This window comes from Marinomonas sp. BSi20584 (genome assembly GCF_002792415.1).
In the GTDB taxonomy this organism is placed as follows: domain Bacteria; phylum Pseudomonadota; class Gammaproteobacteria; order Pseudomonadales; family Marinomonadaceae; genus Marinomonas; species Marinomonas polaris.
In genome coordinates this window covers 115,343-173,013 of sequence record NZ_KZ454876.1, presented here as the reverse complement: position 1 = coordinate 173,013, position 57,671 = coordinate 115,343, and the positions used below count along the sequence as shown (strand labels likewise).

The following is a 57,671-nucleotide window of genomic DNA, read 5'->3' as shown; positions in this document are numbered from 1 at the left end:
TATTTTGCCTTTAACAATGGTAATTTTCTTAACAAGCTGACCTACTTAACCTATCAAACACCTAATGACAAAAATGATGAGCCATTTGAATGGCTACCTCGTATAGACAGCTCTTATCGTATAGCAACATCATTTTTAGATTATAAAATTGACGTTCAATATACAGATTTTTATGATCCAGCCGAAGACAATTTCGACGGTCAGCGGACAGTATTTAATCAAAACATAAAATTTGACCTAGGTAACGATTGGGGGAATTTCACCCCAGGATTTCTAACTCAATATAGAGATTATGACCTTCACAGCTATACAACAGACTCAGATAGCAGCACATCTGTAGGACATCTCACTAGCTATGTTGACTCATCACTACTATTTGAGCGAAATTTCTTGAATAATCAGACGGTATGGCGACAAACGATTGAACCCCGTTTAAATTATTTGTATTCACCATTCGAGTCTCAAAACCAGATTCCTGATTTTGATGCTAGCGAACCAACGATGACTTACTCTCAGGCCTTTAGTCATACACGCTTTAACGGTAATGATCGTATTGGTGACACGGAACAGGTAACCCTTGGTTTAGAAAGTCGTCTATATGATGAAAATAATAATGAAAAATGGGCCTTCAAAGCTGGCCAGATCTTCTATTTAGAGGACCGTTATGTTGGTATTGACGGAAGAACCGATAAGAATACAGCCATTGATGACTCAAAACGCAGTGATCTACTGACGTCCGCCAACTATAACGGTAACCGATATAGTCTAACGGGTAATTTGAATTACAACCTAGACGATAGCGAGGTAAACTTAGCTCAGCTTGTCGCTTCTTTAGAGCCTGTTGACGATATAAAAATAAACCTAAGCTATTTGTACTCGATCAATAACACAGATCCAGATGACGATGCTAAACAAGCTAGCATAGGAACTATTTTTCCGATCAATCAAAATTGGTCCATGTTCACACAATATACCTATGATTTCTTAAGAGAGGATGGCACTAAAGAAATTGCAGGGTTAGGCTATGAAAACTGCTGTATCAAGGTTTCGATGAGCTATCAACATTGGCTCAATGATGACAATGAGTTTGATAGAGGCGTCTTTTTACAATTTATTTTACGTAGTTTAAGCAGTGCTGGCCGCGCTAACAACAAAGCCAACAATATTGCTGACAGCTATTGGAACCAAGGAAAAGTTGGATATTAATCATGAAGTTATTTTCTTTTTTCTCTTTAATTCTATTTGCATTAGTACCTCTGCAAACACTGCACGCTGCACCTACAAAAATTGATGGAATTTCAGCGATCGTTGATTCTAGTCCTATTTTAGAAAGTGACATTGTAAGCCGCTTTCAAATCGTTAAGGACCGTGTTCCAGGCGGAGTCATGACTGACAACATTCATCGTCAAATTCAAAACCAAATGATAGATGAAGCATTACAAGTCAATTATGCCCGCAAAGTCGGCATGCGAGCGTCTAGTTCAGAAGTAGACAATGCTATTCTTGGCGTGGCGAAAAACATGAATCTAGACTTGCAGGGTTTAAAAAATGTTCTCGCTAGCAAGGGCATTAATTATGAGCGTTATCGCGAGCAAATCGAGCAAGAAATTCTCATTAATAACATAAAGCGAGAAATCGTTAAAAAACGCATTGCCATTTCAGACCAAGAAATTGATGATTACCTCAGTTCAGACACCAGTATCACCAAAGAAAAAGATCAAGTACACCTGCGACATATAATAATTAGAGCAAGTAGCCCAGAAGAAGCTGCTGCAAAAATTAAAACCATTGCAGGAAAAATACACTCAGAGAATGACTTCGTGCAACAAGCGATCGAAAACTCAGACGGTCAATTTGCCATTGAAGGCGGGGACTTGGGCTGGCGTCCATTAAATCAACTACCGCCACTATTTGTACGGGCATTAGAAAGCGAAAAAGGCCCGCTTATAGGTCCATTGCAAAGCAATGCCGGCTTCCATTTATTGTGGATGATTGAGAAACGCTCTCCAGATGTAACGCTACAACAGCAAACTAAAACTCGACATATCCTAGTTCGGGCCAATGAAATTCGAAATATGGAGCAAACTAAAGTTCTTGCGGATGAGCTTTATAAAAAACTAGAAAATGGTGCGGACTTCGCACAATTAGCTAAAGAGTACAGTGAAGACCAAGGCTCAACTTTACAAGGCGGCGATTTAGGCTGGGTCACACTAGGAGCCATGGTTCCTGAGTTTGAAGATGTGATGAAGAAAACTAACATTGGCGACATTAGTAAGCCGTTCCGTACACAATTTGGTTGGCACATTCTTCAAGTTGAAGGCCGTCGCGAAGCAGACATCAGCGATAAAGTGAAACGCAGCAATGCCGAACGCGCTTTAACCGCACAAAAGCAAGACATTGTTCTTGGCAACTGGCTCGACGAATTACGTGCTGACGCCTTCATTGATATTAAAAACTAAGAGAAAATAATGGCACATAATCAGGTAGAATCACTTCCCATTATTGCCATTACCTCTGGCGAACCCGCAGGTATCGGTCCAGATATTATCTTAAGCGCATTAAGCGAGCAGACATTTCCTGCTCGCTTAATTATCCTAGCTGATCCTGAGCTACTTCAAGACAGAGCGCAGACTCTAGGCCTAACAGTAAATATTCAAACACTAAATAGTGCACAAGATGTCACTGCACATCAGCAAGGTTCTATTAGTGTTTTGCCGATCCAACTAACGAAAAAGGCCGCTGCCGGCACTCTAGATATTGCGAATTCCCCTTACGTGTTAGAAACACTAAAACAAGCAGGTGAAGGCTGCATTCAAAAAGAGTTTGATGCCATCGTTACGCCACCAGTCCATAAAGGTATTTTATGTGAAACCGGCGTTCACTTTTCTGGACATACTGAGTTTTTTCAAGCTCAATGCCAGTCACCACATGTTGTTATGATGCTCGCGACAGAAGCGATGAAAGTCGCATTAGTAACCACTCACCTACCACTTAAAGATGTGCCTGCTGCAATCACTGAAAAAAATATCAGCCTTGTCGCTAAAGCACTTAATAAAGATCTACAAGAAAAATTTGGTATTGCGCAACCCAAAATCTTAGTCTGTGGATTAAATCCACATGCAGGAGAAGATGGCCATTTGGGCAAAGAAGAAATTGACGTTATTATCCCGACCCTCAATAAACTTCGCCAAGAAGGCTTAAATCTAATTGGCCCACTGCCAGCGGATACCCTGTTTACACCAAAATACCTAAATGATGCCGACTGCGCCTTGGCTATGTATCACGATCAAGGTTTACCTGTGTTAAAATATTCAGGTTTTGGTAATGCCGTAAATATTACATTAGGCTTGCCTATTATTCGGACATCCGTCGACCACGGCACAGCCATTGATTTGGCTGGCACAGGCAAAGCAAATAACGGCAGCCTTAAAGTGGCCATTCAACATGCTATTAACATGGCAAATAACGCGAAAAAGTTTTCTAAATGAGCAAACCACAACCCCATAAAGCCAGAAAAAGATTCGGCCAAAATTTCCTTCATGACCACGGCGTTATTCGACGCATTGTAGCGTGCATTGGTCCTAAAAAAGGACAACGTATAGTTGAAATTGGACCAGGTAAAGGCGCATTAACGGAAGGTATTATCAGTGTCACTGAGCGCATGGATGTTGTTGAGCTTGACCGTGACCTTATTCCTATATTAAAAGTGAATCTGTTCCGCTTCCCTGAGCTAACCGTTCATGAAGCTGATGCAATGAAATTTGATTTCACGTCATTAAGTACTCCAGAACAAGCCATTCGAGTTGTAGGTAACCTACCTTATAACATTTCGACACCGCTTATTTTTCACCTATTAAGCCAAGCCGATGCAATTGAAGACATGCACTTCATGCTGCAAAAAGAAGTCGTTGATCGTTTGGCTGCGCGTCCAGGTGACAGCCTATATGGACGATTAAGTGTTATGGCGCAGTATTACTGCTCTGTCGAATCACTGTTTATTGTTGGGCCTGAATCATTCGATCCAGCACCGAAAGTTGATTCCGCTATTGTTAGAATGACACCTCACAAAACGCTGCCTCATCCTGTCAATAACATCAAAATGTTAGAAGACATGGTAAGAATCGGCTTCCAGCAACGTCGAAAAACCCTACGTAATAACTACAAAGGCGTGTTAGACAATGATGATTTCACTGCTCTAAACATTGACCCAACACTACGCCCAGAAAGATTAGACGTAGAAGACTTTGTTCGAATTACCAACTACGTCCTCAAAAAGGAAGGGTAAATGCAAAAATATGACGTCGTGGTTTCCGTTCGTACAGAATACCTAGCAGGACAATCAACACCAACAGAGTCGCGCTACGTGTTTGCTTACCATATTTCTATTACCAACTGCGGAACCGAATCGGCCAAACTTCAAACCCGCCATTGGATAATTACTGATGGTAACGAACAAGTTCAAGAAGTAAAAGGCAGCGGCGTCATTGGTGAATACCCGTATTTGGGCCCAGGCGAATCATTCCATTACACCAGCGGAACAGTAATGGAAACGGTTGTTGGTAGTATGCAAGGCAGCTACCAGTTTCTGGCAGATGATGGAACTGAATTCAAAGCCCCTATCCGACCATTCACCTTGTCAGTTCCAAATCAGGTTCACTGAGGCTAATTATGGCAACCTATGTTATTGGTGATTTACAAGGCTGTCTCACGCCTCTCGTACAGCTTTTAGAGCAAATAAATTATCACCCAGAACAAGATAAGCTCTGGTTTGCAGGCGATTTAATCAACCGCGGTGAAGAATCCCTAGAAACACTACGTTTTATCAAATCCTTAGGCAGCAACGCGACCGTCGTTCTAGGCAATCATGACCTGCATTTACTCGCCGTCTCTCATGGTTATGGCAAGTTAAAGCGTGGCGACACACTAACAGAAATACTAACGGCAGGTGACCGTGACGACCTAATGGATTGGTTACGCCACCAACCTCTATTTCACTATAATGAGCAACTCAATACCGTCATGACTCATGCAGGTATTCCACCTTGCTGGGACTTAAAGCAAGCACAAGCACTTGCTCAAGAAGTAGAAGGCAAACTGAAATCTGACAGTGTTGATGAATTTTTTGCCACCATGTATGGTAATAAGCCAGATCAATGGAGCGAGAAATTAACAGGCCTAGATCGACTTCGAGTTATTACTAACTATTTAACTCGAATGCGGTTTTGTGATGAGAACAGTAAGCTCGATCTAGAGTCAAAAGAAGGTATAAACACAGCAACCAAAGGTTACGCACCTTGGTTCAATTACCCAGCAAAAGTACCTGAAAATTGCCATATTGTTTTTGGACACTGGGCCGCTTTAGAAGGCAAAACCCAAAAAGAACGCATTCATGCGCTAGACACAGGTTGTGTCTGGGGCGGAAGCCTAACAGCTTTACGCCTCGAGGATAAACAACGCTTCAGTACACCTTGCACAATTAATCGGAAGAACTCATGACTTACACTTGTATCGATATATCAGACGCTCTCCCAATCATTGAAAATAATGCGGCTATTGTAGATATTCGCGATTTGGTTAGTTTTCAAAACAGCCACATGACAAACGCGATTAGCCTTACCAATGACAATGTACAAAATTTTATTGATAGCACAGAGAAAAGCCAGCCTGTCATTGTTTGCTGCTACCACGGCAACAGCAGCAAAGGTGCTGCTGAATACCTTGCATCACAAGGATTTAAAGAGGTTTACTCTTTGAATGGCGGCTTTAGTCAATGGAGCGCAATGTTCCCAGAACAATGCGAGACAGGTAACTAGGTAAATATGACAATCCCTTATCAAGTTTATCTAGTAGGCGGCGCCGTTAGAGATGCTTTACTTGAACTCCCAGTTATCGACCATGACTGGGTCGTCACAGGCGCTACACCTGAACAACTTGAACAAAAAGGGTTTCAACAAGTCGGTAAACAATTCCCTGTTTTCCTTCACCCCAAAAGCAAAGAAGAACACGCCCTTGCCCGCAAAGAAAAAAAGCAAGGTGAAGGCTACACTGGGTTTATCTGTGACTTTTCACCAGACATCACTTTAGAAGAAGACTTAGAACGCCGCGATCTAACCATAAACGCCATTGCACAAGATGAAAACGGTACTTTGATCGATCCATATAATGGTCAACAAGATTTGCTCGACCGAGTATTTCGTCATGTCTCTGATGCCTTTATAGAAGATCCGCTACGCGTATTGCGAGTTGCTCGTTTTGCCGCTCGATTTCATCATTTTGGCTTTACTATCGCACCTGAAACCATGTCTTTGATGCAAGAGATTAGCGCATCAGGAGAACTATCCACACTGAGCGCAGAACGCATTTGGAAAGAGCTAGAAAAAGCCCTTAACACGTGCCATGCCAATGCTTTCTTTTCAGTATTAAAAGACGCTAACGCGCTAGACAAACTATTTCCAGAATTTATTTTGGAAGACAACCAAACGCTTACTGATATATTGAACCAAGTTGGGCTAACACCTGCTCAGCGCTGGGCCATTCTCAGCAAAAACACTCCGCTTGCAGAACTCACTCAACTTCATCAGCGCATTCGTAGCCCAAATCAGTTCAAGATTCTCGCCGAGCAAACTCGCTCATTCCTAGAGAACCAACACATTCCAATGGACTCCACTACGTGGGAAAACTGGTTGATTTCCGTCAATGCCATAAAAAAACCTCAACCATTTATCTTACTGATTGAGATTCTAAGTCGCTTAACCAATAGCAAAGTTGAGGACTGGCAGAAGCTACGGGATACTATTGCAGTGATCAATGCCGCATCTTTAATCAAACAAGGCTTTAGTGGTGCAGAATTGGGTCAAGCGCTTAAAAAAGTACGTGCTGAGGCTCTCGACAAAACACTTTCACCACTGATTAGCTAACTTGTAATAGCTATCAAACTATAACAAGCAAAACGCTGTCACTTATGTCTTAATAAATAACAACACTTTCTCAATAAGTCACAGCAGATTTTCTGTGAATTTTCACGCCAACGGCTTGAGCGGACGGAACAGCGCCAGGCTTACGCAAAGTTAACGTGACAGCGTTCAGCTTAAATTTTCCGATCAACTCTCCCACCAAATGCTCCGCTAACGTTTCGATTAATTCAAACTGACGCTCGGTACAAAATGCCAAAATATAATTCGAGATAGCTTCGTAATCTAGCGTCTTAGCTAGATCGTCCGTCTCGGCTGGAACACGATTATCATGCTCCATTTCCAAATCAAACACTAAATCTTGCTGAATCTTTTTTTCCCACTCATATACACCAATCACAGCTTGAGTTTTTAGACCTTCAATAAATACTAAGTCTTTCATATTAAGATTCCTTCAAAGGTGGCAATTCAGACAAGGGCCAACGAGCACGTATCGACAAGCTTAATTCAGAAGATTGACCATTAACCAAACGCTGAGCACCAGCATAAGCAATCATGGCACCATTATCAGTACAAAATTCTGGTCGAGCATAAAACACGTTAGCTCTGATTTTTTTCAACTGACTTTCAAGCTGTTCACGTAAACGCTGATTAGCACTCACGCCGCCAGCGATAATAAGTTGTTTTAAGCCTTCAGCCTCCAAGGCACGACGACACTTAATAACTAAGGTATCCACTACTGCGGTTTCAAACGCCAATGCCGCGTCAGCTTTAAACTGCTCATCACAACGATCATGGTCTAGTGCATCATGGACTGCCGTCAAAAACGCTGTTTTCAGGCCACTAAAACTAAAATCTAACCCCGGGCGATCTGTCATAGGACGAGGGAATTTCAATCCAGACTTAGAATTACCTTGTTTTGCTAACGCAGCAATTTGCGGTCCACCAGGATAAGGTAAGCCAATCATCTTTGCAGCTTTATCAAATGCTTCACCGGCGGCGTCATCAAGGGATTGACCTAGAAGACGATATTCGCCAATGCCATCTACACGAACCAACTGCGTGTGACCACCAGAAACCAGCAAAGCAATAAAAGGCATTTCTGGTTGAGATTCTTCTAGCATTGGTGCTAAAAGATGACCTTCCATATGATGTACGCCTAATGCAGGAATTCCCAAAGCATAAGCCAGAGAACGCCCAATTGTTGCACCAGCCATTAAGGCACCAATCAAGCCTGGGCCGCTTGTATAAGCAATCGCATCCAATTCCGACTTTTTCATGCCCGCCTCTCGTAACACTTCATCAATAAGCGGCAAGGTTTTACGAACATGATCACGAGAAGCCAACTCTGGAACTACACCGCCGTATTCGGCATGCTGCGCAATTTGAGAATAAATTTTGTGAGCCAAAAGACCATTTTCAGTATCGTAAATCGCGATACCCGTCTCATCACAAGAGGTTTCTAATCCCAATACTTTCATCAGAATAATCTCATCAATAATTTGAGCGCATTGTACCCTATCTATCTCGACCGTTGCAGAGGAAAGAACCACTTACTTAAAAGACAAGCCAAATGAAATTAGACATGGCAAGGCAAAAGCATTATAATGCGCGCGTTTTAAATGTTTAAATTAAAAGGCAGGTGATTTTTCTAGTTTGGCACATAGCTTCTGAAGTAAGCGCTTCTTATATAAGTTAAATGGCGATCCAAACACCCTCTTAAAGAATGAATACAGTTACAGACGCGACATATAGTCTGTTCAGGGTTGGGCTTTTTTAGCCTAGAAAAATCGATCCATACTGGATCACACTCTGTTCAACAAAAGCGCGCTTTGAAAGCCCATTAAATACGGGTATGATTCACGCCGTTTTTGTGAATGCTTAAACTTTAGAAAAATATTATTAAAGGTAATTACATGCCAGCAGTAAAAGTAAAAGATAACGAACCATTTGACATCGCTCTACGTCGCTTCAAACGCTCTTGTGAAAAAGCAGGCGTTTTGGCTGAAGTTCGTCGTCGTGAATGCTACGAAAAACCAACTACTCTTCGCAAACGTGCTGCAGCAGCCGCTGTTAAACGTCACGCTAAGAAAGTTTCTCGTGAGCAGAAGAAATTCCAACGTTTGTACTAGGCCAATCTGCCGTTTGGCAATTTGCTAAAAAATAAATGTTTGCCTAGACGTTTCTAACATTTAGGCTTATAAAAAACGGCTAGTTAACCAACTAGCCGTTTTTTTTGCTTCCAAAGAGCCCCCAGTACGACGTTACGGGTAACTGTCTCAATGAATTAAAGCTCCATGAATTAAAAGAGGATTCCATGTCAGAATTAAAAAAGTTCATCTCCGAAACCCTAAAAACCGCGATGCGCGCTAAAGAAAAACAGCGTGTTACCGTCATTCGCACCATCCTATCCGAATGCAAAAAAATCGAAGTAGACGAACGAATTGAACTAGATGACGCTCGCGTATTGGCCGTTCTAGATAAAATGAACAAACAACGCAAAGATTCCAACCAACAATTCATCGATGGCGGCCGTGAAGATCTAGCAGCAATCGAACAAGAAGAGATGGTAATTATTAGCGAGTTTTTGCCAACACCATTGACTGACGATGAAGTCGGTGAGATTGTCAAAGCAGCAATTGCAGAAACTGGTGCAACTTCCATGCAGCAAATGGGCGCCGTTATGGCCATTGTAAAACCACAGGTACAAGGCCGTGCTGATATGGCACAAATCAGTAAACAAGTTAAAGCACAACTAGGCTAATATAATGGCGGGGCGCATTCCTGATCAATTTATTGACGAGCTATTGGCTCGAACCGACCTAACCGATGTGGTTGCGTCTCGCATTAGCCTAAAAAAAACCGGGCAAAATTACAGTGCTCTTTGTCCTTTTCATAATGAAAAAAGCCCCTCTTTTAGCTTAAATCCAAACAAGCAATTTTATTACTGCTTCGGTTGCGGTGCTGGTGGCAATGCCATTTCATTTGTTATGGAACATGACCATGTAGACTTTGTCGATGCGATTGAAACACTCGCCAAAGACGCAGGCATGGAAGTTCCCAGAGAACAAGGTGCACCAGATAGATACGAGCAAAATGCAGAGCTACTAAAACGTTTATCTGAAAGCTCGCAATTTTATCAGCAACAATTAACCCAACATCCTGACAAGAAAAAAGCCACAGACTATTTATCCAAAGATCGTGGATTATCCGGTCAAATCGCCAAAGTATTTGGTCTGGGCTACGCACCGTCAGGGTGGGACAATCTTCTCAAAAAAATCGGCACCCGGGCAGAAAGCCAAGAACAGCTACTACTTGGCGGCATGTTAATTGAGAAAAAAGATCAGCCTGGCCACTATTACGACCGCTTTCGCGATCGCATTATTTTTCCTATACGTGATTCACGAGGTCGAGTTATTGCCTTTGGCGGACGTGCATTTGGGGACGAAAAACCCAAATATCTAAACTCTCCAGAAACACCAGTCTTTCAAAAAAGCCAAGAACTCTATGGCTTATTTGAAGCAAAGCAAAACACCCCAATACTCGATCAAATCATTGTGGTCGAAGGCTACATGGACGTCATAGTGCTAGCGCAACATGGCATTACCAATGCAGTCGCTACACTGGGCACTTCAGTAAACAGCCAACATATACGCAAATTATTTAAACTGGTCAGCAAAGTTGTACTCTGCTTTGATGGCGACAAAGCTGGCCGCGCAGCCGCAATACGCGGCTTAGAAGCCTCCCTTCCCGTCATGCAAGACGAAAAACAGGTGCGTTTTTTATTCTTACCAGAAGGAGAAGACCCAGACTCTCTTGTCAGAAAAGAAGGCAAAGAAGCCTTTAACCATCGTTTAGAAGACGCGTCATCTTTGTCGCATGTCTTGTTTGATCACGCCCGAAATCAGGTAACTCTTGGTGATGAAGAAGGTGAGGCCCAATTTGCTCGCAACGCCATGGAGATGATTAAGCAAATACCCAAAGAGCTAACCTTTCGCTCGGTTTTGATTCGCCAACTAAGCGATCAGTCAGGCATCGATAGCGAGACATTAGGCAATACTGTTTTTAAAACTCGCCGCCAACATACGCCGACAGAAGGTCATGAGCCAACACCTCAAAGCCATACACAGCAAATCCAACATTATGATGGCGACACACCAGACCTAAGCCACTACGATTACGAGTCATCCCATGGCGATTATGATGATTTCCATCATAGTGATTACAGCACTCCGTTGACTCAACCCAAAACACAAGGCTCGTTCAAAAAGCCTTTTAGCAAAAAACCTTTTTCTAAGGGTAAGTTTTACAACGACGAACCAGCTTTACCACCGGCAGCACCAAGCCTCAGCCGAATAAAGCAAGCATCACTGTGTCTTTTACTTCACCCGCACATAGCGAAAGAAATCGATTTACCCGATCCATTAGTGAATCAAGCGAATGACGAACTACAAATCTTCTGCAAAATATGGAGATATTTCGCAAAACACCCCCACAAAAACACCGGACACTTACTGGGCGAATTAACAGATAAAACCACATTTTCCTCTATTTACGCACTATTAAACCACCAAGACGCCACAACCAAGCAAAAAATCACTAATGCACAGCAAGAAGTGCTCGATATGGTTTTAGCACTAGAAAAAAATCTTGGATTAAATAGCAGCATCGCACGGTTGAAAAGTAAGGGGAATGAATCCATAAAGGATAGTAGCAGCAAGCAAGAACTACGGAATTTAATGGATTTAATTAGACAGAAAAAAAATTAAACCCAGTTTAATTTTCATTCAAAAAAGATAGTATTCGGTGGATAAAAGTGATTGATTTTGTTATAATCCGCGGCTTGCTAAACTCCCAAATGAATTTCTAACGATAGGTTGTCGAATGCCAGACACTCAACAGTCACGTCTCAAAGAGCTGATCTCCAAGGGTAAAGAACAAGGTTACCTAACTTTTGCTGAAGTTAACGACCACCTCCCTGATGACCTTTCAGACCCGGAGCAAGTAGAAGAAATCATTGCCATGATCAACGACATGGGCATTACGGTTTCTGAAGTTGCTCCAGATAAAGATAGCCTTCTTATGGAAGAAGGCGATGCTACAGATGAAGCTGCAGCTGAAGAAGCTGCTGCTGCCTTAGCTGCGGTAGAAGGTGATATCACCAGAACAACCGATCCTGTGCGTATGTATATGCGCGAAATGGGTACGGTTGAGCTATTGACTCGTGCAGGCGAAATCGCCATTGCAAAGCGTATCGAAGAAGGTACCCGCGAAGTCATGGCGGCCATTTCATACTTCCCTGGCGCAGTAGATGTACTACTTGACGCTTACGCGAAAGTGCAGGAAGAAGAAGGTCGTTTAAGCGATATATTTAGCGGTTTCATCGATGGTGATGGCGAAGAACCTGTTTTTGAAGATGTAGTTACCGAAGAACCAGTCATCGAAGAAGACACTGTAGACAGTGACGATGATGATGATGATTCAGACACAGCTGAAGAAGAAACAGATAACGGCCCTGATCCTGAAGAAACAGCGTTACGTTTCAATGATATTTCACGCATCTATAACGAACTAAAAGTCTTGCTAGAAAACAGCAACAGACAAGATCCAGCAGTTCAAAGCAAGCAAGAAGAGTTGAGCATTAGTTTCGCACCTATCAAGCTTGTTCCTAAACTGTTTGATGATTTAGTTGATCGCGTCCGTTCACGTATGGAAAAAGTACGTGATCAAGAGCGTCTTATCATGCAAGTGTGCGTACGTAAATCAGGCATGCCAAGAACTGAGTTTCTAAAGCGCTTCCCAAGCAATGAAACCAACCCTGATTGGCTTAAAGAGCAGATTGCTTCTGGTGCTGATTACGCAGCAACGCTTGAAGAAAACGAAGCGGAATTTATGCGTAGCCAACGCAAACTTCGTGCGGTTTCAAAAGAGACTGGCCTGACCATTGCTGAACTAAAAGAAATCAACCGCCGCATTTCTATCGGGGAAACTCGAGCTCGCCGCGCGAAGAAAGAAATGGTTGAAGCTAACTTGCGTCTGGTTATCTCTATTGCGAAAAAATACACTAACCGTGGCTTACAATTCCTGGATCTTATCCAAGAAGGTAACATTGGCCTAATGAAAGCGGTTGATAAGTTTGAATATCGTCGTGGTTATAAGTTCTCTACTTACGCCACGTGGTGGATTCGTCAGGCGATCACTCGCTCGATTGCCGATCAGGCTCGCACCATCCGTATTCCAGTGCACATGATTGAAACGATTAACAAACTAAATCGTATCTCTCGTCAGATGCTCCAAGAAATGGGACGCGAAGCAACGCCAGAAGAATTGGCCGCTCGCATGGACATGCCTGAAGACAAGATTCGCAAAGTACTGAAGATAGCAAAAGAACCTATCTCTATGGAAACGCCAATCGGTGATGATGAAGATTCCCATCTAGGTGACTTCATTGAAGACGATGGCGCTGAATCTCCTATTGATATAGCGACTATCGAAGGTTTACGTGAGTCAACAACTATGGTGCTTGCAGGCCTAACAGCTCGTGAAGCCAAAGTTCTACGCATGCGCTTTGGTATCGATATGAATACGGATCACACTCTTGAAGAGGTCGGTAAACAATTCGACGTCACTCGTGAGCGTATTCGTCAAATCGAAGCTAAAGCACTACGCAAACTACGTCATCCTAGTCGCTCAGAACATCTAAGAAGCTTCTTAGACGATTGAGACTAGTCGACACAAAAAAAGACCGCTGCCATAAACAGCGGTTTTTTTATAACTAAAAAATGTTAAAAAATCCTATTAGAACAAGCATAAGCAACAAAACTGTCATACACTCTGATTAGAGTATGGATAAAGACAGTGAGGTTTAGCTTGCTACAAAACCATAACCAAAACAGCTCAATTTTCTACCCACCCTTGGCGGATTTAACATTCAGCCAGCCACTTCCTACGACATTACGCTCCACCCCCGCAAAAATATCAGCTCTCCACAAAGACACTAAGTACCATTTGTTTTGTTCGTTTATGCGCTCTTCAAAAGAAAACTTCATGTTCATTGCAGGAGTAATACTCTATGGAAAAAATCTACGTTCTTGATACCAATGTGCTATTGCACGATCCCTTGGCGATTTATGCGTTTGCCGAACATAAGGTCGTTATTCCTATGACCGTCCTTGAAGAATTGGATGTCATTAAAGACAGAAGAGATAAAGACGTTAGCCGTGAAGCGCGTGTGGCCATTAATACTATTGATAAAATAGTCGGTGATGCATCACCTCGCGAATTACAAGCAGGCGTGCCAATCCGAGTTGTCAGTAACGATGTGGACAAAGACCAAAACAAACGCAGCGAAGGCTCCTTAGCTATTTATCCAGATCAACAAATCACCCTCACTGATAATATTCCCTTTTTAAATGGCAACCACGACCATGCCAACGACAACCGCATCATTAATGTAGGCCTAAGCTTACAAGCAACCCACCCACGATCTGCAGTGTGTCTGGTAACCAAAGATATCAACATGCGCATCAAGGCAAAAGGCTCAGGGCTAGAGCGCGTAGAAGACTACAGAAAAGACAAGGTTCTTGATGATCTAGACTTAATGAGCAAAGGCTATATACAATTCAGCGGGAGCTTTTGGTCCACTATAGAAAGCGTAAAAACAGAAGCTCATGGCCGCCACACAGTTCACGTTATTAGCAAGAACCACTTACCCAACATCTATTTCAATATGTTTGTGATTGATGATGAAGACTTCATTGGATTTGTTGTCAATCTCGATCAAGAACACGTTTATTTGCTCGATATAAACAAACAGCATCTGATGAACCAAAACTTCTGGGGCATATTGCCACGCAATCTAGAGCAAGCTATGGCGTTTTACCTATTACGCCATGACAACTCAGACTTAATGGTAATGACTGGCCCAGCAGGCTCAGGCAAGACACTATTAGCCTTAGCTTATGGATTACAAGTTACTATGGAGGAAAAGCGCTTTAATAAAATTATCGTAGCAAGATCAACACCACCAATGGCAGAAGACATTGGCTTTCTACCAGGTACGGAAGAAGAAAAAATGGCACCTTGGTTAGCTGCATTTGATGATAACCTAGAGATCTTGCACGGCGCCGACGAACACTCTTTTAGCAGCATCGAATACGTTAAACAAAAAGCCAATATTCAGTTCAAGTCTTTGAACTTCATGCGCGGCCGATCATTTAACAATGCTCTAATTATTATTGATGAGGCTCAAGGATTAACTCAGTTTCAACTCAAATCCATCGTGACGCGAGTAGGCAGTAATTCAAAAATTATCGTACTTGGTAACTTGGCACAAATCGATAACAAGTACATAACTCCACTAACATCAGGTTTAACCTACCTAGTCGAAAAAACTAAGTCCTTTAAATACGCCAGTATCATGCACGTCAATGGCATAGAACGAAGCCGACTCGCTGAATTTGCCGAAGAAAACCTATAACAATAGCCAATACTGAAAAACAAAAAAAGAGGAAGAGCACACGCTCTTCCTCTTTTTTAACTTTATAAATCTGTTATTTACTTCTTATTAGCGAGCGACAGATTTCGCCAATTCAGTAATTTCATCCCATTTACCAGCACGCACCAAATCCGTTGGAACAATCCAAGAACCGCCAACACAAAGCACGTTAGGCAATGCTAAATACTCACGGAAGTTATCAGCACCAATACCGCCAGTTGGACAGAATTTAATTTGTGGCAACGGACCACCAAATGCCTTCAGCGCTTTCACACCGCCATTCACTTCTGCTGGGAAGAATTTAAAACGGTCATAACCGTATTCCATCCCCAACAAAATATCAGAAATAGTCGCGACCGCAGGCAGATAAGGTACATCGTACTCTTTACCGACAGCTAATAAATCCGCCGTCATTCCTGGACTGATAATAAATTGTGAACCAGCTTCAATCGCTTGAATATATTGTGCACGCGAACACACAGTCCCCGCGCCAACAATAGCATCAGGCACTTCCTTGCGAAGCGCAGTAATCGCTTCCAAGGCAGCCGGAGTACGCAAAGTAACCTCTAAAACAGGTACTCCACCAGCAACAAGTGCTTTACCAAGTGCAACCGCTTGAGCGACATCATCAACAACAATAACAGGAACAACAGGCGTTGCTGTCATCACTTGTTCGGCAGTATAAGAGATGGTCATTATTACTTTCCTTTTTGAAGACTTCTTTGTTTAAGGGCTAGTAGTCGTGCCAGTTACGGCCGTCTTTAATTGGCAACGCCATAGACGCTGCAGGACCCCATGAACCAGAAGCGTATTCTTTTGGACGCTCACTAGTTTGATTCCAAGCGGACATGATTCCATCCACCCATTTCCAAGCCGCTTCTACTTCATCGTAGCGCATAAACAAAGTTGCATCGTTGCGCATCACATCAAGCAATAATCGCTCATAAGCTTCCGGGCTACGCTTATCGTTAAACGCTTCAGTCAGACTCAAGTTCAAATCAACGGGCTGAAGAATCATGCCTTCGCTCACACCTGGAACCTTATTCATTACAGTTAAGGAGATTTTCTCTTCTGGCTGAAGACGAATAATCAACTGGTTACGCTGAAGCTGGCGATTGCTTTCATCACTAAAAATACTATGTGGTACGGATTTATACTGAATAACAATTTCAGAATAACGCTGCCCCAAACGCTTACCTGTTCTTAGATAGAACGGTACGCCAGCCCAACGCCAGTTATCAATATCAGCTCGCAAAGCAACAAATGTTTCGGTTCTTGAGTTCGGGTTACTACCCTCCTCATCAAAGTAACCTTGAACATCCTTACCCTTAATCATGCCTTTCGCATATTGACCACGAACGGTTTTAGTATAAGCATTTGCCCCAGCAATTGGGCGTAGCGCTTTTAATACTTTGATCTTTTCATCGCGAACAGAATCAGCATCCATTCGACCAGGAGGCTCCATCGCCACCAAACATAACAGCTGGATCAAATGGTTTTGCACCATGTCACGCATCGCACCGGCCTTATCGTAATACCCCCAACGACCTTCAACTCCAACCGTTTCTGACACAGTAATCTGTACGTTATCAATGTGCGCACTGTCCCATAAAGGTTCGAAAAGTGTGTTACCAAAACGAATCGCCAACAGATTTTGTACTGTTTCTTTACCAAGATAGTGATCAATACGAAAAGCTTGCTGCTCGTTAAAGTTCTTCATCACCTCATCGTTAATAGCACGAGAAGAAACCAGATCTCGACCAAGCGGTTTTTCTAAAACAACACGCATACGAGGCGCATTTAAACCATGAGCGGCTAATGACGAACAGATAGATCCAAATAGGTCTGGAGAAGTTGCAAGATAAAATACAACATCACGATCATCGCCACCAACCTGGTGATCATTTAGTCGCGAGAAGTCTGACTCTTCCTGGGCGTCAACAGAAACATAGCTCAGACGCTCCTTAAAGCGTGGCCATGTTTTTTCATCGCCAATACTTGAAGGCACAAACTCATCAAGCGCTGCTCGAATTTTAGTTTGGTACTCTTCTGTACTTACCTCACGTCTCGAAGCACCGATAATGCGAGTCGTTGGAGCAAGCAAACCATCCATATCCAAATGGAACAAAGCTGGAAGCAACTTACGCATAGCAAGGTCGCCACCACCACCAAAAATTACAACATCACAGGCTTTTAAACTGGCCTTCATTCTTTATTCTCCAACTAATCTAGGCTTTCGACACAAGATGGGACGCGTAACATGCACAGCCCATCAGCCCTGGGTATTCAGACATCACAACAAAAGTCGGAATAGGGGAAACAAATTCTTTCATACGACCTTTGTCTTGCATCGCATCACGGAAACCACTTCTAAGAATATCTTTTAAATAACGAGGCACAATACCACCGGCAATATAAACACCGCCGCGAGACTCAACGGACAATACTAGATCGCCGATAACTCTACCTAAAAATACAAAGAACTGTTCCAACGTAGCGATTGCGATAGGATCATTACCAAGCTTTAACGCTTCGCCAATTTCAGGCGCGGTTAAACGCTTTTCAACACCTTCACGCAGAGCCAGTGCTTCGTATATATTTTCGAGGCCCATGCCAGATAAAACACGCTCTGCTGAAACTCGCTTATGGCGCGTACGAAGAAATTTTAAAATATCATCTTCAACATCATTACAGGCAGATAAATCAACATGCCCACCCTCTCCTGGCAAAACAATATTAGGCCCATTATCTTGAGGAACAACGCAGGATATTCCCAAACCAGTGCCAGCTCCAACTACCCAACAAGCACCTTTTGGATCGACCGTAGAGCTTTCTCCAATGACAACCATATCTTCAGGTTTAAGGATTTCCAAGCAATGTCCAACGGCATCAAAATCATTTAATAAGGCAACGGCTTTATTATCACCAAAATAGGACTGAACTTCATCACGAGTAAACTTCCACGGATTATTAGAAAACTGTATTACTGGCTGATTAACAGGACCTGCAATCGCCAAAACAATAGCGTCTATTTTATCCATACCAATACTGCAGTTTTCGATATAATCCGCAGCAGCATCAAAAAAATTATCGTAATTTTCACAAGGAAGCACTCTAACTTCTAGAGGCTCGTATTGATGGATAGGAACCAAAGCAAAACGCGCATTAGTTCCACCAAGATCGGCGATTAAAGCATGGGACATAAACGAACCCTATTTAATTTTTTTGAAATTTTACAACAAAATTGAGGTGAAAAATACCGCGATCTTGAAAAAATAAGCACCATAATGTAATAAAATTACAAAACTATCTTAGTCTATTTAAAAATTTAAAGACCTTTGTTGGCACCAATCGTTTACGGTTATTTTTATAGTCATAGAGGCGCTCATCTGCCACTTTCAACAGATGCTTATAGTTACTAGGCGAATCAGACATGACACTGGCACCACCGTAACTAATAGTAATAGGTACAAGATTAGATTTATACCTTAATGGATTAGATTGTAGATATTCTTGGATAGATTCCGCCACCAAAATGGCTTGCTCATAACTTTTTCCAGGCATAACAAACACAAATTCATCACCTGCAAATCGAAATGCTAAACCTTGCTTGTGAACGTATTTTAGCAAACGCTTAGCGATATACTCCAATACCTCATCACCACAATTATGGCCTAACGTATCATTAATGGACTTAAAGGCATCACAATCAATGAATACAACAGTTAAATCACGCTCCTGCATTTTAGAGCGAGCAAACTCACGATCTAGCATCAACTCTAGCTGTCGACGGTTTAATAAGCCCGTTAATGGATCTCGTGTCGCCAAATACTCTAGCTTTTCTCTTGCCGTCACATTACTCAAACAAATAGAGATTTTAATCGCTAGCTGATCAAGTAAAAAAGTATCTTTTGTCGTCGCATCATATCTAGAGCTGTCTGAATCGGCCTGACAAAACAATCCAACCAACTCACCATCAATAGTCAAAGGAGAAATAGCGACAGAAGAAATAATATCGCGATAAACAGAGGGAATGATTTCCCAGCATCGGCTTAAATTAGTATTTACTAAAACGGTTTTATTACTGGACTTGATGATATCGATCATAGAACGACGTCTTGTAAAAAGCACCCTATCTCGTAGATCAGGCATTTTCTCCAGGCTTTCTATTAGATGAGACAAAGGTGCTTCATTAATTAGATTAACCCAAACATAAGGCACACTAAACTGCTTCTGCACTTCCTTGGTTAATGTTGAAACAAACTGATCACAACGCCCAATCGAAAGTATACAACGCTCTATCTCAAAGAATTTGCGTGCAATCTCTTCATTACGTCTAACATTGTCGATCAGTTCGTTAATATCATGCATGCACTATGCCCTACCGCACTGATGTTAAGCGGCTCACTTTTCTAAATAAAAGCAGAAGACCCTAAAAATATAATTGATCTATAATGCATTATAGTACGATGCTTAAACACTTTGGGCTATACATTGAACAAAAATTGATAGCCTTATATACAAAAAATCACAATTTAAAAATACTCACCTAACGATAAAAGTCAAAATAGCAACATTCCATCGCACCTATCACTGATGAAAAAGCATTTTTAATTAATTCCCTGTTTTCTTTAAGAAAAATCGCTCTGTGCCGATAGCTTTATCGTAGATGATTTAATAGGCACATAAATGAATTTAAGAGAAATTGTTGAAACACAGGTAACCCAAAGCAGCAAAGCGGGCAAACCGGTTTCTGGCAATGCTCATTTTGCCTTATTAATGAGTCTATTCAATCAACCCGGGCCGTCTGTTATCGATACCCAGGATGAATTAAACTTTCATCAGCTTCACGCAATTACACGGCCCATTCAATTTTCGCACAGCATTGGAGAAAACCCCATTGCAAACATCGCCCTACTAAAAGCATTAAGCTTCGAGCCTTTAGCAGAAGGCCCAGCGTATCAATATGATGCCGTTGAGAGTTTAGAGCAACAAATTAACACTCGTATCTAACTATTTTATGCTAAGACTTGCCACCAATAGATATTGAACACTTAGCAAACAAAGCACTCCACTGCTTAGCATGATATTGAGACACAAGCTGGTAACGCTGCCATTCACTAGTCGCTTCATTCAGAGAAAAATGATACGAAAAAGTTTGCATATCACGACTTAAAGGTTCACTTACCTCAAATAAACGATTCAAAAGTGGCAGTATCTGATAAGCTCCGCGAGTTATTCGCCCCATATAAGGCTGAACAACTTTTACATAATGCGTCTCAAACTGCTGTTTAAGATAAACCATTGGAGCGCCGCAAATATTACCATCTAATGCTTTCACTTTATTCGCAACAAGCTCTAAATAACTAGTGACACGTGCCAACGAATACAACAGTCGACCAGCGTACTCACTGTCCATTAGTATTTTCAAATCTCCCTCAAAAACATTAGCATCAACAAGTGGCAAATTCTCAAGACTCTCACCAATGGCAAGCAATCGATTTAAAGAATTCAATAGATCCTGTTGCTCTGCAGTAGAATAGTTGAGAGGTAAAAAACCATTAGATAAACTAAAAAACGCCTCGCTTTCTGCGCCATTAAAAAGAGCATTACCGAATGCCATAGGTAATTCAAGGCGCTTCTGTTGGGCTATTTGATACAATTCTTTAGACAAAGACTCATTCTTTATATCACACGACTCTATAGCGCGAATGATGTCTAGCTCGTATAAAAATCGCTGGCTATCAGGCATAACCTTACCAAGAATGCTATTTTTTCTGCCCGCCACAATACCAACATCACACCGCTGCAAAGACAAGAAATCTAATAAACCAATATCGAAGTGAGTCAAACTTTGTTGACGATTACGTGATGACGGCAAGCTAGCTGGCATTACAATTGCTGGAGATGAAACAGACAAAAACTGAGAACGATTTAAATCCACAACATATTGAGATAAAACGTCTTCTGCTTTAAAACGCGTATCACAACCACTTACTCCAGCGAGTATAATGCCGCCTAACAGAATCATTGAAAGAAAAGGTTTTATTAACATGAACAAGCTACTCATCCAAAAACGAGAAGAAATATCAGAAACACGCGTTGCAAAGATGGTGTTTCCAGCAACAACAAACCATTACGATACCTTATTCGGTGGTATCGCCCTACAGTGGATGGACGAAGTTGCCTATATTGCTGCCACCCGTTTTGCCAGAAAAACCATGGTAACCATTTCAACAGAACAAGTGGACTTTAAACAACCGATACCTTCAGGCATTTTAGTTGAATTAATCGCTCGCGTGGTTCATGTTGGCAGAACCTCGCTAAAAGTAGAAGTATCAATTTTTTTAGAGCAATTGGATAGCGATAAACGCACAAAGGCAGTAACCGGACATTTCAATTTTGTGGCCGTAGACAGCAACAAAAAGCCCACTCCGATTTTTGATGAAGAAGCAAATCTTTAGAAAGGAAGCATGATGAGTAGCAGCACATAAAGTTGTGTACTACTCATCGCTGTATTTTACTGAGCGTGACGCTTGGCAATTTCTGCCGCCAACTCATCAAAACTTTTTTCAGATTCTAATTTTTGGTACAAAGCTTGTTCATTTTTCATAGAAGTACGCAAAATATCTTGTGCTACTTTTCCAGCTTGCTCAGGATCTAAACCAACCAAAACAACCAAACCACCACTAGGCGTAGGCATCTGACGTACAACTTTAGATCCAATTAATTGCTGCTCAGTAACTTGCTTAGTCACTACACTATTCACACGATCAACTGTTTCTGCATCACCAGCACCTGTTGTTTCAACATACTGCTTGACCATGTTTTGCAGATCAAGGCTAAGTACTTGCGCCAACTCAACACGTGCCGCTGTTGCAGCCATCTGTTTCATATAGTTAGGGCCAGCGGCAGATTTTTCGCTATAACCAACTGCAGACAAAGCCACACCCTCAACAGGAGCACCACACACCCAAGCAGGAGCAGCCTGATTAGAACCATCAGCAAACACACAATCAGGAATTGCCTCAACGGGCGTATTCAAAGCATCTTTACTGCATGCGGCCAATACAAGGCTAGCTGCCAATAAACCCACGACTTTAAAGGTCATCATCTTTTTCCTTTATCCAAGAGGCTAAATAACTAAAGATATACAGTGTCAAAATATCACTAAATACAATGTTGCTATTCTAGACTATTCAAGATACTAAAAACAAAAAAAGGCGCTATAAATAGCGCCCTTTTACATCAATTTACACTAAAAATTACTCAGTGTAAGCTGCTTTTTCTTCTTCAGTTACGTCTTTCATAGAAAGCTTGATACGACCACGAGCATCAACATCTAGTACTTTAACGATAACTTCTTGACCTTCAGAAAGGAAGTCAGTTACCGCACGAATACGCTCTTCAGCGATTTGAGATATGTGAACCAAACCATCTTTACCAGGTAAGATGTTTACGAAAGCACCAAACTCAGCTAGACGAACTACTTTACCTTTGTAAAGTTTATCTACTTCTGCTTCAGCAGTGATTTCATGAATCTTCAGCAATGCTGCATCAGAAGATGCTTTATCAGCAGCGTAAATACGAACAGTACCGTCGTCATCTAGATCGATAGAAGCGCCAGTTTGCTCAGTGATAGAACGAATTGTTGCACCACCTTTACCGATAACGTCACGAATTTTCTCTGGATCAATTTTGATCGTCGCCATAGAAGGCGCGTTAGGAGAAACTTCTGGACGGGCGTAACCAATTACTTTCGCCATCTCTCGAAGGATATGAGTACGAGCTTCAAGCGCTTGGCTCAAGGCGATATCCATAATCTCTTCGTTGATACCTTCGATTTTGATGTCCATTTGAAGCGCAGTAATACCTTCTGCAGTACCCGCTACTTTAAAGTCCATATCACCAAGGTGATCTTCGTCACCTAAGATATCAGTCAATACAGCAAAACCATCGTCTTCTTTGATAAGACCCATTGCGATACCTGCAACAGGTGCCTTAAGAGGAACACCAGCGTCCATCATAGACAAAGACGCGCCACATACAGATGCCATAGAGCTTGAACCGTTGGATTCAGTGATCTCAGATACGATACGGATTGTGTACGGGAATTCATCTTCAGAAGGTAATACAGCCTGAACACCACGACGAGCTAGACGACCATGACCAATTTCACGACGACCAACACCACCCATACGACCACACTCACCTACAGAGTATGGAGGGAAGTTATAATGAAGCATGAAGCTGTCTTTACTTTCGCCAGTCAAACCATCAGTCATTTGTGAATCGCGGCTCGTACCAAGCGTACAAGTTGCAATCGCCTGAGTTTCACCACGAGTGAACAAAGCAGAACCATGAGTTTTACTTAGTAGACCAACTTCAACGTTGATTGGACGAACTGTTTTATTATCACGACCATCAATACGAGGCTTACCATCGATAACACGGCGACGAACAATGCGTTTTTCAAGTTTAGAGAAAGCACCAGTAACGTCAGCTTCTGAGAACTCACCTTCTGCAGTAACAAGTGCAGCAACAGCTGCATCACGAACAACACCTAGTTGAGCGTAACGAGCCATTTTTTCGCTGATTCCGTACGCTTCTTCGATTTGAGCTGCGTAACCAGATTGAAGTGCATCAGTCAAAGAAACGTTTGCCGCATCCGCAACCCAATCCCAACGAGGCTTAGCACACTCAGCTGCGAATTCTGTAATGGCAGAAATCGCCGCTTGCATTTCTTTATGAGCGTAAAGTACAGCACCTAGCATTTCGTCTTCTGTAAGCTCTTGCGCTTCAGACTCAACCATCAATACTGCGTCTTTCGTACCTGCTACGACCATGTCTAGCAAAGAACCATCTAGATCAGAATAGCTTGGGTTAAGAACATAACCAGACTCGTCGTTAAAACCAACACGAGCTGCACCGATAGGACCATTGAATGGAATACCAGAAATAGTCAATGCAGCAGACGTTGCCAACATAGCCGCAATATCAGCGTCTAAGTTAGTGTTAGTAGACATAACAGTACAAACAACCTGAACTTCGTTCATAAACCCTTTAGGGAACAATGGACGGATTGGACGGTCGATCAAACGAGAAGTCAGTGTTTCTTTTTCAGAAGGACGGCCTTCACGTTTTAGGAAGCCACCTGGAATTTTACCAACCGCGTAAGCACGCTCTTGATAATGAACAGACAATGGGAAAAAGTCTTGGCCAGCCTTAGCTGATTTAGCGCCTACAACAGTAGCAAGTACTTGTGCATCACCAATTGTACAAAGAACAGCACCTGTTGCTTGGCGAGCAATGCGGCCTGTTTCTAGCGTTACGGTATCATTACCGAACTGAAAAGTTTTTGTAGTAATACTCACACGTATTCCTTTTATTAAAAAAATTTCTTCTCCCAAAGACCTCTTTTTAAGCCAGTACTCATATGAACTCTTTCAGCTTCTTCATTCAGGAGAAGAAAAGTGCATATGAAGTACAGGCTGTCCCTTGGGAGACCAATAAAAAAGGGCCATAATAACTTATGGCCCTTTCTCAGTCTTAGCGACGCAGACCTAGTTTTTTAATCAAACTAGTGTAACGAGCTGCATCTTTACGCTTAAGGTAATCCAACAACTTACGACGCTGGTTTACCATGCGGATTAGACCGCGACGAGAATGATGGTCGTGGATATGAGCTTTAAAGTGACCTTGAAGACCTTCGATGTTCTTAGTCAACAATGCTACTTGAACTTCAGGAGAACCAGTGTCGCCTTCCGCTACTTGAAACTCTTTTACCAACGCTGCTTTTGATTCTGCAGACAATGCCATAATCTTAATCTCCAAATTAATATGCTATTAAAAGTAAAGGATAGCCGAGCATATTTTCAGTCATCCTAAGCTAGCAAGTTTAACACTCTTTTTAGCAGAACTCACTGCTATTTATAAAGAGAACTCGCTGGTATTTACCAGTCGATAAGGACGAATAGACGTCTCTTTAATTTGCCCAAGGCCTAAGAAGCGCTGTGATCCATGATCGTACATTCTCACTACAGTTTCATGTTCTAATGAAACAGGACTAGGTATGGTTCGACCAAACAGCATATCCAGTGTATCCGCCTCAGGTAAATTCACTCTAGTGAAATGCTCTACAGCGGTATCCATCGAAATTAGATGAGAATCTAATGCCTCATATCCTTGCTCCGCTATCGCTTCAAACTGCTCTAACGTCATCATATTTTCAGGCAAATAACCCGCCGTCGAAATACGATGCAAAGAATGAAGATGCGCACCACAACCTAACGCTTCACCAATATCCTCGCCAATGGTTCGAATATAAGTACCTTTGGAACACTGAATATCAAGCGTCAGTGTATCTTCGGTTCTTGAAACAAGAGTTAGATTTGAAATAGTAACACGACGACGTTTCCTTTCTATAACGATGCCTTGACGGGCATACTCATACAAAGGCCTACCTTCGTGCTTTAAAGCAGAATACATGGGAGGTATTTGCTCAATTTCACCACGAAATCCGTCTAGAATTTCTTCAAGAGATTCATCAGTAAGAGTAGGAATCAACTCCTCAGTTAATACCTCACCTTCACGATCACCGGTTGTGGTTCTTTTTCCCAACTGTATGCAGGTTAGATAACGCTTATTTGCATCCAATAAATATTGAGAAAATTTCGTCGCTTCTCCGAGACACAATGGCAACATTCCTGTTGCCAAAGGGTCAAGCGCCCCAGTATGTCCAGCTTTTGCTGCCTGATAAAGACGGCGGACACGCTGCAGCGCTTGGTTCGAACTTAAACCTATCGGCTTGTTCAGTAGAACGATACCGTCCACTGAACGCCATTTTGCTTTAACCATACGAACTTATTACTCGCCTTCGTTACCGTTTTTTGTCTCATCATCACGAATTGCTTCGTCAATAAGAGCAGACATGCGTGAACCATTAACAACACTCTGGTCGTAGTGGAAACGCAAATGCGGCATAACACGAAGTTTTACTTCTTGTGCTAAACGACGACGCAAGAACCCTTTCGCACTATCAAGTGCAGCTTGGTTCTCAGCCAATACTTCTGGCTGGTCATCTTTACCAAGTACGGTGTAATAAATATCCGCATAGCCTAAATCTTTTGCTACACGCACTTCGTTGACAGTAACTAATCCTAAACGAGGATCTTTTACTTCAAACTGGATCAAGGACGCCAGCTCCTTTTGGAGCTGGTCACCAATCCGACTAGTACGACTAAATTCGCCTGCCATGATCTTGTCCTATTAAAGCGTACGCGCTACTTCGACGGTTTCAAAAACCTCGATCTTATCGCCTACTTTGACATCGTTGTAGTTCTTCACGCCGATACCACATTCCATACCGCGGCTAACTTCGTTAACAGCATCTTTGAAACGACGAAGAGACTCAAGTTCACCTTCGTAAATAACAACGTCATCACGCAATACACGAATCTGCTTGTTACGGTAAACCGTACCTTCGATAACCATACAGCCGGCAACCAAGCCAAACTTAGGCGAACGGAACACATCACGCACTTCAGCAGTACCTTTGATGTCTTCACGAAGATCTGGAGACAACATACCAGACAAAGCAGACTTAACATCATCAATGATGTTGTAGATAACGCTGTAGTAACGAAGATCAATGCTTTCACGTTCGATAAACTGCTTAGCAGAGTTATCAGCACGCACGTTGAAACCAAAAATAACGGCATCAGAAGCTAAAGCCAAAGTAGCATCCGTTTCGGTGATACCACCAACGCCACTAGAGACGACATTCACTTTTACTTCGTCTGTGTTCATATCAGTCAATGATTTGATCAAAGCTTCTAGAGAACCACGAACGTCAGCTTTTAGAACCACATTCAAAGTACGAACTTCGTCTTTACCCATTTCAGAGAACAAATTCTCCAATTTAGCAGAGTGTTGACGAGCAAAGCGTACTTCGCGGTATTTACCCTGACGGAAGTTAGCTACTTCACGCGCTTTACGCTCATCAGCAACAACGATGAACTCTTCACCAGCTTCTGGCGTTCCGTCAAGACCAAGAATCTCAACTGGAATAGATGGACCAGCAGAATCAATCGTCTTACCAGTTTCATCCAACAAAGCACGAACACGACCCATTTGAAGACCAGCCAACACGATGTCGCCTTTCTTCAAAGTACCGTTCTGAACGAGCAAAGTTGCAACTGAACCACGACCGCGATCAAGGCGAGCTTCAACAACAACACCTTTAGCCGGTGCGCTAGGAACAGCCGTCAACTCTAATACTTCAGCCTGAAGAAGAACCGCTTCTAAAAGCGCTTCTATACCTTCACCAGATTTTGCAGATACGCCAACAAACTGGATGTCACCACCCCATTCTTCTGGCACAACTTCTTGCGCTACCAATTCATTTTTAACACGATCGATATCAGCGCCTTCTTTGTCGATCTTAGTCATGGCAACAACAATTGGCACACCGGCAGCACGCGCGTGTTGGATCGCCTCGATTGTTTGCGGCATTACACCATCATCAGCAGCACAAACTAGAATAACAATGTCTGTCGCCTTGGCACCACGAGCACGCATAGAGGTAAACGCAGCGTGTCCAGGTGTATCCAAGAAGCTGATCATGCCATGTGGTGTTTCAACATGGTAAGCACCAATGTGCTGGGTAATACCGCCAGACTCACCCGCAGCAACACGAGTTGTACGAATGTAATCAAGCAATGATGTTTTACCATGGTCAACGTGACCCATTACGGTAACTACTGGTGCACGTTTAATTGCTTCACCTTGGTAGTCAATGGCTTCAATCATGTCGTTTTCGACAGCATTTTCATCGATAAACTTAACAGTATGGCCCATTTCTTCAACAACTAAAGTCGCTGTATCACGGTCAATTGTCTGGTTAATAGTCGCCATAGCGCCCATTTTAAACATGATCTTAATAACTTCAGCGCCTTTCACTGCCATTTTTTCAGCAAGATCAGCCACTGTAATACTTTCTGGCAATGCCACTTCATGGATCATTTTAGCCGTAGGCTTTTGGAAACCATGTTCTTGTTTAGATGGCTTCTTATTCTTACGACCCAATTTACCACGACGAGTAAATTCATCTTCATCATTCACATTAACGCGTGAAGTACGCTTATTGTCTGGGTTTACACGACCACGAGGTTTATCTTTATCTTTGTCGTTGTCATGTCTAACTGGACCCTTTTTGCCTTTAGGTGCAACAGTTGACTTCTTACTATCCATTGCTGGTTGAGACACTTTTTTCGACGCCTTAGGCTGCTTCGGTGATTCCACGGGTTCTGCCGCTCCTGTATCGGAAACATACTGCTCCGTTTCATTGACCGCGTCAGCATCCGCTACGACGTTTTTCACCGTTGCTTCTTGACGCGCTTTTTCTTCGGCTTCAGCCTTCGCTTTTGCCGCCTTCTCTTCTTCTTGCTTACGCTCTAACTCAAGACGAGCTTTTTCTTGCGCTAAACGCTCTTGCTCTTCAGCAAGACGCTTTGCTAACTCTTCTTGTTTCTGAGCTTCTTCATCATCACGCTTAACATAGGTACGTTTTTTCTTAACAGCAACATTAACGGCTTTTCCGCCATCACGAGACAAAGTACTTGTTGTCTTACGCTGCAAGGTAATACGCTGGCTATTATCACCTTCTTCACCATGTTGACGTTTTAAATAACTCAATAGAACTTGCTTTTCAACTTCAGAGACTTCTTGACTTGCACTCGTTTGAGGCAGGCCAGCGTCTTTCATCTGAGCTAGTAGCTTATCGACTGGCGTATTTACCAGCTCGGATAGTATCTTTACGGTTTGAACTGTCATTAAGTTCCCCCTTATGTACTCAGATTTTATTCAGATTCAGTAAACCAAGGTGCGCGAGCAGTCAAGATAAGACGACCTGCACGCTCTTCAGTCATACCTTCAACGTCAAGCAATTCATCAACTGATTGTTCAGCCAAATCTTCCATAGTAACAACCCCCATAGAAGCAAGCACCAAAGCAAGGTGGTTATCCATTCCTTCCATCGCCAATAAGTCGGCAGCAGGTTTGGCATCATCTAATTGCTCTTCAGCTTGAAGCGCTTGGTTCAGCAAAGCTTCTTTTGCACGTGAACGTAGCTCGTTTACTAAATCTTCATCAAATCCATCGATGTCTAACATTTCTTCCATTGGGATATAAGCGACTTCTTCTAAAGAAGTGAATCCCTCATCAACCATCTGGATCGCCAAATCATCATCGATATCTAATCCATTAACGAAGATATCAATCAGCTTTTGCGATTCTTCTTGCTGCTTAGCTTCTGCATCTTCGCTGGTCATTACATTCAAAGACCAACCAGTCAGAGTAGACGCTAAACGAACGTTTTGACCATTACGACCAATCGCTTGCGCTAAATTATCACTCTTAACCGCAACATCCATAGAATGCGCATCTTCATCAATGACAATAGAATCCACTTCTGCAGGTGCCATTGCGTTGATCACTAGCTGAGCTGGGTTATCATCCCAAAGTACGATATCTACACGTTCGCCATTCATCTCGTTAGAGACTGCTTGAACTCGCGCACCACGCATACCGACACAAGCACCGATTGGGTCAATACGGCGGTCATTTGTTTTAACGGCAATTTTGGCACGTAAACCAGGATCACGTGCAGCACCACGAATTTCGATAACTTCTTCAGCGATTTCTGGCACTTCAAGGCGGAACAACTCGATCATGAATGCTGGCGCGTTACGAGACAGAATTAATTGCGCACCACGGCTGTCATCGCGAATTTCAAGCAACAATGCACGGATACGGTCATTCATTCTGAAACTTTCACGAGCGATCAATTGATCTTTTGGTAATGACGCTTCCGCGTTTTCACCAAGATCAATAATCAAGCTATCACGAGTCACTTTTTTGACCTGACCATGAACAAGCTTGCCAACTTTTTCCGTGTACAACGCCACCATTTTAGCGCGCTCAGCTTCACGTACCTTTTGTACGATAACTTGTTTAGCTGTTTGGGCAGCAATACGACCAAATACTTCAGACTCAACTTCTTCTTCGTAAATCTCGCCAATAGGCACACCAAGATTTTGTTCTTCAGAATCATCAATTGTTAATTCGAATGCTGGAGCGGAATAATCTTCATCTGCAACAATATGCCATTGACGGTAAGTTTTGTAATCACCTGTACGCTGATCAATAGAGACGCGAATTAATGCGTCTTCTTCAAAACGGCGTTTGGCAGCACTAGCTAAAGCAATTTCAACGGCTTCGAAAATAACTTGTTTCGGAACATCTTTCTCGTTGGAAACGGCTTCCACTACCAAAAGAATTTCTTTGCTCATCCTTTTAGCCTCTCTTCAAGGTTAATTTTTAAAATTGTGGAACAACATTTGCCTTATCGATCAAATCGATAGGCAATAAGTATTCTTCTTGATCTACGCGAATAACAATATCTTCGCTTTCGATCCCCATTAGTTGCCCTTTAAACTTACGTCGCCCATCAAAAGGCACACGCAAGCGCAAAGAAACAATAGAACCGATATAAGCCTGATATTGAGCCAAACTGAATAAAGGCCGATCTAAACCTGGTGACGATACCTCTAGGTTGTACTCCCCAGTAATTGGGTCTTCAACATCTAGAATAGAACTAACTTGACGGCTAACTCGGGCGCAATCTTCTACGTCAATCCCTTTTTCAGCATCCGTTTCGATATAAATACGAAGCACAGAATCTTTACCTAAAGATAAATATTCCATCCCCCAAAACTCAAACCCTAAACCTTCAACGACTGGTCGAATAAGTTCTTCTAAAATCGTATATTTTGCTGACAATCGTTTTCTCCGAAAACCAATTTTGTAAAACGCAGAAACAAAAAACGGGCTCAAGGCCCATTTTCATTTATAAACAGTAACAGTACAGATAACAAAAAACCCCATATAGGGGTTCTCAGCACTCTGCTCAAATAAAACTGAGAGAGCATCCTTCATAAAGAAGGTCGTCAATCCTGACACTAAACACTAAGAACAAACTGGTGCGGATACCTAAACTAGGAAAACCATGAGAAGAATATCTTTTAAAAAGAAACTCAAATCTCGACAAACCAGATTGCTCTGCATCAATATTCCGACATCATACACAAAATACGACATCAATTCAAGATTGGTGCGGATGGGGGGACTCGAACCCCCACGAGCATAGCTCACCACCCCCTCAAGGTGGCGCGTCTACCAATTCCGCCACATCCGCAAAGCACTACACAGCTAACACAAACACTTTCAAAACCAGTATAACTAAATATTACTCAGTTACAGGTAGATCAGATGATGTTTTTTTCTTATCACCCAACTCTGGCAAACCTATAGTTTCTTCAACTTGAGGAGCTGAAGGAACAAAATCAAGCACACCTGAAACACTTTTTGCCTGTTCACTGGCAAAAAAAGCCAGACCAAAACTAGTCAAAAAGAAAATCAATGCAAACACTGCGGTCATTTTCCCAAAGAAACTACCACCACCTTGACTCCCAAATACTGTCTGGGACGCACCACCACCAAAAGAGGCGCCAGCGTCCGCACCTTTGCCTTGCTGCAACAAAACCAACGCGATAATTACAACCGCCGCCAGTACATGCAAAACTAAAATTAGTGCTTCCATCAATTAACCTGCTGTTTTTACAATCGCGATAAATTCTTTTGCATCAAGAGATGCACCACCAACAAGAGCACCATCTACATCAGGCATTTGAAACAAAGCCGAGCTGGTTGATGCCTTAACACTTCCACCATATAGAATCTGCACTTTCTGAGAAACAGATTCCGATGTTTTGGCCAAAAAGGCCCGAATAGATTTATGAACATCTTGTGCTTGCTCTGCACTTGCAGACAAACCTGTCCCTATTGCCCATACCGGCTCATAAGCAATAACCATCTGCTCAAATGAAGCGATACCAACAACATCAACAACAGCCTGAAGTTGCTGTTCACATACTTCTAGCGTCTTGCCTGACTCTCGCTCAGCCAATGTTTCACCGATACATAACATTGGAGTCAAACCAAAATCTAAAACTGCTTTTACTTTAGAAGCTATAAGCTCATTTGTTTCACCATAAAGAGAACGTCTCTCTGAATGACCAAGCAACACATACTTAACCCCAAAGTCGCCCAACATAGAAGTAGATACTTCACCTGTAAAGGCACCTTTCACTTCTTGACTAACATTCTGCGCAGCTAAAACTATACCACTAGCAGATATCAATTCATCAACTTGCGACAAATAGGGAAAAGATGGAGCAACAACCACTTCAGAGCTAGAACAGTCCATCTCAAGCAAACCGTTAATCAGTGAAACAATAGACTCTTTCGAGCCATTCATCTTCCAGTTACCAGCTACTATTTTCTGACGAATCATATCCTAACCCCTAAATTCGAGGCGCCCATTCTATGGAATGGGCGCTTTGGTTTCAAGTATTTATTGTTATTCAATACATAAATTTCATTTTATGTATTTGCTTTAGCGGAAACTACAGAATTAACTTCTTCAACTAAATAATCAACAAGCTCATCTACAGTGTCATTATCTCGACCCTCGACCATAACTCGAATCAAAGGTTCAGTACCAGAAGCCCGAAGCAATACACGACCCAAGCCGTTCAAACGCTCATTTGCTACAGCAATTGCCTTCTGCAAAGCTGGCTCTTCATTTGGAATAAAACGCTTGGCCACACGGATATTTTTCAACTTTTGAGGGAATTTAACCAAGCCAACCAAGAGCTCATCAAGCGCCTTACCCTCTTCAACCATGGCACGAAGCACCTGAAGCGCAGCAATGATACCATCGCCTGTCGTAGTAATTGAGCGACATACAATATGCCCAGATGGCTCACCACCCAACACCCAACCATGCTGCATCAATTTTTCATTGACGTACCTATCTCCAACCGCAGCTCGACTAAAGCCAATACCCGTTTCAGAGAAAGCCAATTCCAAGCCAAAGTTACTCATCAGAGTACCAACAACACCACCGCTAAAACGCCCAGTACGCATAAGATGATTAGCGATAATATACAGAATATCATCACCATCGCGCACTACACCGTGACGATCAACTAATATCAAGCGGTCACCATCACCATCTAGCGCGATACCAAGATCTGCTTCTTCAGCTAAAACATTTTTACGCAACAACTCTGGCTTAGTCGCACCACTAAACTCATTAATATTCAATCCATCAGGATTAACACCAATCGATATAACTTCCGCACCCAGCTCGGAAAACACACGAGGGGCAACATGATAGGTAGCACCATCAGCACAATCAACAACGATTTTAAGACCGCTTAACTGCAAACCAATAGGAAACGTACCCTTACAATATTCAATGTAACGCCCTGCAGCATCATCAATACGCTTTGCACGCCCAATAAGACTAGATTCAACCACTACCATTGGCTGCTCAAGAAAATACTCAATGCGCTCTTCTATCTCATCAGAAATCTTTCCACCTTCGGCAGAAAAAAACTTAATACCATTGTCAGTATAAGGATTATGAGACGCACTAATAACAATGCCAGCACTCGCGCGGAATGTTCGAGTCAAATAAGCAATCGCAGGCGTTGGCATAGGGCCAACTAAACGCACATCCGCACCGGCCGCAACAATGCCAGACTCAAGCGCAGACTCAAACATGTAACCAGAAATACGAGTATCTTTACCTATCAGAATCTTCTTATCATTTTCCTTAAAAACTTGGCCAGCCGCCCAACCAAGCTTAAGCATAAACTCTGGCGTAATTGGCGTCGTACCGACTTTCCCACGAATTCCATCTGTACCAAAATACTTACGCATTAAATCTCTCTCTCAATACGAGACATTAACGCCAACATTTCAACATGCGGCCTAACATCATGAACTCTAAAAATACGAGCACCCTTCAAATAAGCAGAAGCATTTGCTCCCATAGTGCCATATAAGCGCTCTTCAACCGGCAAACCTAAAGCCTCTCCTATCATAGTCTTTCTCGAAAGACCGACAAGAACTTCAAACCCCAGACCTTTAAACACTTCAGTATGCTTCAGCAGCGATAAATTATGCGCCAGCGTTTTCCCAAACCCAATACCTGGGTCCAAAATAAGGCGAGACCGAGAAATACCAACCGACTCACACTCAATAACCCTAGACATCAAATAACTCAAAACGTCATCAACCACCGATACATAATCAGGTCGATCCTGCATTGTTTGCGGCACACCTTTCATATGCATCAAACAAATAGGCAAATCAGTTTCGGCAGCGGCCTGCAAAGCACCTTCACGCTCAAGCGCCCTAACATCATTTATAAACCCCATCCCTAAAAGAGCAGCCCCATGAATTACCTCCGTTGTACTAGTATCTACAGACACAACGATATCGAAGCGTTTTTTTATTGCTTCAACAATAGGCAACACACGATCCAGTTCTTGCTGAATAGAAACAGGCACGGCACCAGGACGAGTCGACTCACCACCAACATCTATAATGCTAGCGCCCTCTTGAATCATCTTTTCAGCCTGACGCAAAGCAGCATCTAATGAATTAAAAGCACCACCATCCGAAAACGAGTCAGGAGTAATATTTAGTATCCCCATTACATGAGGAAGGGACAAGTCTAGCGACTTGTCCCCAAAAGGCATTAACGACATGAAAAAACCATATCAAAAAATTAACAGTTCGACGCTATTCACCTGCTGGTTTAGGTGAAGCTTGACCAGAAGTAGAGTCAAGATCATCTGACTCTGCCTCACTTTCAGAAGAGCCATCACCAGATGAAGCAACAACTTCGTCATTCACTTTATCTGCATCATCACCTTTAGGAGTGTGAGCACTAGGATCAGACCAACCTTCAGGAGGAGATGGCTTTTTACCGTCCATAATCTCTTTGATTTGCTTAGCATCAATTGTCTCATACTGCATCAATGCTTCCGCCATAACATCTAGCTTAGGACGATTTTCAACCAATATCGTTGTCGCTTTTGAATAACAACGACTAATAATATCTTGAACCTCAGCATCTATAATCTTGCCAGTTTCAGGCGAAAAATAGTTTGCCTTACTTCCAGTTGGCCCAGAAATATAGCCACCATTATTATCATCTTCTTCATAGGCGAATGGACCAAGTTTTTCAGACAACCCCCATTTAGTTACCATGTTACGAGCAATACTTGTTGCGCGCTCAATATCATTTGAGGCACCGGTCGAAACACCATCAAAGCCATGAATCATTTCTTCAGCAATACGACCGCCATACAAACTACACACCTGACTTTCAAGACCACGCTTACTAATACTGTATTTATCTTCTTCAGGTAAATACATAGTGACACCTAGTGCACGACCACGAGGAATAATAGATACCTTATAAACTGGATCATGCTCAGGCATTAAATAACCAATAATAGTATGGCCAGCTTCATGGTAGGCAGTATTAAGCTTTTCTTTATCACTCATCACCATGGTTTTACGTTCAGCACCCATGAGGATTTTATCTTTTGCTAGCTCAAGCTGCTCCATATTTACCAATCGACGATTAGAACGAGCAGCAAACAATGCCGCTTCATTAACTAGGTTAGCCAAATCAGCACCAGAGAAACCAGGCGTACCACGGGCAATGTTCTTTGGTTCTACGTCATCATCACAAGGCACTTTACGCAAATGCACTTTTAGAATTTGTTCACGACCACGAATATCAGGTAAGCCTACTTGTACTTGACGGTCAAAACGACCAGGACGAAGCAAAGCTGGGTCTAATACGTCCGGACGGTTTGTCGCAGCAATAACAATAATACCTTCATTACCCTCGAAACCATCCATTTCAACCAACAGTTGGTTTAATGTCTGTTCACGCTCATCGTTACCACCGCCCATACCGGAACCACGGTTACGACCAACAGCATCAATCTCATCGATAAAGATGATACATGGCGCATGCTTTTTCGCTTGCTCAAACATATCACGGACACGAGACGCCCCAACACCAACAAACATTTCAACAAAGTCAGAACCAGAAATAGTAAAGAACGGCACTTTTGCTTCGCCGGCAATTGCTTTAGCCAACAAAGTTTTACCTGTACCTGGAGGCCCACACATTAAGATACCACGAGGTATTTTACCGCCTAGGCGCTGAAACTTACTCGGCTCGCGAAGAAAATCCACCAATTCTGATGTGTCTTCTTTTGCTTCGTCACAACCAGCAACATCTGCAAACGTTGTTTTAATCTGATCTTCAGGCAAAAGCCGTGCTTTGGATTTACCAAAAGACATTGGACCGCCCTTGCCACCACCACCGCCTTGCATTTGGCGCATGAAGAACATGAAGATCGCAAGAATAAGAAGAATAGGAAAACTGGCAACTAATAGTTGAGTCCAAATACTTTGCTGTTCAGGCATACGCCCTTCAACAACAACATTATTGCTAAGCAAATCATCCATTATTTTTGGATCAGCTGCCGCAGGACGCACAGTATCAAAGGTGTCACCACTAGTTCGGCTGCCGCTAATGGTATAACCATCAACAACTACTTTCGCTATACGGCCATCTTGGACTTCTTTCACAAACTCGGAATAAGAAATTCGATTTGTGTCAGATGTCGTATTAAAATTATTAAACACAGTTAGTAGTACAGCAGCTATCACCAACCACAACAGTATATTTTTCAGCATATCGTTCAAGAGCACACCTCTTAACGGTTATTTTAAATGTCTCTGGTAATCATACCAGAACATATCCCATTAACCTTTATATTGTCTTCCTAATAAGTAAACTTCGCGACTTCTTGCTCGCGATGCATCTGGTTTACGCGTCACAACAGATTCAAATTGAACCCGCATAGTTTTGAGGTATTCTTCAAACCCCTCACCTTGAAACACCTTCACCAGAAAATTTCCGCCTGGACGTAACACTTGAGCCGCCATATCCAAGGCAAGTTCTACAAGATACATAGCCTGAGGCTGATCAGAAGAACTGTTACCACTCATATTGGGGGCCATATCTGAAATTACAAGATCTGCTTTTTTATCTCCAATTTCAGCTAAGATTGCCTCGTATACTTCTTGCTCAGTAAAATCCCCCTGAACAAAACTTACACCAGGCAAAGGCGCCATTTCTAAAATATCAGAAGCAACAATCGTCCCGTGATCGCCCACCAACTTTGCTGCTACCTGAGACCAACCACCAGGAGCGGCACCAAGATCAACAACACGCATAGCTGGCTTAAACAACTTATCCTTGTCGTTAATCTCTATCAGCTTATAACTCGCTCTAGAGCGATAACCATCTTGTTGGGATTTTTTGACATACGGATCGTCAAAATGTTCCTTCATCCAATTATTACTACTTTTTGATCTTGCCACGTTTTCATCATACCTAAATCAGTCAATATTCCGCTATAATATCGCTTAACCTCTAAAGCCTCCAATAAAGAGGGTCAACTAATATGAGAAATTTTTACTATGAGCATTACAAACGCCCAAAAAAAGCAATATCGCCTAATCGGCCACGCACTTAATCCTGTGGTTATGATTGCGGGCAACGGTTTAACAGAAACCGTTCTCACTGAAATCGATCGTGCTCTTGAAGATCACGAGCTGATTAAAATACGCATCAGTATTACAGATCGCGAAGTTCGCACCGCATTGATTGAAGAAATCAATAAAATAATGAAGTCTGAAACCGTACAAACCATTGGTAAAGTAGCGCTTTTCTACCGTGCAGCCTTAAAACCAAATCCAAAGCTGTCCAACCTACTTCGTTAAAACAAAACTTAGAGATAGTCTTTTTTGTTTAAAAAACAGACTATCTCTAAACTCTTCAAAATTACGGCCGATACCTTTGACAGCTAACAAAGGAGTCGTACCATGCTATTTATAGAGGCGTTAAATAGAGCAAGCACTCAACCGAACGAGAAAAAGTTGATTTCTAGAGCCAAATATCGCCCTATAATCAGCAATAAAGACTCTGTCGACTTAAGTTCTGCTGCGCACCAAGTAAAGGAAATACATCTAGATAGCCAAAGCAAATCCCCACTCACTGCATCAACAAGCGTTTTTGCCAACCTTATTGAGCATGTATTGAGTCATCTTATAAACAGTAATGCGCATCTGCATTCTCCGGAAGAACTTAATTTAGACACAAAAGACTGGAAACTCTTTCTACAAGTCCCTCCGATGACAAAAGAGAAGGACAACAAATCAGTAGAGTATGTTGCACCAGAAGTGTTACAGCGACCACCAGCCAAACAGCTAATATTCCATATCCCTGTAAAACCGTCTTACGGTATTCCTGTAGAGATGACCGTATTATTGTCGCCTCATAATGGCTCACCGGAAGCACCAAGCATTTTTTACACGTCCCCTAAAGAAAATTGGCTACCAGTATTACGCACACCCTATCCACCAGAATTTCTCGAGCAACAAATAACTCATTATCACATACTGCTTGATCAAGATGGCGAACCAGACCAACTGTCACCACTCTATACACACATAAATCAAAGTAGAGTAATGGGCGAAGACTCTTTTTCACCTCAAACTTTTGGCTTACGGATTTGGAGAGCAAAGAACAACACTTTAACACCTGTTGTTTTAGGAGATAGTCAGATTGGCTTATTGTTTGTTGGCCATTTCAAACCGATTGAAGGCAACCCAATTAGCGAAGAAGAAAGGGCCCGGCAGGCAAGCAACCTTTATACAAAGGCGTAACACTCAAAACCGAAAACCCCGCTCATACAGTGTATGAGCGGGGTTATTATCTAACAACTCAAAAATGATTTAATCCAATGCTCGCCATCGGCTAATGCGCTCTTGAAGCCCTATTACAAAAACGAAAAACACGGGAACGAAGAAGACGGCCAATACGGTCGCACTGATAATCCCACCCAACACTCCAGTACCAATCGCGCGCTGTATTTCAGCACTGGCCCCAGAAGCAATCACTAAGGGAACAACTCCCAAACCAAAAGCAAGAGATGTCATTAAAATAGGGCGCAACCTTAGACGAGCAGCAATCATAGCTGACTCAATCAACCCCTCCCCTTGTTCACGCAACTGCTTAGCAAACTCAACAATTAAGATCGCGTTTTTGGCAGAAAGACCAATCACCGTAATCATACCAACTTTAAAGAAAACATCATTTGGCATATCGCGAAGCAGAACGGCGATAACCGCACCAAGCAAACCAAGTGGTACAACCAACATAACAGAAAGCGGGATAGACCAACTCTCATACAATGCGGCCAATACCAAAAACACCACCAACATGGATAACGCCATTAGTAGGGGTGCTTGAGATGACGACTGGCGCTCTTGAAGTGACTGCCCACTCCAAGCAGCCGCAAAGCCTGCTGGCAATTGATCCACTAAACGCTCCATTTCCTGCATGGCATCACCACTAGAAAAGCCTGCTGCTGCCGCACCAGAAATGCGTATTGCCGGAAAACCTTGATAGCGAGTTAACTGCAAAGGCGTTTCTGTCCAAACCGGAGTAACCACTTCTGATAGGGGAACCATGCCACCACCAATATTGCGCACGTATAGGTTAAGCACATCTTCTATCTGCATTCGTGCCGACGCATCGGCTTGTAAAATAACCTGCTGCATGCGCCCCGCATTTGGGAAATCACTAACATAAGTTGATCCCATCGCCGTAGAAAGCGTGTCACTAATACTGCTGAACGACACCCCCATGGCCTCTGCTTTAAGGCGATTAATATTCAGCTGAATACTTACACCCGAAGGTAAACCATCTGGATAGACACCAGTCACAACCTTACTTTGTGCCGCCAACGCAAGCAGTTTTGTTTCCGCTTCTTTTAATGCCTCATAGCCTCGATTGGCACGATCCTGCAAACGCATAGAGAAGCCTGAGCTAGTATCTAACTCATCGATTGCTGGAGGCATTAGACTCATCGCTGAGCCTTCAGAAATATCCGCCATAGCCTGCTGAGCAAGAGATACCTCTTCTTGCAAAGTAGTATATTCCCTATCTTCCCAATCTTTTAGAACAGTAAAGGCCATCGCTGCGTTCGAGCCTGAACCAGAAAAACCAAAACCCAAAATAGATAGATTAGACGCAATAGCAGGACGCGAAGCGATATACTCTTCAAACACTTCCACTACATCCAGCGTACGTTCGCTAGTCGCGTCAGCAGGCAACTGAATGGTCGTCATGAAATAACCCTGATCTTCTTCCGGTAAAAATGACGTCGGTAACTGCCGTAAAGCGAGAATTAATATAGCTACGATAACTATAAAGATCATCATCATTCGCCCTGTTCGGGCTACCAACTTACCAACACAAGAAACGTAGCCTTTCGTCATACTATCAAACGTTCGATTGAACCAACCAAAGAACCCTGTTTTCTTAAAGTCTTTCTCTGTGTGAGGTTTAAGCAAAGTAGCACAAAGTGCTGGTGTAAGAGTCAAAGCCAAAAATGCGGAAAACAAAATAGACACTGCCATGGAAAGTGAAAACTGCTGATAAATCACCCCAACAGAACCACTAGCAAAAGCCATAGGAATAAATACTGCGGTTAACACTAAGGTAATACTAACCACCGCACCAGTTATCTGCCTCATTGCCTTGACTGTCGCATCCTTCGGACTCAACCCTTCTTCAGCCATAATCCGCTCGACATTTTCCACCACAACAATCGCATCGTCGACAATAATGCCAATGGCCAGCACCATGCCAAACATCGTCAACACATTAATAGAAAAGCCTGCCAACAGCATAATTGAGAAAGTTCCCAATAAAGCAATCGGCGCAACAATTGCTGGAATTAAGGTATAGCGAATGTTCTGCAAAAACAAAAACATCACAAGGAATACCAACGCCATCGCCTCAAGTAGGGTATAAATTACTTTCTCAATTGAAACTTTGACAAAAGGTGCCGTGTTAAAAGGGATGGAGTAACTCATACCTGCCGGCATGGTTCGCCCCAACTCTTCCATACGAGCCAACACCTTATTTGAGGTACTAACAGCGTTAGCGCCAGGAGCCAATTGAATAGCCGCCGAAGTGGATACTTTGCCATTTTCACGATTACTAAAGCCGTAAGATTGGGCCCCTATCTCAACTCTCGCAACATCACTCAACACAATTTTCGAACCGTCTGTGCGAGCTCTCACGACAATACTGGCAAACTCTTCAGGTGAGTTCAATTGCCCTTGAACGGTCAACGGCACAGTAACTCGCTGTCCAGTTACTGAAGGCGACGCACCAACACTACCAGGAGCGATTTGTGTATTTTGCTGAGCAATAGCAGTCGTTAGATCTGCCATAGTCAAACTATAAGACGTCAACTTATTTGGGTCTACCCAGATCCTCATTGCCTGCTCAGAACCAAACAGCTGTACATTACCCACGCCATCGATGCGACGAAACTCTTCCAACAGATTGCGTGACATATAGTCACTCAACGACGTTTCAGTAAAACGCCCATCATCGGATTTAAGGCCAACAATCATAAGAAAGCTCGACGTTGCTGATTCGACACTCAAGCCATTTTGACGAACTGCCTGAGGTAGACGTGCTTCAACTGCTTTAATCTTGTTTTGCACATCGACCTGAGCCAACTTAGGATCTGTACCCGGCTTAAATGTCACCGTAATAGAAGCGGATCCAGAGCCATCTGCTGAGGATTCGAAATACAACATATTCTTTACGCCTGAAAGCTCGCGTTCAATCAAACTCAAAACCGCATCATTCATTGTATGAGGATTCGCGCCAGGGTAGGTCGCCATAATACTGACAGACGGAGGAGCAATAGATGGATAACGAGCGATCGGCAATTGTGGAATTGACAATACACCACCCAAAATAATAAATAAGGCAAGCACCCAAGCAAATATGGGGCGATGAATGAAAAACTGAGCCATAAACATGCTTCCTGTAAAACAAGTAGAACCTGTAGAATTAATGAGCAATCGCAGAGACTGACTTGTTCGACGTCCATTCTTGTACGCGAACTTCCATACCATTCACCAGCCGATCCATTCCTTCGACAACAATTTTCTGACCTGCCATTACCCCCGCCTTCAAGCGGTAATATCTATCAACCAACTCCCCTAATTCGACTGGAATGAGGCGCACCTGACTATTTTCATCGATAACCCACACCTGCGATTGCCCCTCAAAACGGACTATCGCCTGTTGAGGTAACATCAAAGCCTTATCGTAATAACTACGATCCACTTTGGCCTGCACAAACATCCCGGGTAAAAGCTGCTGCCCTGAGTTGTCTATTAGCACCCGCAACAACACATCTCCCGTACCGGCATCAACACTAATACCTGAAAATACGATATATCCTTTTAAGTCATAAGGTTCGCCGTTAGAACGTAAAACCGATATTAGCAAGCCATCTTCTACTCCCTGTTTCGTTAACGCTTTCTGTAAGGATTCAAGAGAAGATGCAGGACGTCGCAAATCAAGATAAACCTGATCGATCTGCTGAATTCGTGCCATTGGACTGCTATCCGTACTGCTAACCAACGCCCCTTCTGACACTAAAGTCTGATCAATACGACCAGAAATAGGTGCTTCTACGGTGGCAAATGTTAAATCGAGTTTACGACGTGCTAGCGTCGCCCGCGCTTGTGCGACCTCAGCCAACGCTTGGTCTCGTTTAAAAACCTCATCGTCGTACACTTGGCGACTGATTGAATTAGAGTTAAGTAATGAGTTCAATCGCACTATTTGCTTTTGAGAATGAGCCAATGAAAGTTCCGCCCGCTTAAGAGCAGCAGTAGCACTATCAACTTCTGCTAAAAAAGGTGCCGGATTAATTTGGTATAAAGGTTGACCTGCTTTCACATCACTACCTTGATCAAAGAGCTTTTCTTGTACAATTCCACCAATCTGAGCGCGAATTTCAGCGATTCGTACTGGAGCGACTCGACCTGATAATGTGTCCCTCACAGTTAACGCCTCAGGCGTTAAAGAAACCGCCGACACTAAAGGTGTCGATACCAAAAGCTCTTTGCTTGATTGCGACTGATCGCAAGCAGTCAGAATAAAAGCTAATGCCGCAATCATTCCATAGCGGGTACTACTAAGGTTAAATTTCATCGAAAATCCTATACCTTCTAAGGCAAGTAAACATTGAATAATCTAAATTCTACTTTTACTAAATGGAGCTATGGCCGAGAATGTATGTAGATTTGATGGAGATGAACACTTTTTATGAATAACGAGATAATAGGTTCAGCAATAAACACTAATATCCAAGCAACGATACTAATTGCGGAAGATGAACTTGATATTGCAGAAATTCTGATTGCCTATTTAGAGAAATCTGGCATGCGCACTTTACATGCAAATAATGGCCTTCAAGCGCTGGAACTTCATTTAGAGCATAAACCGGATATTGTTTTACTGGATGTCCAGATGCCTAAACTTGACGGCTGGCGAGTACTTTCTGAGATTCGTCACCGCGGCAACACCCCTATAATAATGCTAACCGCCATGGATCAAGATATCGATAAACTCATGGGACTGCGTATCGGGGCAGACGATTATGTCGTCAAGCCCTTTAACCCAGCTGAAGTAGTGGCGCGAACTCAAGCAGTATTGCGCCGAACGATGATGAAAGAATCTTTGTCACAAAAAACGCTGCAGGTGGGTCCATTACACATTGATATAGAAAACCATTCAGTTTCGGTAGAGCAAAGAGGCGAGCACTTAAACATCACACTAACACTGACTGAATTCAAGCTCTTAGCACTTATGGCTCGCACACCAAAGCGGGCCTATAGTAGAACTGAACTATTAGAAAGCTGCTTACCTGAAGGCGATACATTAGAACGTACAGTGGATAGCCATATCAGTAAACTACGAAAAAAATTAGAGTTAGTTGGCGTTACAGATACTCCTGTTGGCGTAAGAGGCATTGGCTATCGCTTATGGGATCGAAAATGAAAATAGCTGGATTAAGTGGCAAAATCATTGCTTCAATGATTGCTATCACCTTACTTGCGGTATTGCTTGTGTTCTTTACAGCGTATCTTTTTTACTATTTCATGGATACATTTTGGCCAGATTATATCTTTGTAGACAGCTATATTCCTGCTGCACCAGAACTCATCTGGCTAGCAGGAACAACCATCATAGCACTGACAATAGCCGTAGCCGTAGCCGTCAATTTGGCACGTCATATTTTATCTCCACTCAACTCCGTTACGAAAGGCATTCGCCTTCTCGCAGCAGGCGATTTGTCGGCGAGAGCAACGTCATTCAATAATGCACAAAATGAAACAAATCAGCTTATTCGTGATTTTAATTTACTCGCAGAGAAATTAGAACGAATGACCAACGAGCAAAGATTTTGGAACGCAGCCATTACCCACGAATTACGAACCCCCGTCACTATTTTATATGGTCGTTTACAAGGCATGCTCGATGGCATATTCACCCCAGATAACCATCAATTACGCAGTTTATTAGTACAGGTGGATGGATTAAAAAATCTTGTAGAAGATTTACGAGTCGTCAGCCTAGAAGAAAGTGGTCATCTAAATTTAAGATCACAATATATCAATTTAAATACAGAAATCACCTCGGTTGTCGAGTTTATGAAAGACTCTCTAGCTCAAGCACATCAATATGTGGAACTAGATCTAGCCGTAAACGATGCTTCTTGTGACCCTGCTAGAATCAGACAAGCGCTAATCGCACTACTTACCAATGCCATTAAACATGCTGTACCAGGTTGCATTAAGATTCAAACACGAAGCACACAAAACTCACTGACTCTATGTGTAGAAGATGAAGGCCCCGGTATTGCTGAAGCCTTAGCGCCACATGTATTCACCGCATTCAGACGCTCATCTGACAGTGACGTAACGGGAAGTGGTTTAGGTTTAGCTGTGGTTGCTGCTATTGCTAGAGCACATAATGGTGAAGCCAGTTGCCGCCCAACAGCAGAAGGCGGTACGCGGTTTGAAATGCGCTGGCCATATAATCGAATAGCACAACCAGAAAAGCGGTAACGATCAGATAAAAAAACCTTCCACACGAATAACATGCAGAAGGTTTATTTTTTATCAATTGTTTTATCAGAAGCTAAACACTAAAGCTCGCACCACAACCACAGGTAGATGTGGCGTTAGGGTTTTGCACCACGAAGCGCGAGCCTTCTAAGTTTTCTTTATAGTCCACTTCCGATCCAACAAGATATTGGAAACTTAACGGATCAACAACCAAAGTGACTCCGTTACGCTTTACTTCTGTATCGTCCTCTTGATGTTCTTCATCAAAAGTAAAACCATACTGAAAGCCGGAACAACCGCCCCCCGTCACATAAACACGCAACATGAGCCGATCATTTTCTTCTTCTTCAATTAAAGATTGCAGCTTTGCAGCTGCTGCGTCTGTAAATTCAATAGGATCAATCGATTCAACCATGCTCATTCCAATACCACTAAAACCATTTCGATAAATGAATTATCCACTTATCCGAGTAATTTAGTCAAGTATTGATCAATGTTCACGGGTTGAGTGGAATCGAACTTGAGGCCATTTTTCTTCTGCCATCATCAAATTAACTCGAGTTGGTGCTAAATACGTCAAATGCCCGCCACCATCAATAGCTAAGTTATCTCTACACTTGTTTTTAAATTCTTCAAATTTCTTAGCATCGTCACACTCAACCCAACGAGCCGAGTTGACGTTTACTGCTTCATAGATACATTCCACTTTGTATTCGTCTTTTAAACGGTACGCGACAACTTCATATTGCAGCTGACCAACTGCACCAACAATAAGTTCGTTGTTACGTTGAGGCATAAATAACTGAGTAGAACCTTCTTCAGAAAGCTGCTGTAAGCCTTTTTGCAAAGCTTTCATTTTCATCGGATCTTTTAAGCGTACACGGCGGAATAACTCAGGCGCAAAGTGAGGAATACCAGTGAACTTTAAATCTTCCCCTTCCGTGAAAGTATCACCTATCTGGATCGTGCCATGGTTATGCAAACCAATAATATCACCAGAGAAAGCTTCTTCAACACCCTCACGATCACCCGCTGTAAAAGACACCGCATCCGTCACTTTAATATCTTTACCAATACGGCAATGACGCATTTTCATACCACGATTATAAGTCCCTGAACACACTCGCATAAACGCAATACGGTCACGGTGTTTAGGGTCCATGTTGGCCTGAATTTTAAAAATAAAGCCGGAAAATTTTTCTTCCTTTGCTTCAACTTTGCGGGTATTAGTTTCGCGGTCAATAGGAGCTGGCGCCCATTCCACAAAGCCATCTAACATTTCACGAACACCAAAGTTAGAAAGTGCTGTACCAAAAAACACTGGCGTCAATTCACCAGCTAAATACGCACCAAGCTCGAATTCATGGCTCGCACCACGAACCAATTCGATTTCATCGACATAAGCAGCCCAATCATCACCAAGCAATTCTTTTGCCTTATCAGACTGTAGACCTTCGATTCGAATATCGTCCATCAAGGTATGGCCGCGACCACGAACAAATACATGAATCGTATCGGTATAAAGGTTATAAACACCTTTAAAGAAATCACTCATCCCAATCGGCCAAGTAATCGGTGCGGCAGCGATTTTTAGGACTTCTTCTACTTCATCTAACAATTCAATCGGATCGCGAATATCGCGGTCCATTTTGTTGATGAAAGTCAAAATAGGCGTATCACGTAAACGACAAACGTCCATCAACTTGATAGTACGGTCCTCTACACCTTTTGCACCGTCGATGATCATCAATACAGAGTCAACTGCGGTTAGCGTACGGTAAGTATCTTCCGAGAAGTCTTCATGCCCAGGTGTATCAAGCAAGTTTACGATGCGATCTTTGTATGGGAACTGCATCACAGAAGAGGTAATCGAGATACCACGCTGCTTCTCCATCGCCATCCAATCCGATGTCGCATGCTTATCACCTTTGCGGCCTTTTACAGAGCCAGCCGTTTGGATAAGCTGACCAAGCAGCAAAAGCTTTTCAGTGATGGTTGTTTTACCGGCGTCAGGGTGCGATATGATAGCAAATGTTCGTCTATCATTGATTTCATTGATAAATTTTTCATTCATTCTTTGCGATTCCGTTTTTATGTACGCTGTTATGTACACAATTTTATTTTGTACAGAACCGCGCCCAATCTATTTTTTAACAATTGGGCGGGATTCTATCAAACCTCCCTCTTTTTCGCTCATTTTAATATTTGAATAGACGATTTCAGTATTCTAACGATGTGCTGGCGTTTTACTGGATCTAAGTTTTGCACAATCAAATTAAATTGACTCAGCACATCACACAATTCCTTATCATAATCATTATTCAAATATCCGTACGGCAAACCTAATGACCTTTCTATCTTTCGCCGCGTCTCAATCGTTGGTACGTTTTGCCCTAATTCCCATGCTTTAACCGCCCTTGCTGACTTGTTCACCATTTCCCCCAGTGATTCCCTTTTTACTCCTTTCGCCATCCGTGCATCTTTCAATCGTTTTGCGAATGACATTTATCACCTCTACTTATAGCAGAGGAATTTTATTTTCTTGATACAAATCAATAAACAGAATTAGCGTCATGTTTTTGCAACAGTCAGATGTATGACCGTTATTTAGTGAAATCGAACAGCCACTTAATGTAAATCGGACATTCGTTACGTCATCATATTGTAAAGATAGAGTAATGCGTTGTAAAAAACATCAACACACGGATTTACAAAACTTAAAAGGATTAAATTATGAACTTTGAAAACTTCCACGATGACGCAAGCAAATACATCGATCAAGCCCTCTCTACTGTCATCTTAATTTCTCATGAAAGCGCGTTCACTAATGTTAACCCCAAAATCATTGAACAAGCGCTTTGGAGTGTCACCGAGTCATTAACAAAACTAGATCAACTTTTTTACAGTGTTTTAGATGATGAAAACAGCGCAGCACGGAAACCATAAGGCTTTCAGCGTTTTTTATGTCTATTCTAAGGCGTTTTAAGCTGCAATTTCTTTCATGTGGCTGCAATTCCATTTTTTATAGAAACGCACTGTATACGGGCTGTGGCGGCTTTTAATTGCGCTTTTAGAATTGCAGGAATAAGAAAAAGCGTAAAGCGTGCGGGCGTGGGGAGGAGTGCTTTTTGGGGGGCGGGGAAGCGGCGCGCTGGCTGGCTGCTGGCATGAAAAAGGGCGCTGTATGCGCCCTTTGGTTGTTGTTTGGTGTGTTGGTTATTTAAGCAATGGTTTCAGCTTACCCGCTTGTTCCGTGGCTTCCGCGCTTTTTTGTGTATAGCTGGCGGTGTTCATTGGTGGGGATGTTGTGCCCGCTCCACCTGGATCACTCCATGTATATGAATGGTTGTGCGTTCCTGCAATTTTTGCGAGGTCTGCGACGGTGTTCATTAGGTCGTGTAGCAAAGCATAAATGTTTGTCGTATCGTCGCCCGCATGGTGTTTGGCTGCGATCATTTCATGCAGTTGTCCAGCCTTGAACCTTAAGTCTTGTTCTATCTCTGTGGTGCTGTTCTTTCCTTTGGTTTCCCATTCATTGTCTTTGTTTACCTGTATGTATCCGGTTTCTGATTGCTGCCAACGTTGATCCGTTTCGGCCATGTTCGGCAGCTTCAAACCATGTGGCAGTATGTTCCTAATGAATGGGTGTGCGGGCGATCCGTAAGCAAACGCCAATTCAACGATAGTTCCGACGCTTGGCTTTGACCAAAAGCCGCGCTGTTCGCCGCCAGCCGGAACGGGTAATAAGACATCTTCTATTACCGGTATGTCTTTATCTTCTTGGCCGTTAGCTTTTAGCAATTGCACAGAGACAGAATACACGGGCGTTTCTTCCGTGACTGTTTGCCCCGCTAATGGTGTGAGCGTGTCGGTTATTTTTGCCAACATGGGTAAATGCCAACCACTTTTCAATTCTGGATATTTGCGCATCATTATGCGTTCAATCATCGTTTCCATGAAACCACCATTTTTGATTCGATCATACGCACGCTAGTAAGACGGTTATCGTTTAAAAGATAGTTTGGCCGTAGACCTGGTATTGCCATAATCTCGGCGCTTTGTGTTGCCAGTTGTTTATCCAATACCGCCGCCGGTATGTGTATGGGTGTGTCTGGCCAATGGCCGTCTTTCCACGATCCGACATAGATTAAACCGTCGCGCCGTTGCTGCCACAAATAGCCGCTTATGCCGAACACATCGGCGATTGCTTTGATTAGATGAAAGCCATTGCCCGTGTTGATGAAGTGAGGCACTTTTTTAGCCGTATAATCTGCAGACGGTAGAGCAAAGCCAAGCCCCGTGATTTCCTTAACCTTGGCTAGAACTTCTTTAAGCGTAACGTTACGCAATGCCAATGGAACCGGCATTTCTAGCATGTTGGATTTCTCCCGACAAAAGATGGTTTGCACGCCCTTTCCCGCTGGCGTTGATCGTTCTATGTAGCCGTAAAAATGGCCTTGTTGTTGACGGCCATCGACTCCAAATGAAAAAAACGCGGTCCCACTTAGTGAAACCGCGCTTTCTACTGTAAATGTTGCCCGTCCTGGCATCATTGTATTTAGTGCTACGTCATGCGAAACCAGCGCCGCCCTTTCACCATTAATTTTAAGCGTGTAATCATACTTCATCGCCCTTTTTTTCCTCTTCTGCTAACTTCGAATCGATCCACGCCAAGCCTTTTTCAAACCAACCAGCCGGCAAGCTTTCCGCCGCTGACACTTCGGATATTACCTTTTCATCAGCCGGCGCAGCTTTCGGTTCTTCTGCTTTGATTTTCTGTGTTTCGACTTTTTCAGCGATTGATAAATGCTCGATAAGAGTAAACGACACAGACCACGCCTGTTCTTCGTCTAGCTCTTGCGCGCTCACTTCGTCTGTGAAACGAACCTGACGAACACCAAACGCTTTAGCTGTTTGGTTCTCAATGTTGTAAACCTTTCGCGTACCTTTTGTTTCGTCTTTCGCCATGCTTAGCAATTTGATGTTTTTTAGAAATTCTGGTGTGTTGTATTTGATCTTCAAAGAGACACGTAAACGACACGCTTTATCGCCCTCTTCTGCACCTGCAGTCGATGAACTTTTGCCGGATAAGTCGGATTCCGGCAAACTGAATTTACAGTTTACCGTGTGTCCGTAGCCCTCGATATTTGTTTCATCTAAAACGAGGATTATCATTTATCGCGCTCCACTTCGTCACACCAAACAGGTGTAGACAACTCGCCTTCGCCGTACGTTTCCGTTACATAGCAAATAGGCCGAGGCGGTGGCGGTTCAGGTGCCAGTAGTGTATTTACACCCCACGACACTAACGCCGCCGCGCCTAGTACTAACCAATCAATCCCTAGCATACGCTACCCCTTTTAAGCCAGCGGAAAGCGCTCTTTGATTTCTGTCACTTTTGCGCGCCACGCTTGTTCCGCCTCTTCCGTTTGATCGAATTGCCATTCCATATAGAGCGGATCTGACTCTCGCTTGTACGCAGCTTCGCGCTTTTGTACGTTTTGCGATAGCTCGAAATCACGCTGTGCGATGACCGAATCGATTTGCTCTTGATCCATACCAAGCGCCGTCATGTACGGCACTGTAAAATCACTGTGGCTTTCGCTGTTAAAAATGTATGTTTGTTCCATTTTCTTACTCCAATTACTGCTGACAAGTAAAACGCTGGGCTATCGCCCAGCCATCAAAGATTCACAACTCATTACACAAATAAAGCGGGGCGAAACCCGATACTACTACTAACAATAGATCTAGCTAGACCCAAATCAATAGCACCCAAACCCGCATTTACACCATTCGTCCAGCACCCACCTCTGCGCGGAAATCGCTTTCCATAGTTTCGCGCATAAACATACCCCGTCAATCCAGCATCACCAACAGATTCAATTAGCAAACGCCTAAGAACCTCACTCCCTGAATAACTTTCACTCGTTGATATAGACGAAAACAAACCATTTCCTATGTAAGGATAATCATGACTATCACTGCCAGACGGCCCATTACGATTAGTAATAACCGAGCTCAGAACAGGCGTGCCAGCATTTCCGCTACCAGACTGATTGCTCGTCGGCGAATCCAAGTACCCAGCATGACGATACCAATTAGCCTCCGATAACGACGGATCATTGTCCAATGTTGTTATTATTTGTCCGTTATCAAGCAGCATCTGATCCTGCCACTCCCACACGTTGCCGACCAAATCCTGCACGCCGAATGCACCATGATCGTGCGACCATGTATCCGGCCCAGAACCAGTGCCATTGCGAGCATTACCCGATATATCACCAAGCAACGCACCCATCACCTGCGAAACCTCCCATTTTGCATCATGGGCGCGGCCGTAGTTCGTGTTGCCGCGCGGCACCGTGCCGTTAGCTAATGACCACAATGCAATTGCCGCCCACTCGTGGATTGACATCATGTGCCAGTCATCGCCCTTGTTCGCAGACAACGATTTGGCCGTGTCGTAGTTCACGCTAGTACGCGGCTGAACACCGCCGATCACTGAACAGCCACTGCCCGCGCCCGCCGATGCGAGATATTTACCAACCAAAATTTCCCCGCGATCCACGCCATTTGTGCGGAATGCTGGGTGTGTACCTACGCCCAACTGCATGTCGACACCCGTTGCAGCCAACACGGCGGCATTGATGTCTTCGCAGTTAAAGCGCGGGATCACGACCATGATATTTTCGTTGCCCTGAGCATCCAAAATCATCGTATTACGACCGCCAGAGGCTTTTTCAACCGCGTTGCGATAGCCAAGATTTGCCGTGATTGTTAATGATGCGGCTTTTTCCGCAAAATTAGCATTTACAGCATTAATTGACTGCGTTGCATCTTGTCGAATACTTTCAAATGATTCTTTTGCCGATTGCATTTGTTGCGTTGCACTCGTTAGCGCCTGCGTTGCTTGTGTTAGCTCGCTCATATTTTGTTCTCCAATTTCAGTAATCTTTCGTGATTTTTAATGGCGCTGTTCAGCGCTGAAATAGTCGCGACACTGTTTTGCATGACACCCATCTGCATGGCTTCTATTTCGCTTTCATAGTCGTATTGCCATGATTCAATCGGCAAATCCGCGCCCGTCATTTGTTTAGCGTTCGAAAATGGCACAACGAGATTTCGATTAATGACCTGCCCGATTCCCGCGCGCTTTCTATTTACTGGCAAATACTGAAAGGCGAGCAATACGCCTGTGTCTGTCACTGCGCCGTAAAAATTAAAATCAAAATCGCCAACGTCCGACCCAAGAACGAGCGAATACGTCACAGCGTTGTCGTTGTTATAACGCGGCGCCTCAACTGCGATGTTTCCGCCGACCCGTTGAGACACGGCAGGCAAACCCGCCGCTGGATTCGCTGTTGTTGTTTCGCTGGCCCCTGGCACATTTGCTAGAACGAAATGCGTTATCACTACATCTTCCAGCGCCGCCACTTTTCGTGCTATGTACCGCGCGCCTGCATCCGTTACTGTTCCGCTTACTATTTCTGCCATTATTCGTTACCTCTTACGCTGTCGACGGCTCGTTCCAACGACGCACTTAAAAACGTCACATTCATTCCGCTCACCGCGTCGTCAAATATCCACGGTTCACGCACATTTAAAATTTCTTGGCTTCTGTCCATCCAGTTTGCTGCTATTTTTCCGATTGTGTAGCCGTCCAAATCATCAGAAAAAATATGTTCATTTACCGCGTTAGCTTTGTCTTGTTTGCGCTCTACACTGGACGAAAGCGAATGCACATTAACTTCAGGCAATGCGTCGACTAATAAAAATTCATAGCGTCGACAAGTACGGCCATACGTCCTGATAATGTATTGACCTAGTTCCGGTTCTTGCGTTATTGCCGAGTCCGTCAGCCATAGCGTTATCACGTCCCAATCTGTTAATGGATCTCGCTCTATTTGCCCCAGCAATGGCACGTCTAAACGTTCGAAAATTGCTTTAAATCCGGCATAACTGCCTGCGTCTTGAGCATTTTTAACTGCGTGTTTTACTCGCTTACGAAACAGCGCTTCCGGCTCGTTTGGCAATAAGTTCATATCGCGCTGATACGCGAGCATTTTTAGTATTTTTGGGTGACAGGTTTCCGCGTCCAGCTGATTGAGTGGCGCTTTTATCCATCCCTCTGCTTTGTCCCACCACGAGCCAAAGGCATTTTTTAAACCGTTATTGTTCGGCCCCTTTTTTTCCCACATTGGTAAATCAAAACGGTCTGTCATTATTCGCCCTCACTTACTGTCAGTGACGCCAAACGCGGGATAGACATTTCGCTAATAATGTCGTTCTGATCAAACGTAATGCTTTCGATTTCAGGAAACAGTCTATAAATCTCGCTCGCCATGCGCGTAAAACTAAAGCGGCTAAACGGCAAGGTTTGCGTCATCACGTACGCGGAATTAGAGCGAAACGCGGCTTGTATTGCTTGTTCTACGCCTGTCAAAATTGCTTGCTTTTCTGTGCTCAATAAATCCGATGGCAAATAGACATTTGCGGTTATTGAATGCGTGGTTTCTGGCATTGCGAACACTTGTAAATCGTCGCCGTGGCCGTGGTAGCCCTCGCTTGAAATCATGCGATTAATCGTTGCTATGTAGCTGTTTGCTGGCGCGTCTAATTCGAACAACACATACGCATTGGCCGTACCTGGTCCGCGCGGCGCTTCATGTTCGAACCAAATCATATCGGTTGCGACGCCCGCAAATTTCGTCATCAAAAAACGGTACACACCGTCTGTGTGGTAATGGCTTAGCGTGTTAAATGCGTTACGTATGCGCAGGCGATAATCTTCAATGTCTTCATAATCCGCGCCAACGCTGTCTATCCAATCGACGGGGTTTGTTACTGTTAGCCCATCAATATCGCAATGTCTGTAATAGCCGGTTTCCAAGTTGTACGCCGCGCCCGCTTTGGCTGCTTGCACAGCGACGATGGCGCCATCTGCACCAGCAGCAATAGCCACTTCGTCAATGGTCAATAATTCATAAATCGTGTTGTTAATACTGTCTGTATAAACAACGGTTCCCGCCGGAATCACCAACTCTGCAGACGTATCGACACGCGTAAACAACACACGGCCCAACAACGTTTCGGCCTGTTTACGCTCTACGCCGTAACTATCTCCCCACAGATTAATAAACGATTCACCCACGGTTTTAAGGAAAAACTGTGGCATGATGTTTTTAATCAGCAATTGCACGAGCCATAAAAATGGCTTAGTAGCGATAGCCGAGATCAAACGCCAAAACGGTGAGTAGTTGGAATCATTGGCAATAGTCGAACCAGACTCTGCCAAAACTGTGCGAAACTCGGCAGTTATTTCCTCTTCTGTGGTTGGTACGCCGTTGTCTTTCAGCACTTTTTCAAAATCACTCATACCTTCACCACCAATCTTTCACTGTCTATCGTTTGCGCTTCACAAATTAGGCTTTCACCGCTTAGTGTTACGTTGGCCGTGCCTGGGTAAATGCGTTCATCGTTTTCCATTTCTATTTCAATTTCAGTGCACAGCGCGTTAATGGTGGTTTGGTTGCGCTCGCCAATCATCCGCCACGCATAGCCCTTTTCACGGATCATGTGGCGTATGTCTTGCGCCACACAGTTCACGCCTTCTACTAGCAATGGTTCGCCAATACTGGACAGTACGATGTCATCGTCTTGAATGAGTAAATCAATACTTGGCATTAGCCCGCTTCCATTTCTAATTGATAAAGTAAATCCGCACCGCGCACTGCTTGCCCATTGTTGTTCACTTCCATTTTCTCGACGTGTACGGATTTTTTGTTTCCGCCAAACATGTTGCTAATGGTCTGAAACAACCCGCCCGACTCGCCGCCGCTTTGGCTTGATTCCGCACCGGGCAACACCACCGATTTATTAACCGTTTCGGCTTGGCTTTCGACCTTGCTGATGACTTCTTGTGTGCTGCTTGTGCTGGTACTCGTATCGATGCCGGGCAACCAAGACAGTTTGTTTTTCAGCCAATCGACCTTTTCACCAAGAAATGCGAATGGATCAAGAGCCGATAACCAGCCCTTAAAATCTGTCCACCATTGTTTGATAGAGTCGAATGCTTCAGGGCTTAAATCCCAATTCGGAATCAATGACACAGAACCAATCCATACTTGGAAATCGCCCCACTTTTGAGCCAGCCCCTCGACTAGATCACTGCCCAGATCCCAAACGGGTGCTAAGCTCAAGCCGCCAATCCAGCCCGCAAACGCGGCCCATTTAGCAGACAGACTTGCCGTAAAATCGCTACCCATATCCCAGCTTGGCATAAGCGACACACCACTTAACCAGACTTGGAAATCGCCCCACCATTGCTGGATAGGCTCGAAAATAGACACGTCGACAAAGTCGCCAAGGCTTGAAAAAAATCGCCCAACCGCTGCGCTTACATCGTCCCAATAAACCACCAAAGCAACTAACGCCGCGATCAATGCGACCACACCAACTACAACCCACGTTAATGGATTAGCAAGCAACGCGGCGGTAAATGCCCAAATTGCTGGCAGGCTGGTTAAAAAACCCGTTTTCATGGCGAGGAAAAACGCCGACATTGCAGGGCCATACAATACGAATGCAAGCAATGCGGTACGCATCAACCAAAGCGTTGCAGCCCATGCTTTCCCTACTAGCGCCACCCCCCAAATAATTGGCTTGAGCAACACAAAGCGCATCATCAAACCAACGTGGGCGTATTGCATTAAACCGATGGCAAGCGTTACAACACCCGCAACGGCGACAAGGGCAATAAATCCGGTAATCAACAAACCAACCGCTTTGGTCAAATGCGGGTATTTATCTGCCCATTCGACAATCACGCTGGCGGCGTTAGTCATCATGTTTATGTAGGGCTCGATAGAGGGTAGGGCTTTTTGCCAAATGGCAATAGATATGTTTGTTACGGCCTGACTTAATCTTGCAAAAGGATCCACCATTCTTTCAGCCATAGACGCCGCTTTATCCATGCCTTTCACTTGACCGAGTTTGTCTATATCTCCGCGTAATTTACCCACACCGCTGGACATTAATTTAATAAATCCCACCGCTTCATCAGACCCAAACGCACTGCCTAACATTTCATTTATTTCTAACGCATTCAGGCCTTTTGTCTTGCTTTGGATCATGTCTAAAATATCGACAACAGGTAACAAGGCGCCGCTTTCGTCGGTAAATTTAAGCCCTAGCTTCCCTTGTGCACCGGACAATCCTTGTAAAAATGCTCCGTATTTTGTGCCGGCTTCCGATCCGCTCATGGTTGACTGCAATGTACCAAGCACGGCCATTTGCTCGTTAAGCTTCACACCCATACTTGTGGCATCAGCGCCGATAGATTCAAACGCGGCGGTCATTTCTGGCCCTGTGGTTTTAAACATTTGCACAGCGGTGGCGGTTTGACCCGCGAGCATTTCCACCCATGTACCCTTACCCATTTCATTGGCTTGGTTTTTAAATATGCCGTACATGGTGCCGAAATAGCCGGTAATGTCTGCCACATTGGCTTTTGTTGCTTTTGCTAACGTACCCGCTGCCGTGGTGAATTGTGGTAAGTCATTGCCCGACAAACCATCAATGGCTGATTGAATGTCGTAAGCAGACCGCACGTAATTTGATGCAGATTCGCCAAATTGAATTGAATATTGAAGGCCTGATTGATTAAGCCGTTTTAACGTATCGTCAGCCACATCTAATGAACTCACCTCTCTTAAGGCGTTGTTCATATCGTTAGCAGGGTTGACGGTATTTGCAAAAGAAGACGAGGCAGCGATAAGCGCCGCAACGCCCGCCGCCGTGTTCATAAAGGCTTTTCGAGACTGCGACGTCACTTGTTGGATAGTTTTCTGGATGCCGCGCATTGGCCCCGTTATTTTGTCCAACAAGCCGACGGTAAGCATTAATTTATCTAATGATGCAGACATTTACCCTTACCCTCTTTATCCCGAAAAAGCCTTACTGATGCCGTTTGCAATAGCGGCGGTTGTTCTTTCTGACTCACGATCTTCTAACCACAATGCGCGCCCTAAACTTTCATGAGAGTCATCTTCATTTGGTAGATAACGCATTCGTAGTGTTACGAGTTGCTCGTAGCCATTCCTTTTAATGAATTCGCGGAACTCGTTGGCGTCTTTACCAGTTTTGGTAAATCACTAGTAAATTCCTCTGTGATCATCCCCACCGCTTCCAATACCAACGTTGCTCGAGGATTGTTTTGCCCGTCTGTAAATGTTTCT

General features: G+C 43.4%; 59 protein-coding genes and 1 tRNA gene (2 of these 60 running past the window's edge). 20 read left to right on the top strand and 40 right to left on the bottom strand.

What is annotated here, in order from left to right; translation table 11 throughout:
* The 8 genes in view from TY87_RS09650 to TY87_RS09615 are tightly spaced (at most 9 nt apart) and all read left to right on the top strand, a layout consistent with a single transcriptional unit that may run on beyond the window.
* Positions 1-1,206, top strand: the 3' portion of a protein-coding gene (locus tag TY87_RS09650) for an LPS-assembly protein LptD (RefSeq protein ID WP_232617103.1). 1,050 nt of this gene lie to the left of the window's left edge; 1,206 of the gene's 2,256 nt are visible here — the last part of the coding sequence; the start codon falls outside the window, past its left edge; the stop codon is at positions 1,204-1,206.
* A gap of 2 nt (positions 1,207-1,208) precedes the next feature.
* Positions 1,209-2,459 carry a peptidylprolyl isomerase gene (locus TY87_RS09645; protein ID WP_072840321.1) on the top strand — a complete coding sequence of 417 codons (1,251 nt, stop codon included), beginning with the start codon at positions 1,209-1,211 and terminating at the stop codon, positions 2,457-2,459.
* Between the two features lie 9 nt (positions 2,460-2,468).
* Positions 2,469-3,488: a 4-hydroxythreonine-4-phosphate dehydrogenase PdxA gene (gene pdxA / locus TY87_RS09640; protein ID WP_100186922.1), complete on the top strand. Its 1,020-nt coding sequence runs from the start codon at positions 2,469-2,471 to the stop codon at positions 3,486-3,488.
* On the top strand, positions 3,485-4,285 hold the full coding sequence (gene rsmA / locus TY87_RS09635; protein ID WP_072840319.1) for a 16S rRNA (adenine(1518)-N(6)/adenine(1519)-N(6))-dimethyltransferase RsmA: 801 nt from the start codon (positions 3,485-3,487) through the stop codon (positions 4,283-4,285). The genes pdxA and rsmA overlap by 4 nt, the downstream gene beginning before the upstream one ends.
* A complete protein-coding gene (gene apaG / locus TY87_RS09630; protein ID WP_072840318.1) occupies positions 4,286-4,660 on the top strand; it encodes a Co2+/Mg2+ efflux protein ApaG in 375 nt (124 codons plus the stop codon).
* Between the two features lie 8 nt (positions 4,661-4,668).
* Complete coding sequence (locus TY87_RS09625) at positions 4,669-5,496, top strand: symmetrical bis(5'-nucleosyl)-tetraphosphatase (RefSeq protein ID WP_100186921.1); 828 nt, start codon at positions 4,669-4,671, stop codon at positions 5,494-5,496.
* A complete protein-coding gene (glpE, locus tag TY87_RS09620) occupies positions 5,493-5,813 on the top strand; it encodes a thiosulfate sulfurtransferase GlpE (RefSeq protein WP_072840316.1) in 321 nt (106 codons plus the stop codon). The genes TY87_RS09625 and glpE overlap by 4 nt, the downstream gene beginning before the upstream one ends.
* A 6-nt stretch (positions 5,814-5,819) precedes the next feature.
* Positions 5,820-6,917, top strand: a complete 1,098-nt coding sequence (locus tag TY87_RS09615) for a tRNA nucleotidyltransferase/poly(A) polymerase-related protein (protein WP_100186920.1) — start codon at positions 5,820-5,822, stop codon at positions 6,915-6,917.
* A 70-nt stretch (positions 6,918-6,987) separates the two neighbouring features.
* Here the strand turns inward: TY87_RS09615 and folB are convergent, their stop codons facing one another.
* Positions 6,988-7,353 carry a dihydroneopterin aldolase gene (gene folB / locus TY87_RS09610; protein ID WP_072840314.1) on the bottom strand — a complete coding sequence of 122 codons (366 nt, stop codon included), beginning with the start codon at positions 7,351-7,353 and terminating at the stop codon, positions 6,988-6,990.
* A gap of 1 nt (position 7,354) precedes the next feature.
* Positions 7,355-8,392: a tRNA (adenosine(37)-N6)-threonylcarbamoyltransferase complex transferase subunit TsaD gene (gene tsaD, locus TY87_RS09605; protein ID WP_100186919.1), complete on the bottom strand. Its 1,038-nt coding sequence runs from the start codon at positions 8,390-8,392 to the stop codon at positions 7,355-7,357.
* Positions 8,393-8,827: 435 nt separating this feature from the next.
* Here tsaD and rpsU point away from each other — a divergent pair, with 435 nt between their 5' ends.
* The 5 genes from rpsU to TY87_RS09580 all read left to right on the top strand — a co-directional run bounded on the left by rpsU (position 8,828) and on the right by TY87_RS09580 (position 15,390).
* The gene (gene rpsU, locus TY87_RS09600) at positions 8,828-9,043 is read left to right on the top strand and encodes a 30S ribosomal protein S21 (RefSeq protein ID WP_009835737.1); all 216 of its coding nucleotides are present in this window, start codon (positions 8,828-8,830) and stop codon (positions 9,041-9,043) included.
* 185 nt (positions 9,044-9,228) lie between these two features.
* Positions 9,229-9,675 (top strand): GatB/YqeY domain-containing protein, encoded by a 447-nt coding sequence (locus TY87_RS09595; protein ID WP_072840312.1) that lies wholly within the window; start codon positions 9,229-9,231, stop codon positions 9,673-9,675.
* 4 nt (positions 9,676-9,679) lie between these two features.
* Positions 9,680-11,680 carry a DNA primase gene (gene dnaG, locus TY87_RS09590; protein ID WP_100186918.1) on the top strand — a complete coding sequence of 667 codons (2,001 nt, stop codon included), beginning with the start codon at positions 9,680-9,682 and terminating at the stop codon, positions 11,678-11,680.
* A 115-nt stretch (positions 11,681-11,795) separates the two neighbouring features.
* Complete coding sequence (gene rpoD, locus TY87_RS09585) at positions 11,796-13,634, top strand: RNA polymerase sigma factor RpoD (RefSeq protein ID WP_100186917.1); 1,839 nt, start codon at positions 11,796-11,798, stop codon at positions 13,632-13,634.
* Positions 13,635-13,983: 349 nt separating this feature from the next.
* Positions 13,984-15,390 (top strand): PhoH family protein, encoded by a 1,407-nt coding sequence (locus TY87_RS09580; protein WP_100186916.1) that lies wholly within the window; start codon positions 13,984-13,986, stop codon positions 15,388-15,390.
* Between the two features lie 87 nt (positions 15,391-15,477).
* On the opposite strand, the gene TY87_RS09575 is transcribed toward TY87_RS09580, so the two are convergent.
* The 4 genes from TY87_RS09575 to TY87_RS09560 form a co-directional block, all read right to left on the bottom strand.
* Positions 15,478-16,104 carry a bifunctional 4-hydroxy-2-oxoglutarate aldolase/2-dehydro-3-deoxy-phosphogluconate aldolase gene (locus TY87_RS09575; RefSeq protein WP_072840308.1) on the bottom strand — a complete coding sequence of 209 codons (627 nt, stop codon included), beginning with the start codon at positions 16,102-16,104 and terminating at the stop codon, positions 15,478-15,480.
* Between the two features lie 37 nt (positions 16,105-16,141).
* The gene (gene zwf, locus TY87_RS09570; protein WP_072840307.1) at positions 16,142-17,617 is read right to left on the bottom strand and encodes a glucose-6-phosphate dehydrogenase; all 1,476 of its coding nucleotides are present in this window, start codon (positions 17,615-17,617) and stop codon (positions 16,142-16,144) included.
* Between the two features lie 19 nt (positions 17,618-17,636).
* Positions 17,637-18,611, bottom strand: a complete 975-nt coding sequence (gene glk, locus TY87_RS09565) for a glucokinase (protein ID WP_100186915.1) — start codon at positions 18,609-18,611, stop codon at positions 17,637-17,639.
* 103 nt (positions 18,612-18,714) lie between these two features.
* Entirely contained in the window at positions 18,715-19,779 is a 1,065-nt protein-coding gene (locus TY87_RS09560; protein ID WP_072840305.1) for a GGDEF domain-containing protein, read from the bottom strand.
* Positions 19,780-20,097: 318 nt separating this feature from the next.
* Here TY87_RS09560 and TY87_RS09555 point away from each other — a divergent pair, with 318 nt between their 5' ends.
* Positions 20,098-20,421, top strand: a complete 324-nt coding sequence (locus TY87_RS09555) for a hypothetical protein (protein ID WP_100186914.1) — start codon at positions 20,098-20,100, stop codon at positions 20,419-20,421.
* A gap of 10 nt (positions 20,422-20,431) precedes the next feature.
* On the opposite strand, the gene TY87_RS09550 is transcribed toward TY87_RS09555, so the two are convergent.
* Positions 20,432-21,463, bottom strand: a complete 1,032-nt coding sequence (locus tag TY87_RS09550; protein ID WP_232617102.1) for a DUF3080 family protein — start codon at positions 21,461-21,463, stop codon at positions 20,432-20,434.
* On the opposite strand from TY87_RS09550, the gene TY87_RS09545 reads away from it, so the two are divergent.
* Positions 21,462-21,872 carry an acyl-CoA thioesterase gene (locus TY87_RS09545; protein ID WP_072840303.1) on the top strand — a complete coding sequence of 137 codons (411 nt, stop codon included), beginning with the start codon at positions 21,462-21,464 and terminating at the stop codon, positions 21,870-21,872. The two genes, TY87_RS09550 and TY87_RS09545, sit on opposite strands and share 2 nt — an antisense overlap.
* A 56-nt stretch (positions 21,873-21,928) precedes the next feature.
* Here the strand turns inward: TY87_RS09545 and TY87_RS09540 are convergent, their stop codons facing one another.
* The 15 genes from TY87_RS09540 to rlmE form a co-directional block, all read right to left on the bottom strand.
* A complete protein-coding gene (locus tag TY87_RS09540; protein ID WP_198432068.1) occupies positions 21,929-22,519 on the bottom strand; it encodes an LPP20 family lipoprotein in 591 nt (196 codons plus the stop codon).
* A gap of 154 nt (positions 22,520-22,673) precedes the next feature.
* Complete coding sequence (gene pnp / locus TY87_RS09535; protein ID WP_072840341.1) at positions 22,674-24,782, bottom strand: polyribonucleotide nucleotidyltransferase; 2,109 nt, start codon at positions 24,780-24,782, stop codon at positions 22,674-22,676.
* A gap of 175 nt (positions 24,783-24,957) precedes the next feature.
* Positions 24,958-25,227 carry a 30S ribosomal protein S15 gene (gene rpsO, locus TY87_RS09530; RefSeq protein ID WP_012068748.1) on the bottom strand — a complete coding sequence of 90 codons (270 nt, stop codon included), beginning with the start codon at positions 25,225-25,227 and terminating at the stop codon, positions 24,958-24,960.
* Positions 25,228-25,338: 111 nt separating this feature from the next.
* Positions 25,339-26,265, bottom strand: coding sequence for a tRNA pseudouridine(55) synthase TruB (gene truB, locus TY87_RS09525; protein ID WP_100186912.1), 927 nt, complete (start codon positions 26,263-26,265; stop codon positions 25,339-25,341).
* Between the two features lie 9 nt (positions 26,266-26,274).
* The gene (gene rbfA, locus TY87_RS09520) at positions 26,275-26,664 is read right to left on the bottom strand and encodes a 30S ribosome-binding factor RbfA (RefSeq protein WP_067013360.1); all 390 of its coding nucleotides are present in this window, start codon (positions 26,662-26,664) and stop codon (positions 26,275-26,277) included.
* Positions 26,665-26,676: 12 nt separating this feature from the next.
* On the bottom strand, positions 26,677-29,241 hold the full coding sequence (infB, locus tag TY87_RS09515) for a translation initiation factor IF-2 (RefSeq protein WP_100186911.1): 2,565 nt from the start codon (positions 29,239-29,241) through the stop codon (positions 26,677-26,679).
* A 26-nt stretch (positions 29,242-29,267) separates the two neighbouring features.
* Positions 29,268-30,758 carry a transcription termination factor NusA gene (gene nusA, locus TY87_RS09510; RefSeq protein WP_100186910.1) on the bottom strand — a complete coding sequence of 497 codons (1,491 nt, stop codon included), beginning with the start codon at positions 30,756-30,758 and terminating at the stop codon, positions 29,268-29,270.
* 28 nt (positions 30,759-30,786) lie between these two features.
* Positions 30,787-31,248: a ribosome maturation factor RimP gene (rimP, locus tag TY87_RS09505; RefSeq protein WP_012068743.1), complete on the bottom strand. Its 462-nt coding sequence runs from the start codon at positions 31,246-31,248 to the stop codon at positions 30,787-30,789.
* Positions 31,249-31,577: 329 nt separating this feature from the next.
* Positions 31,578-31,663: transfer RNA gene (locus TY87_RS09500), tRNA-Leu, on the bottom strand.
* A gap of 51 nt (positions 31,664-31,714) precedes the next feature.
* On the bottom strand, positions 31,715-32,068 hold the full coding sequence (gene secG, locus TY87_RS09495) for a preprotein translocase subunit SecG (protein WP_100186909.1): 354 nt from the start codon (positions 32,066-32,068) through the stop codon (positions 31,715-31,717).
* A 3-nt stretch (positions 32,069-32,071) separates the two neighbouring features.
* Positions 32,072-32,821 (bottom strand): triose-phosphate isomerase, encoded by a 750-nt coding sequence (tpiA, locus tag TY87_RS09490; protein WP_100186908.1) that lies wholly within the window; start codon positions 32,819-32,821, stop codon positions 32,072-32,074.
* Between the two features lie 89 nt (positions 32,822-32,910).
* Positions 32,911-34,257, bottom strand: a complete 1,347-nt coding sequence (glmM, locus tag TY87_RS09485) for a phosphoglucosamine mutase (RefSeq protein WP_072840296.1) — start codon at positions 34,255-34,257, stop codon at positions 32,911-32,913.
* Positions 34,257-35,090, bottom strand: a complete 834-nt coding sequence (gene folP / locus TY87_RS09480) for a dihydropteroate synthase (RefSeq protein ID WP_100186907.1) — start codon at positions 35,088-35,090, stop codon at positions 34,257-34,259. Before folP ends, glmM begins: the two co-directional genes overlap by 1 nt.
* A gap of 34 nt (positions 35,091-35,124) precedes the next feature.
* The gene (gene ftsH / locus TY87_RS09475) at positions 35,125-37,116 is read right to left on the bottom strand and encodes an ATP-dependent zinc metalloprotease FtsH (RefSeq protein WP_100186906.1); all 1,992 of its coding nucleotides are present in this window, start codon (positions 37,114-37,116) and stop codon (positions 35,125-35,127) included.
* A 60-nt stretch (positions 37,117-37,176) separates the two neighbouring features.
* Entirely contained in the window at positions 37,177-37,797 is a 621-nt protein-coding gene (rlmE, locus tag TY87_RS09470; RefSeq protein ID WP_100186905.1) for a 23S rRNA (uridine(2552)-2'-O)-methyltransferase RlmE, read from the bottom strand.
* Positions 37,798-37,896: 99 nt separating this feature from the next.
* Between rlmE and TY87_RS09465 the strand changes: the two genes are divergently transcribed.
* Entirely contained in the window at positions 37,897-38,199 is a 303-nt protein-coding gene (locus tag TY87_RS09465; RefSeq protein WP_100186904.1) for a YhbY family RNA-binding protein, read from the top strand.
* Between the two features lie 102 nt (positions 38,200-38,301).
* Positions 38,302-39,144 (top strand): hypothetical protein, encoded by an 843-nt coding sequence (locus tag TY87_RS09460; protein ID WP_100186903.1) that lies wholly within the window; start codon positions 38,302-38,304, stop codon positions 39,142-39,144.
* Positions 39,145-39,213: 69 nt separating this feature from the next.
* Here TY87_RS09460 and TY87_RS09455 read toward each other — a convergent pair whose 3' ends face one another.
* Both TY87_RS09455 and TY87_RS09450 read right to left on the bottom strand, forming a co-directional pair.
* The gene (locus tag TY87_RS09455) at positions 39,214-42,321 is read right to left on the bottom strand and encodes an efflux RND transporter permease subunit (protein ID WP_100186902.1); all 3,108 of its coding nucleotides are present in this window, start codon (positions 42,319-42,321) and stop codon (positions 39,214-39,216) included.
* A 37-nt stretch (positions 42,322-42,358) separates the two neighbouring features.
* Positions 42,359-43,513, bottom strand: coding sequence for an efflux RND transporter periplasmic adaptor subunit (locus TY87_RS09450; RefSeq protein ID WP_100186901.1), 1,155 nt, complete (start codon positions 43,511-43,513; stop codon positions 42,359-42,361).
* A gap of 114 nt (positions 43,514-43,627) precedes the next feature.
* On the opposite strand from TY87_RS09450, the gene TY87_RS09445 reads away from it, so the two are divergent.
* Positions 43,628-44,362, top strand: coding sequence for a response regulator (locus tag TY87_RS09445; protein ID WP_100186900.1), 735 nt, complete (start codon positions 43,628-43,630; stop codon positions 44,360-44,362).
* Positions 44,359-45,432 (top strand): sensor histidine kinase, encoded by a 1,074-nt coding sequence (locus TY87_RS09440; RefSeq protein ID WP_100186899.1) that lies wholly within the window; start codon positions 44,359-44,361, stop codon positions 45,430-45,432. The genes TY87_RS09445 and TY87_RS09440 overlap by 4 nt, the downstream gene beginning before the upstream one ends.
* 73 nt (positions 45,433-45,505) lie before the next feature.
* Here the strand turns inward: TY87_RS09440 and erpA are convergent, their stop codons facing one another.
* The 3 genes from erpA to TY87_RS09425 form a co-directional block, all read right to left on the bottom strand.
* Positions 45,506-45,853, bottom strand: a complete 348-nt coding sequence (gene erpA, locus TY87_RS09435) for an iron-sulfur cluster insertion protein ErpA (RefSeq protein WP_072840290.1) — start codon at positions 45,851-45,853, stop codon at positions 45,506-45,508.
* 69 nt (positions 45,854-45,922) lie between these two features.
* Complete coding sequence (locus tag TY87_RS09430; RefSeq protein WP_100186898.1) at positions 45,923-47,506, bottom strand: peptide chain release factor 3; 1,584 nt, start codon at positions 47,504-47,506, stop codon at positions 45,923-45,925.
* Positions 47,507-47,625: 119 nt separating this feature from the next.
* The gene (locus tag TY87_RS09425; RefSeq protein ID WP_100186897.1) at positions 47,626-47,937 is read right to left on the bottom strand and encodes a helix-turn-helix domain-containing protein; all 312 of its coding nucleotides are present in this window, start codon (positions 47,935-47,937) and stop codon (positions 47,626-47,628) included.
* A gap of 228 nt (positions 47,938-48,165) precedes the next feature.
* On the opposite strand from TY87_RS09425, the gene TY87_RS09420 reads away from it, so the two are divergent.
* Positions 48,166-48,378 (top strand): hypothetical protein, encoded by a 213-nt coding sequence (locus TY87_RS09420; RefSeq protein ID WP_100186896.1) that lies wholly within the window; start codon positions 48,166-48,168, stop codon positions 48,376-48,378.
* Positions 48,379-48,648: 270 nt separating this feature from the next.
* Here the strand turns inward: TY87_RS09420 and TY87_RS09415 are convergent, their stop codons facing one another.
* The 13 genes from TY87_RS09415 to TY87_RS09365 all read right to left on the bottom strand — a co-directional run.
* On the bottom strand, positions 48,649-49,389 hold the full coding sequence (locus tag TY87_RS09415) for a hypothetical protein (protein ID WP_100186895.1): 741 nt from the start codon (positions 49,387-49,389) through the stop codon (positions 48,649-48,651).
* A complete protein-coding gene (locus tag TY87_RS09410; RefSeq protein ID WP_157789889.1) occupies positions 49,377-49,985 on the bottom strand; it encodes a hypothetical protein in 609 nt (202 codons plus the stop codon). The genes TY87_RS09415 and TY87_RS09410 overlap by 13 nt, the downstream gene beginning before the upstream one ends.
* A 64-nt stretch (positions 49,986-50,049) precedes the next feature.
* Positions 50,050-50,607: a baseplate complex protein gene (locus tag TY87_RS09405; protein ID WP_100186893.1), complete on the bottom strand. Its 558-nt coding sequence runs from the start codon at positions 50,605-50,607 to the stop codon at positions 50,050-50,052.
* Positions 50,604-50,780 (bottom strand): hypothetical protein, encoded by a 177-nt coding sequence (locus tag TY87_RS22485; protein ID WP_157789888.1) that lies wholly within the window; start codon positions 50,778-50,780, stop codon positions 50,604-50,606. Before TY87_RS22485 ends, TY87_RS09405 begins: the two co-directional genes overlap by 4 nt.
* Before the next feature lie 12 nt (positions 50,781-50,792).
* Positions 50,793-51,062 (bottom strand): hypothetical protein, encoded by a 270-nt coding sequence (locus tag TY87_RS09400; protein ID WP_100186892.1) that lies wholly within the window; start codon positions 51,060-51,062, stop codon positions 50,793-50,795.
* A 71-nt stretch (positions 51,063-51,133) separates the two neighbouring features.
* Positions 51,134-52,363, bottom strand: coding sequence for a formylglycine-generating enzyme family protein (locus tag TY87_RS09395; RefSeq protein ID WP_157789887.1), 1,230 nt, complete (start codon positions 52,361-52,363; stop codon positions 51,134-51,136).
* Positions 52,360-52,929, bottom strand: a complete 570-nt coding sequence (locus TY87_RS09390; protein WP_100186890.1) for a phage tail-collar fiber domain-containing protein — start codon at positions 52,927-52,929, stop codon at positions 52,360-52,362. Before TY87_RS09390 ends, TY87_RS09395 begins: the two co-directional genes overlap by 4 nt.
* On the bottom strand, positions 52,929-53,657 hold the full coding sequence (locus tag TY87_RS09385; protein ID WP_100186889.1) for a phage tail protein: 729 nt from the start codon (positions 53,655-53,657) through the stop codon (positions 52,929-52,931). The genes TY87_RS09390 and TY87_RS09385 overlap by 1 nt, the downstream gene beginning before the upstream one ends.
* On the bottom strand, positions 53,657-54,811 hold the full coding sequence (locus TY87_RS09380; RefSeq protein ID WP_100186888.1) for a baseplate J/gp47 family protein: 1,155 nt from the start codon (positions 54,809-54,811) through the stop codon (positions 53,657-53,659). Before TY87_RS09380 ends, TY87_RS09385 begins: the two co-directional genes overlap by 1 nt.
* Positions 54,808-55,119: a DUF2590 family protein gene (locus TY87_RS09375; RefSeq protein WP_100186887.1), complete on the bottom strand. Its 312-nt coding sequence runs from the start codon at positions 55,117-55,119 to the stop codon at positions 54,808-54,810. Before TY87_RS09375 ends, TY87_RS09380 begins: the two co-directional genes overlap by 4 nt.
* Positions 55,119-57,359: a phage tail tape measure protein gene (locus TY87_RS09370; protein WP_100186886.1), complete on the bottom strand. Its 2,241-nt coding sequence runs from the start codon at positions 57,357-57,359 to the stop codon at positions 55,119-55,121. The genes TY87_RS09375 and TY87_RS09370 overlap by 1 nt, the downstream gene beginning before the upstream one ends.
* A gap of 15 nt (positions 57,360-57,374) precedes the next feature.
* The gene (locus TY87_RS22910; protein ID WP_269777505.1) at positions 57,375-57,503 is read right to left on the bottom strand and encodes a DUF6890 family protein; all 129 of its coding nucleotides are present in this window, start codon (positions 57,501-57,503) and stop codon (positions 57,375-57,377) included.
* Between the two features lie 8 nt (positions 57,504-57,511).
* A protein-coding gene (locus tag TY87_RS09365; protein ID WP_100186885.1) for a putative phage tail assembly chaperone crosses the window boundary here: on the bottom strand, positions 57,512-57,671 show its end. Its footprint extends 167 nt past the window's final position; 160 of the gene's 327 nt are visible here — the last part of the coding sequence; the start codon falls outside the window, past its right edge; it ends in the stop codon at positions 57,512-57,514.

What these genes read in the sequence shown, in the direction of transcription:
- TY87_RS09615 (WP_100186920.1), top strand. Translation starts at nt 5,820, where the DNA reads ATGACAATCCCTTATCAAGTTTATCTAGTAGGCGGCGCCGTTAGAGAT.
- TY87_RS09405 (WP_100186893.1), bottom strand. Translation starts at nt 50,607, where the DNA reads ATGATAATCCTCGTTTTAGATGAAACAAATATCGAGGGCTACGGACAC.
- TY87_RS09460 (WP_100186903.1), top strand. Translation starts at nt 38,302, where the DNA reads ATGCTATTTATAGAGGCGTTAAATAGAGCAAGCACTCAACCGAACGAG.
- TY87_RS09440 (WP_100186899.1), top strand. Translation starts at nt 44,359, where the DNA reads ATGAAAATAGCTGGATTAAGTGGCAAAATCATTGCTTCAATGATTGCT.
- TY87_RS09550 (WP_232617102.1), bottom strand. Translation starts at nt 21,463, where the DNA reads ATGTTAATAAAACCTTTTCTTTCAATGATTCTGTTAGGCGGCATTATA.
- TY87_RS09400 (WP_100186892.1), bottom strand. Translation starts at nt 51,062, where the DNA reads ATGGAACAAACATACATTTTTAACAGCGAAAGCCACAGTGATTTTACA.
- glmM (WP_072840296.1), bottom strand. Translation starts at nt 34,257, where the DNA reads ATGCGTAAGTATTTTGGTACAGATGGAATTCGTGGGAAAGTCGGTACG.
- folB (WP_072840314.1), bottom strand. Translation starts at nt 7,353, where the DNA reads ATGAAAGACTTAGTATTTATTGAAGGTCTAAAAACTCAAGCTGTGATT.
- TY87_RS09455 (WP_100186902.1), bottom strand. Translation starts at nt 42,321, where the DNA reads ATGGCTCAGTTTTTCATTCATCGCCCCATATTTGCTTGGGTGCTTGCC.
- truB (WP_100186912.1), bottom strand. Translation starts at nt 26,265, where the DNA reads ATGGTTAAAGCAAAATGGCGTTCAGTGGACGGTATCGTTCTACTGAAC.
- TY87_RS09410 (WP_157789889.1), bottom strand. Translation starts at nt 49,985, where the DNA reads ATGATGCCAGGACGGGCAACATTTACAGTAGAAAGCGCGGTTTCACTA.
- TY87_RS09380 (WP_100186888.1), bottom strand. Translation starts at nt 54,811, where the DNA reads ATGAGTGATTTTGAAAAAGTGCTGAAAGACAACGGCGTACCAACCACA.
- TY87_RS09575 (WP_072840308.1), bottom strand. Translation starts at nt 16,104, where the DNA reads ATGACCATCTCTTATACTGCCGAACAAGTGATGACAGCAACGCCTGTT.
- infB (WP_100186911.1), bottom strand. Translation starts at nt 29,241, where the DNA reads ATGACAGTTCAAACCGTAAAGATACTATCCGAGCTGGTAAATACGCCA.
- TY87_RS09370 (WP_100186886.1), bottom strand. Translation starts at nt 57,359, where the DNA reads ATGTCTGCATCATTAGATAAATTAATGCTTACCGTCGGCTTGTTGGAC.
- TY87_RS09580 (WP_100186916.1), top strand. Translation starts at nt 13,984, where the DNA reads ATGGAAAAAATCTACGTTCTTGATACCAATGTGCTATTGCACGATCCC.
- TY87_RS09625 (WP_100186921.1), top strand. Translation starts at nt 4,669, where the DNA reads ATGGCAACCTATGTTATTGGTGATTTACAAGGCTGTCTCACGCCTCTC.
- rpsU (WP_009835737.1), top strand. Translation starts at nt 8,828, where the DNA reads ATGCCAGCAGTAAAAGTAAAAGATAACGAACCATTTGACATCGCTCTA.
- dnaG (WP_100186918.1), top strand. Translation starts at nt 9,680, where the DNA reads ATGGCGGGGCGCATTCCTGATCAATTTATTGACGAGCTATTGGCTCGA.
- TY87_RS09465 (WP_100186904.1), top strand. Translation starts at nt 37,897, where the DNA reads ATGAGCATTACAAACGCCCAAAAAAAGCAATATCGCCTAATCGGCCAC.
- tsaD (WP_100186919.1), bottom strand. Translation starts at nt 8,392, where the DNA reads ATGAAAGTATTGGGATTAGAAACCTCTTGTGATGAGACGGGTATCGCG.
- nusA (WP_100186910.1), bottom strand. Translation starts at nt 30,758, where the DNA reads ATGAGCAAAGAAATTCTTTTGGTAGTGGAAGCCGTTTCCAACGAGAAA.
- TY87_RS09555 (WP_100186914.1), top strand. Translation starts at nt 20,098, where the DNA reads ATGAATTTAAGAGAAATTGTTGAAACACAGGTAACCCAAAGCAGCAAA.
- TY87_RS09595 (WP_072840312.1), top strand. Translation starts at nt 9,229, where the DNA reads ATGTCAGAATTAAAAAAGTTCATCTCCGAAACCCTAAAAACCGCGATG.
- TY87_RS09545 (WP_072840303.1), top strand. Translation starts at nt 21,462, where the DNA reads ATGAACAAGCTACTCATCCAAAAACGAGAAGAAATATCAGAAACACGC.
- pdxA (WP_100186922.1), top strand. Translation starts at nt 2,469, where the DNA reads ATGGCACATAATCAGGTAGAATCACTTCCCATTATTGCCATTACCTCT.
- TY87_RS09395 (WP_157789887.1), bottom strand. Translation starts at nt 52,363, where the DNA reads ATGAGCGAGCTAACACAAGCAACGCAGGCGCTAACGAGTGCAACGCAA.
- tpiA (WP_100186908.1), bottom strand. Translation starts at nt 32,821, where the DNA reads ATGATTCGTCAGAAAATAGTAGCTGGTAACTGGAAGATGAATGGCTCG.
- TY87_RS09390 (WP_100186890.1), bottom strand. Translation starts at nt 52,929, where the DNA reads ATGGCAGAAATAGTAAGCGGAACAGTAACGGATGCAGGCGCGCGGTAC.
- secG (WP_100186909.1), bottom strand. Translation starts at nt 32,068, where the DNA reads ATGGAAGCACTAATTTTAGTTTTGCATGTACTGGCGGCGGTTGTAATT.
- folP (WP_100186907.1), bottom strand. Translation starts at nt 35,090, where the DNA reads ATGTCGTTAATGCCTTTTGGGGACAAGTCGCTAGACTTGTCCCTTCCT.
- apaG (WP_072840318.1), top strand. Translation starts at nt 4,286, where the DNA reads ATGCAAAAATATGACGTCGTGGTTTCCGTTCGTACAGAATACCTAGCA.
- rsmA (WP_072840319.1), top strand. Translation starts at nt 3,485, where the DNA reads ATGAGCAAACCACAACCCCATAAAGCCAGAAAAAGATTCGGCCAAAAT.
- rpsO (WP_012068748.1), bottom strand. Translation starts at nt 25,227, where the DNA reads ATGGCATTGTCTGCAGAATCAAAAGCAGCGTTGGTAAAAGAGTTTCAA.
- glk (WP_100186915.1), bottom strand. Translation starts at nt 18,611, where the DNA reads ATGTCCCATGCTTTAATCGCCGATCTTGGTGGAACTAATGCGCGTTTT.
- TY87_RS22910 (WP_269777505.1), bottom strand. Translation starts at nt 57,503, where the DNA reads ATGCGTTATCTACCAAATGAAGATGACTCTCATGAAAGTTTAGGGCGC.
- TY87_RS09450 (WP_100186901.1), bottom strand. Translation starts at nt 43,513, where the DNA reads ATGAAATTTAACCTTAGTAGTACCCGCTATGGAATGATTGCGGCATTA.
- TY87_RS22485 (WP_157789888.1), bottom strand. Translation starts at nt 50,780, where the DNA reads ATGCTAGGGATTGATTGGTTAGTACTAGGCGCGGCGGCGTTAGTGTCG.
- TY87_RS09645 (WP_072840321.1), top strand. Translation starts at nt 1,209, where the DNA reads ATGAAGTTATTTTCTTTTTTCTCTTTAATTCTATTTGCATTAGTACCT.
- TY87_RS09385 (WP_100186889.1), bottom strand. Translation starts at nt 53,657, where the DNA reads ATGACAGACCGTTTTGATTTACCAATGTGGGAAAAAAAGGGGCCGAAC.
- TY87_RS09375 (WP_100186887.1), bottom strand. Translation starts at nt 55,119, where the DNA reads ATGCCAAGTATTGATTTACTCATTCAAGACGATGACATCGTACTGTCC.
- TY87_RS09430 (WP_100186898.1), bottom strand. Translation starts at nt 47,506, where the DNA reads ATGAATGAAAAATTTATCAATGAAATCAATGATAGACGAACATTTGCT.
- TY87_RS09415 (WP_100186895.1), bottom strand. Translation starts at nt 49,389, where the DNA reads ATGGAAACGATGATTGAACGCATAATGATGCGCAAATATCCAGAATTG.
- TY87_RS09445 (WP_100186900.1), top strand. Translation starts at nt 43,628, where the DNA reads ATGAATAACGAGATAATAGGTTCAGCAATAAACACTAATATCCAAGCA.
- glpE (WP_072840316.1), top strand. Translation starts at nt 5,493, where the DNA reads ATGACTTACACTTGTATCGATATATCAGACGCTCTCCCAATCATTGAA.
- rpoD (WP_100186917.1), top strand. Translation starts at nt 11,796, where the DNA reads ATGCCAGACACTCAACAGTCACGTCTCAAAGAGCTGATCTCCAAGGGT.
- TY87_RS09420 (WP_100186896.1), top strand. Translation starts at nt 48,166, where the DNA reads ATGAACTTTGAAAACTTCCACGATGACGCAAGCAAATACATCGATCAA.
- TY87_RS09540 (WP_198432068.1), bottom strand. Translation starts at nt 22,519, where the DNA reads ATGACCTTTAAAGTCGTGGGTTTATTGGCAGCTAGCCTTGTATTGGCC.
- zwf (WP_072840307.1), bottom strand. Translation starts at nt 17,617, where the DNA reads ATGAAGGCCAGTTTAAAAGCCTGTGATGTTGTAATTTTTGGTGGTGGT.
- rbfA (WP_067013360.1), bottom strand. Translation starts at nt 26,664, where the DNA reads ATGGCAGGCGAATTTAGTCGTACTAGTCGGATTGGTGACCAGCTCCAA.
- TY87_RS09425 (WP_100186897.1), bottom strand. Translation starts at nt 47,937, where the DNA reads ATGTCATTCGCAAAACGATTGAAAGATGCACGGATGGCGAAAGGAGTA.
- TY87_RS09560 (WP_072840305.1), bottom strand. Translation starts at nt 19,779, where the DNA reads ATGCATGATATTAACGAACTGATCGACAATGTTAGACGTAATGAAGAG.
- erpA (WP_072840290.1), bottom strand. Translation starts at nt 45,853, where the DNA reads ATGAGCATGGTTGAATCGATTGATCCTATTGAATTTACAGACGCAGCA.